Origin of the sequence: Pseudomonas sp. RV120224-01b (assembly GCF_003208145.1) — a bacterium.
Classification (GTDB): Bacteria; Pseudomonadota; Gammaproteobacteria; order Pseudomonadales; family Pseudomonadaceae; genus Aquipseudomonas; species Aquipseudomonas monteilii.
Map to the genome: position 1 here is coordinate 1 of NZ_QKMQ01000021.1, position 56,066 is coordinate 56,066.

A 56,066-nucleotide genomic window follows, 5' to 3' on the forward strand; every position below is an offset into this window, starting at 1 on the left:
CAGCTCAAGCACTCAAGCAGGCTGCATCCAATGCTCGTAATGACAAGGGTTTCATTGGTGCATCGCACCGAGCCAGGCTGACTCGAATGGATACCAGCTGCGCCATCAAAGCCACTGCCCACCAGTTGGCACGACTGGTGTACAACCTGCTAACCAAGAAACAGGCTTATGTCGAAAAAGGTCTTGAGGAATTCGAAGCCAGGAGCCAAGACCGACAGGTCCGGGCTTTGCTTCGCAAAGCCCGGAAACTGGGGTACCAACTGGTGGCTGCCTGAGTGCTTAAAAAACAGTGGGTTGCATTTTGTTTGATGAGAGCTGGCTTGCCGGCGATTGGGCCGCAAAGCGGCCCCCGTGCGCAGATCTATCAGGCAGTCCCGATCTCCCCGCCATCATTACGCTGAATCACCACCGTCGAAGCCCGCGGCCGTACTGTGGCCCCGGCCGGGGTAGCATCGGTCGCCTTGTCGGTATACGGCCAGTTCCCCGGGTGCTGAATGTTCACGAACATTGTCTTGTTGTCCGGGGTAAAGGTAATCCCGGTCACCTCACACTCATTCGGCCCAACGAAGAAGCGGCGCAGGTTCACCTGATTCTGCGCGTTCACCGGCACCTGCTTGCCACTGGCATCCACCAGGTCAGAAGGAATCACTGCCAGCAGCTGGTCGTTGGTGTAATCAGTGAGGGTGCTTTCACCGTTGTCAGTCTCGAACCACAGCACGCCACGGCTATCGAAGCTCATGCCGTCGGGGCTGGCGAACTGGTTCAGTTCGGTCAGGCCGGAACGGTTGATATCGGCAGTACCGGCGGCGTTGGCGCCGAACACGAAGATGTCCCAGGTGAAGCTCAGCTGGTCGTCGCTGTCGTGCCAGCGAATGATGTGGCCATGGCGGTTCGGGCCGCGCGGGTTGGCCGCATCGACCTTTTCCGGGGTGCGCGCGCTGTTGTTGGTCAGGGTCAGGTATACATCGCCGTTCAGCGGGTTGACCGTGGTCCATTCCGGGCGGTCCATCGGCGTTGCGCCCACGGCATCGCCGGCGCCACGGGTGTTGAGGATGATGCCTGGCAAGTCACCATACAGCGCACCCAGGGTGCTGCCGTTAGTGGTAGCGGTGTTCACATCCAGCAGCAGCCATACGCCGGTGCCGTCGGCATTGAAGCGGGCCACGTAGAGCTTGCCCTGGTCAAGGTACTTGGCACCGGTGGCCAGGCGGTCGGCCGGGGTGGCGTCGGCGGCGTCCCACACGGCGGTGGACACCCACTTGTACAGGTACTCGTTGTTCGAGTCGTCACCCATGTACCACACCAGCGGCTTGCCGGCGACCGGCAGGCCTGGGGCGCAGCCCTCGTGGCGGAAGCGGCCCAGGGCGGTGCGCTTGGTGGCCAGGGTGCTGCTGTTGTACGGGTCGATTTCGACGATGTAGCCGTAGGTGCTGGCTTCGTTGCGGTAGTCGTCGGTAGCGCTGGTGCCTTTGACGGTAACGTCGAAACGGGCAAATTCGTCGGCCACCTCAGTGCTGTCGCCAGCTGCGGTTTCCCATTTGTATTGGCCGCTGGAGGTGCCCACGCCAATGCGGCGCTGGTCTTCGGGGCGGGTACCCTTGTTGACGAAAATGCCTGGCCAGTTCTCTTCGCAGGTCAGGTAGGTGCCCCACGGGGTGTAGCCGTTGCCGCAGTTGTTGTTGGTGCCACGGCAATGGGTGCCGGCGGTGGAGTACTTGGTTTTGACGTGGTCGGTACCGCGCAGCGGGCCAGTGATTTCCATGCGCGAGGCGGTGGTGAAGCGGCGGTTCAGCGGGTCGTTGTCGACCACCTGCCAGCGTCCGCTGACTTTCTGCAGGCGCACCACGCCAGCCCCGTGGGCGTTGATTTCCTTGCGTACTTCCTCGACCGGACGCTTGCCATTCACGTCGGTGGTGGGGCCGGCCGGGTGCAGGGCAGCGGTGTCGATGTATTCGAAGTTGATCGCCAGCAAGCCGTCTTCCGAGCTGCCGTTGATGGGGAAGAAGTGCATGCCGTCATGGTGCATGCCCATGGCATTGGCCTGGTCGGTCGAGGTGTTGCTGCCGTCAGACTTCCACGGGTTGCCGTTGCTGTTGATTGGCGTACCCCACGGCGCCAGCACATAGGCGCTGTAGCCGGCGGCCACCACGCAGGCGTCGGTGCGCGAGCCCGGGATGGACTGGAAGCCCAGCGCCAGTTTCGGTACCTCTGGTTCGGTAACAGGCGGCTCGGTCACCGGTGGCTCGGTGACCGGATCATCGTGATCGGAACCACCACCGTCGAAGCAGCCTGTCAGGCCGGTACCGGCGATCATGGCGATGGCGGCGCCCAGGCTGCCACGCATCACGCTGCGGCGGCTGAGGTAGGCGTCCATGACGTTGGCCATCGGCAGGTTGCCGCTTTGGTTCCGGTTCAGGTTGTCGCCGGTATCTCGACTCATCAGGGTGTCCTTATATTGGCTGAGTTAGAGGAAACCGCGACTTTAGTGCGCAAATATGATGATTCATTGGCAGAAATGTTAACGGGGTTTTAAAACGGCCCGCTCTTAGAACATTCGCTGACAGATCGATTTGGAATGACTGTCGGAATTCTGCCATCAAACTGTAATGCCAACGCCGCAACATCCGGAGCCCTGAATGAACATGGATAAGGATGGCGGGTTCGATGGCAAGCAGCATGCACAGGCGCGAAGTGATCAGCTGGATGGGTGTCGGGGCCATGGCCCCGCTGCTCGGCGCCTGTTCTGCTTTCCCTGCACAGCAGGGCGGTAACGCCCACCTCGACCTGCTGTACGTGGCCGATACCCTCGATGCCCGCCAACCTGGCCAGGCGGTGGTGCCGGCGACTCGGCTGGGGCCGGTCAGCCACCTGGGCCGCGCACCTTGGATGACCGGCAGCAGCGCCAGCCTGGCCTACCCGCAACTGGCGCCGTTGCTCGATGCCAGCCAGGCAACTGCAGCCCAGCTGGGCGGTTTTGCCGTGCTGGCGGCGTTGCTGGAGCAACTGCGGGCGGAGGCCGGTGCAGGTAACAGCCTGACCCTGGAAAACGGCCAAGGCTGGAATGGCAGTGGCCTGGCCTACCTGACTCAAGGTGAGAGCGGCGTTCAAGGCAGCCAGCTGCTGGGCAGTGAGGTGCGTGTCAGCAGCGATGAACGCGTGCTGTGGCCGCAGCGTAGCCATGGGCTGTATCGCCAGGCTAGCGCTATTACCTTGGGCGCCGGGCTGGCGGACGCGCAACGTCAGGCACTGGGGCTGGAGGCCTTGCACGTCTTCGAGCGCGGCGGTGCCCGCATTGCCGTGGTCGGCGTGACTGACCCTTACGCCCAGGACCAGAAAGCCTCCCTGAAACTGTGGTACCAATCATTACAACCCGTGTTCGAGCAAGCCCGGCGCGAAGCCGACCTGGTGGTGGCCATGGCCGACATAGGCACAGGCCCTGGCTTGTGGCTGGCCGAGCGGGTGCCGCAAATCGACGTGTTGTTGTGTGCCCGTGGCCAGGACCTGTGGCCGGCGCCGGTCGAGGTCACCCAGGCCAGTGGCCGGCGCGTGCCGGTGCTGTTCGCCGGTTGCCGGGGCAGCGGCGCCTTCCGCCTGCGTTGTCAGCGAGTGGCTGGCGCATGGCAATTCGATGGGCGTTTCTTCCCGGCCTTCGAACAGCAACTGTCACCCGCCGCGCAACTGCGGGTGGGGCAACTGCAGGCTACCTTGCGCCAGCAACGCGCCGGCCATGCGGCCTGGCTCGACCAACCGCTGGCCCGTGCGCCACAGGCTTTGTGGCGCCGCGACACCCGTGGCGGCAGCTGGGACCGCTTGCTGCATCAAGCGTTGGCCGATGAAAGCAGCATGCCCGTGCTGCTGCCGGGCCTGCGCTATGACTACCCGCTGCCCGCAGGTGCCCCCATCACCCGCGAACACCTGATCAGCCTGACTGGTGGCTACCCGGCCCCGGTGGTCGAAGCGCCGGCCCGGCAGGTGGAGCAAGTACTGGAGAACGCCGCAGAGCAACTGTTCGGCGACCCGCTACTGCTGGACAACAGCCAAGACCTGCCACGCTGGCAGAGCCAGGCCTGGGGGGTCAGCTACAGCCCGCAAGGCAAGCGCATCACAGGGCTGGAGCCGGTGCAGGGCTTGTGCCGCACCTTTGGCCTGCAGTTTGAAAGCCAGGCGGGCGAGCCCCTGTGGCAGCGGGTTGAAGCCTGGCTCGCCCGTCAGGCACCCGGCTGGCAACTGATGCCGTTGCAATGGCCAGACGTGCGCTATGTGCAGGGGCACCCGGGCTGGCACCCACGGCAGTTGGCTTCGTGACGTTCGCTTCGCGCCTGCTCTCGGGCGCAGGCCTGACCTTGGCAGGCTGGCTGGCTGCCCAGTGCGTGCTGCAACTGAGCCGCCAGCCACAACCGGCGACAGCACCTGCGGTGGCTGTCGGTCCGTTGCCTGGGCTGATGGTCGGTAACTGGCAGGCGCCCATCGACGACGGTGCAATCGCCATTACCCGCCTGCCACTGCAATACCTCGGGGGCCTGAAGGCTGAGCCACTGGCCTCCAGCGTGGTGGTGCTGCGCTACGGCGAGCAAGTACGCACGCTGGCGCGTGGCCAACGCCTGGCGCCGGGGATCGTGCTGCAGGACATCGACAGTGATGGCCTGATTTTCAACAACCAGGGGCGGCGCGAACGCCTGCCCTGGCCGCCACGCCCTGCCGTGACCGGCTTCAAGCGGCAAGGATGAACGATGCCTGTTAGATACTGCGTGGCGGCTGCGCTGAGCCTGGTGCTGTCCCTGGCCTGCGCCGAAGAGCCGGTGTTCGATGACAACGGTACGCCAATGTACGAGGTGAACTTCGTCGACACCGAACTGGGCGAGTTCATCGACAGCGTGTCGCGCATTACCGGTACCACGTTCATCGTCGACCCCCGGGTAAAGGGCAAGGTCACTGTGCGCACCGTCGACCTGCACGATGCCGATGCCATCTACGACATTTTCCTCGCGCAGTTGCGCGCCCAGGGCTATGCCACCGTCGACCTGCCCAACGGCAGTGTGAAGATCGTCCCCGACCAGGCCGCGCGCCTGGAACCGGTGCCGGTGGAGGCGGGCGGGCAGCAAGGCGAAGGCAGCGACAGCGTGGCTACCCGCGTATTCAATGTGCGCAACGCCGCCAACGAACAGGTGCTGGGCATCCTCAAACCCCTGATCGACCCACGCGTTGGAGTGATCACCCCGTACCCGGCAGCGCACCAGTTGGTGGTTACCGACTGGCGCAGCAACCTCGACCGCATCGGTAGCCTGCTGCGCCAGCTCGACCGCCCGCAAGAGGCGCCAAGCAATGGCAGCACCCAGGTGATCTACCTGCGCCATGCCAATGCCGGTGAAGTGGTCAAAGTGTTACGCGGGCTCAGCCAGGAGGGTGCGGTGCCGGCTGAAGGAGCGGGTGAAGGTGAGGGTAAGGACAGGCCCGTGGTGGCTACCAGTGGTGGCCCGGGCATTCGCCTTGAATACGAAGAAGGCACCAACGCTGTGGTGATGGTCGGCCCCGACAGCGAACTGGCCGCCTACCGCGCCATCGTCGAGCAGTTGGATATTCGCCGTGCCCAGGTGGTGGTGGAAGCGATCATTGCCGAGGTGTCCGATAGCAGCGCCCAGGAGCTGGGCGTGCAATGGCTGTTTGCCGACGAAAAGTTCGGCGCCGGCATCGTCAACTTCGGCAGCAACGGGGTGAATATCGCCAACATCGCCGGGGCGGCTGCCAGTGGCGACAACGAGGCGCTTGGTGACTTGTTGTCCGCCACTACCGGCGCCACGGCGGGCATTGGCCATTTCGGCGGCGGGTTCAACTTCGCCATGCTGGTCAATGCGCTAAAGGGCAAGAGTGGTTTCAACCTGCTGTCTACGCCTACTTTGCTGACCCTGGACAACGCCGAGGCCTCCATCCTGGTCGGCCAGGAGGTGCCCTTTGTCACCGGTTCGGTCACACAGAACAACGCCAACCCGTACCAGACCATCGAACGTAAAGAGGTCGGGGTGAAGCTGCGTATCAAGCCGCAGATCAACGTCGACAACAGCGTGCGCCTGGACATTGTCCAGGAGGTGTCATCGATCGCCGAGTCCAGCGCGGCCAGCGATGTGATCACCAACAAGCGCGAGATCAAGACCAAGGTCATGGTCGAGGACAACGGCCTGGTGATCCTCGGCGGCCTGATCAGCGACGAACTGAGCACCAGCAACCAGCGCGTGCCGCTGCTCGGCGACATCCCTTATCTGGGCCGGCTGTTCCGCTCCGACGCCACCAAGAATACCAAGCAGAACCTGATGGTGTTCATCCGCCCGCGCATCTTGCGGGACGGGCCGAGCCTGGCCGGGCTTAGCGAAGACAAGTACCGCACCTTGCAGCAGACCACGCCGCTGCAACTGCCGGACCTGGCCGAGGGCACCCCTTTGTTGCAGGTATTCCCCGCCAGCCGCGCGCGCCTGGAAGGCGGTGACTGGTGATGCTGCCATATCGCCAGGCACGGCAAAGCGGGGTGGCCATGGCCCCGGCGGCGGAGGGCTGGCAGCTGTGGCTACGGCGTGATGCCGACAGCGCCCAGTTGCAGGAGCTGCTGCGTGTACATGGCCAGCCCAGTGCGCTGGAATATCTGGAACCCGCCGTGTTCGACGAGCGCCTGGGCCAGTTGTATGAGGTGGGTGATGCCGCCACTGAAGCGCTGATCGAAGGCATCGGTGACCAGGTCGACCTGGACAGCCTGATGAGCGAGATGCCGCGCATCGAAGACCTGCTGGAAAGCGATGACGAAGCCCCGGTCATCCGCCTTATCAATGGCCTGTTCGGCCAGGCCCTGCGCCTGCGCGCCTCGGACATCCATATCGAAACCTTCGAGCAGAGCCTGGTGGTGCGCCTGCGGGTCGATGGGCACCTGCGCGAAGTGTTGCGCCCACCGCGAGCGCTGTCGGCCATGCTGGTGTCGCGGATCAAGGTCATGGCGCGCCTGGACATCGCCGAAAAGCGCCAGCCCCAGGACGGCCGTATCACCTTGCGTGCAGCAGGCCGTGAAGTGGATGTGCGGGTTTCGACCTTGCCCGGCATTCATGGCGAGCGGGTGGTCATGCGCGTGCTCGACAAGCAGGCCAGCCTGCTGGCGCTGGATAACCTGGGCATGCCGCCCGCCGTGTTACAGGGCCTGCGCAGTTGCCTGACGCGCCCCAACGGCATCGTGCTGTCCACTGGCCCGACCGGCTCGGGCAAGACCACCACCCTGTACGCCAGCCTCAATAGCCTCAACGATGGCAGCCGCAATATCCTCACGGTCGAGGACCCCGTTGAATACGCCATCGCCGGCATTGGCCAGACAGCCATCAACCCGCGTGCCGGGCTGACGTTTGCCAGTGGCCTGCGCGCCATCCTGCGCCAGGACCCGGACGTGATCATGCTCGGTGAAATCCGCGACCAGGAAACCGCGCAGATCGCGGTACAGGCCAGCCTCACCGGCCATCTGGTGCTGTCCACCCTGCACACCAACAGCGCCGTGGGGGCGGTAACCCGTCTGCGCGACATGGGCATCGAGCCGTTCCTGATCGCCTCGTGCCTGCGTGGTGTGCTGGCCCAGCGCCTGGTACGGCGCTTGTGCCGTTGCGCCGTGTCGTACCCGCTGCAACCTGCCGAGCGTGAGCTGTGGCCAGAGCTGGCGGCACTGGGCAGCAGCTACCACGCGGTGGGCTGCGAACAGTGCCAGGGCAGCGGTTATGTCGGGCGCCTGGGCCTGTACGAATTCATCGAGCTGGATGCCGGTTTGATCGGTCTGCTCTACGACGGCGCCAGTGAACTGGCCATGCAGGATTACCTGGCCGAGCGCCGCCAGAGCCTGGTGGCGATGGCCAGTGATTGCCTGGCGCGTGGCGAGACCAGCCTGGCCGAAGTGCTGCGTGTGGTACAGGGCTAAGGCATGCCGACGTATCGCTACCAGGCCGTCGACCTCGCCGGCAAAGCGCACAAGGCCAGCCTGCAAGCCGACAGCGAGCGCCATGCACGCCAGTTGTTGCGTGAGCAGGGCCTGTTCGCCCGCCAGTTGCAGCGCCAGGAAGCGGGAGCCCGGCAAGCCAGGCGCCAGCGTTTAAGCCGCGCCCAGCTCTGTGAACTGACCCGCCAGCTGGCGACCCTTATCGGGGCTGGCATCCCCTTGGTCGATGCGCTGGCTACCCTTGAACGCCAACTGCGCCAGCCGGCCCTGCACAGTGTGCTGGTGGCCCTGCGTGGATCGCTCGCCGAAGGCCTGGGCCTGGCCCGCAGCCTGGCGCGCCAGGGGGCGCCGTTCACGGGTTTGTATTGCGCACTGGTCGAGGCCGGCGAGCGTTCCGGGCGCCTGGCACAGGTGCTTACACGGTTGGCCGACCACCTGGAGCAGGTACAACGCCAGCAACACAAAGCCCGTACTGCGCTGATCTACCCCACCGTCTTGATGGGCGTGTCACTTGCCGTGGTCGTCGGCCTGATGACCTTCGTCGTGCCCAAACTCACCGAACAATTCGCCCACGCAGGGCAAAGCCTGCCACTGATCACCTCGCTGCTGATCGGCCTGAGTCAGGGGCTGGTACACGCCGGGCCGTGGTTGTTGGGGGTGGCGTTGGTGCTTGGCGTGCTCGGCGGCTGGTTGCTGCGCAAGCCGCATTGGTGCTTGCGCCGCGACCAGTTGCTGCTGCGCCTGCCGCGCATCGGCAGTCTGCTGCAGGTGCTGGAAAGCGCCCGCCTGGCGCGCAGCCTGGCGATTCTCAGTGGCAGTGGCGTGGCCCTGCTAGAAGCCTTGCAAGTGGCCACCGAAACCGTCGGCAACCGGCGCATCCGGCTGGCCATGGAGCAGGTGCGCCAGCAAGTGCAGGGCGGTACCAGCCTGCACCGAGCGCTGGATGCCAGCCAGCAATTCCCGCCGCTACTGGTGAACATGGTCGGCAGCGGCGAGGCCAGCGGCACCCTGGCCGACATGCTCGAACGCGTGGCCGACGACCAGGAGCGCGGCTTTGCCCGCCAGGTGGATACCGCCATGGCGCTGTTCGAACCCCTGATGATCCTGGTGATGGGCGCCGTGGTGCTGTTCATCGTGCTGGCGGTGCTGTTGCCGATCATGCAACTCAACCAGGGCCTGCAACTGTGACGACAAGGAGCTTTGCCATGCTGCATCGACGCAACCGCCAGCGCGGTTTCACCCTCATGGAAATCATGGTGGTGATCTTCATCATCGGCCTGCTCATCGCCGTGGTCGCGCCCAGCGTGCTGGGCAACCAGGACAAGGCCATGAAACAGAAGGTGATGGCCGACCTGGCCACCCTGGAGCAGGCGCTGGACATGTACCGGCTGGACAACCTGCGTTTCCCCAGCAGCGAGCAGGGCCTGGGCGCCCTGGTGAAAAAACCGAGCCAGGAGCCGCTGCCACGGGCCTGGCGCAGCGATGGTTATGTGCGCCGCCTGCCGGAAGACCCGTGGGGCACTCCGTACCAGTACCGCATGCCCGGTGAGCATGGTCGGGTGGATGTTTACTCGCTGGGTGCGGATGGCCTGCCGGGCGGTGAAGGCCAGGATGCCGACCTGGGTAACTGGGAACTGTAAAGGTGCGCCGTCAGCGGGGCTTCAGCCTGATCGAATTGCTGGTGGTGCTGGCCATCGCCGGCCTGATGACGGGCCTGGCGGTGGCCGGGCTTGGCAGCGGTCAAGCCAATGTCGACCAGGCGTTGCAGCGCCTGGCGGCCGAAACCCGAGCGCAGGCCGCGTTGGCCCGACATGCCGGGCAACTGCGCGGGCTGCGCTGGAATGGCCAGCGTCCGGAGTTTGTGCGGCGCGAGGGGAATGCCTGGGTCGTCGAAGCCGTTGCGGTGGGTGACTGGCCCAAGGGCTTGCAGCCGGACTGGCCCGCCAGCCCGCAGCCGCGCCTGATGTTCACGCCGCATGGCTGGGCACAGCCGGGCAGCGTGATCTGGCGCTGGGCCGATGGCAGCCAGCAATGGGCCTGGGGCCGCGATGGTCGCTTGCAGGTGGCGCCATGAAGCAACGTCAGCGTGGCTTCACCTTGCTGGAGGTGACCGTAGCCTTGGCGATCGCTGCTGTGCTGGCGGTGATCACCAGCCAGGTCCTGCGTCAGCGCCTGGCTGTGCAGGACAACCTGCAGCAGCATCGCCTTGGCCTGCTGTGCGCGCGTGAGCTGCAAACCCGCTTCGCCGTCGAGCAGTTCTGGCCTGCCGCCAGTCAGGCTAACGGCGAGCTGAGCCAGGGCGGCCAGCCGTGCCATTGGCAACTGCACCTGCGCCGCACCGGCGTGCGCGACCTGCGCCGGGGCGAGCTGCAACTGTTCGCCGACCGTGACCAGCGCCTGCCGCTGGGCCAGTACACCGTGTTTCTGGAGCGCCCATGACTTACAGAGATCGTGGGGCTTGCACGATCCCTGTGGGAGCGGGCATGCCCGCGAATCAGGCGACTCGGTGGATGGCACCGGCTATGCCGGTGTTCGCGGGCGCGCCCGCTCCCACAGGATGCCAGTGTCTCCAACAGCAGAGAGTCCAGCCCATGAAGCGCCGCCAGGCCGGCCTGACCCTGATCGAGCTGATGGTGGCCCTGGCCCTGACAGCCTTGCTCGGCATCATGCTCGCCGCCTTGGTCAACGGCTGGCTCAAGGTCCGCGAACGCCTTCAGGTGACCACCCAACAAACCTCGGTGCTGGACTTCTGCCTGGCCTTGGAGCGCCGCTTCGACAGCCCGGTGCTGCGCCGGCTCTATGACCAGCGCCTGCCCTTGGCCAGCCGCTGGCTGGACTGGCAACCGGCAAGCCATCAGTTGCAATGGGTCGCTGCCACCGGCCTGCCAGAGGCCGAGGGCGGCTCGCGCCTGCAGCGCCAACGCTTGCGCTTCGAGGCCCGCGACCAACGCCTGCTGCTGGAAAGCTCGGCCGAGCTGTACGCGGCCGCCGCCCCGCGCTGGATACAACGCGAACAGCTCGACCGTGTCAGCGGGATGAACGTTCTTTATTACCAGGGCGGCCGCTGGCTGACCTGGCCTTCCGACCAGCCCGCGCATCCCGGCCGTGGTGTGCGCCTGGAATTGCAGCGTGATGGAGCACCCTATGTCTGCACGTTCGCCCTCCCGTGGGGGCGCTCATGAAATTTGAATGGCGGCGACGAACGCCGGCTCAGCCGTGGTTGTTGCTGCGCCCCGGCGTTGTCTGGCACTGGGCACTGACCGAGAGCGGCGTCGTGCAGCGCCAAGGGCAGGGTGAGCCACCGGCGAACCTGCAAGCCCGGGTTGCACTGATTCTGCCTGCCGAGGCGTGCAGCTGCTTCCGCGTACCGGCTCCACCGGGGCTCAAGCGTGAAGAGTGGTCGTTGCTGCTTGAGGACTGCTTGCTGCAACCGCCGGACGAAGTGGCCTGTGCCTGCCTGGCCCGAGAACCCGGCCACCTTCGTCTGCTGGTGGTGGCACGCCAGAAACTGGAGGGCTGGCGCGGGCAGTGTGCCGCATGGGGCTTGCAAGTGGAGCGTTGCTGGGCAGAGCCGCAGTTGCTACCTGCGGTAGAAGCAGGCACTGCCTGGCACTGGCAGCGCCCACCCGGCATGTCCTTGTACACAGGGTTGGGCGAGGACGAACAGGAGCACTGGCTGGCGTGGCCGGATGCACTGGGAGAAATGCCGCAGCAACCTTGGGCACACCTGCAAAAGGTGCCACTGAGTGGCGACTGGCCAAGCGCGCTGGCGCCCCTCGATTCGCTGCCTGGCTTGTTCGAGCGTGGCCGCAAGGCACCTTCATTGCCTGTTGTTTCGCGTCCGCAGCAACGGCTGTTGGCGGCTTGCCTGGTACTGGCGGCAGTATGGGGCAGCCTGTGGTTGAGCCAGCAATGGCGCCAGGCGCAACTCTGGCGCGCCCAGGTCATTGCCGTGACCGGCGAACAGGCCAGCCCACGGCATGCCGCTCAGGCCCTCAAGCGCCTGCGTGAAAGTGGGTTGCAACAGCAAGTGCGCACACGCCAGCTCGAAGACCTGCAGGCAACGTTGCAGGCGTGGCTGCGGGATCACCCCGGCTGGCGCCTGCAAGCCGTGCGCTTCGATGGCCAGCGCTGGCAGCTGCGCCTGGAAGGCGACGGCGCAGCGCCACCCTGGCAGGAAATCGCCAAGGCCGCCGATGCTGCCGTTGAGGTTCAAGGTGGCGAAGTGGTCTTCGATTTGGGAGCCGCAGCATGAACCGGGACTGGATACAGCGTCATCGGCTGAAGTTGGCCTGGTTGCTGATTGCCGTGTTGCTGGCCTTCCTGGCGCTGCGCTGGGGCTTGGCGCAATGGCGTGAAGTCAGCCAGTGGCGAGGGTTGGCTGAGCAAGCCGCCAGTTTGCAGGGGGGGCCTGGCTTGAGCATGGAACGTCTGAAGCAGTCGGCCGAGGCGCGGCGGGTGGCGCTGGCCGAGGTCGATGAGCAAGGCAAAACCTGGCACCTGCGCGGGCAGGTGGCCGATGAGCGGTCGCTGCAGGACTGGTTGCAGGCCCTGCGCACCGAAGGCGTACAGCCGCTGCAATGGGGGCTGGAGCAGGATGGCAAGGTGTTGCACTTCGATCTGGTGGTGCAGCCATGAGCCGTAAAGCTGCGGCGTGGGTGCTGCTCGTGTTCGCCGTGACACTGCTGGTGGAGCTACCTGCTAGCTGGTTGGCACGCGGGCTTGGCCTGCCAATGCAGGATGCCCGTGGCAGCCTGTGGCAAGGTCACGCACAACAGTTGGGGCCAGTCGGGCCATTGCGTTGGTCGGTGGAGCCTTGGCGCATGCAGGCCACTGCGCAGCTGGGGTTCCAAGGGCAAGCCTGGCAGCTGCGTGCCGAAGGCTGGCCTTGGCGTTGGCGGCTGGAAGCAGCAGCCATGGGGCCCCAGGCTACGGTGGCGGCTGATTACCGCTTGGCTGGGCAGTGGCAGGGCGCAGTGCACCTGAACGGGGTAGGGCGCCAGTGCCTGACCAGCGAGGGCCGCGTAACAGTGAGTGATCTGGCACTGAGCGAACCCTGGTCGCTGGGCCTGGGGCAGGGCTGGCTGGAAATGGACTGCCGCAGTGGCTGGCGCCTGCGTGGTCAACTGGCGCAGCAGGGGCAACATCAGTTGGCCGTGGATGCTGACCTTCCAGGGCGTCGGGCGCAGCTGGTATTCGAGTTGCAACCGGAGGCTGCGTTGACGCCTTTGTTGCGGGGGGCGCAGTGGCTGGGGCCGCAGGCGTTGGCAGGGCAACGCGACTTGCAGTGGTAGCAGCCCGTGCCAGGCGTGCAGCGCTCGACGCCAGAGGCGCTACAAGGCGCCAATCTGAGCTGTAAGTAACTTCCTACGCTTCACGCGTAATGAGTGAACGCATGGTTCATTTAAAAAAATCCCCTCCCTGCTTAGTCTTCGAGCAGCCTTCACTTTTCGCCCCGCAGGCGGGTTCAAAGGCGGGCGAACCGTGGATTGCAGCGCTAAGCCGTTGTAGTCCGCCATTGCTGCCATTCATACATGTGGGAAGAAAAGGCAATGTACAGGCAGTCGGACTTGAGCTTCAGTTTTCAGCCCCTTGCCAGCAAGGTCGGGTTCGAGGTGGTCTCCTTCACCCTGGACGAAGCTGTCAGCACTCCCTTCCAGTTGAGCCTGGAACTGGTCAGCTATGAAGACACCGTTGATTTCGGCCACGTCCTGGACAAGCCTGCGCTTTTTACCATCTGGGGTCGCGAGGGCCCGCTGCGCCATGTGCATGGGCTGGTGAGTACCTTCACCCAAGGTGAAACGGGGTTTTGCCGCACGCGTTATCGTGCCGTGGTCGAGCCGCTGCTGGCCCGCGCCAACCTGCGCTCGAACTGGCGTATTTTTCAGCAGAAATCCGTCCCGCAAATACTTGAGCTGATGCTCAAGCGCCAGGGCATCACCCAGTACGAACTGCGTGCCAGCAAGGATCATCAGGTCCGCGAGTTCTGTGTGCAGGCGGGTGAAACAGACCTTGCGTTCATCGCACGGTTGGCGGCAGAGGAAGGCTTCGTCTATCGCTTCGCACACAGTGAAAAGCTGCACAAGCTGATCATTACCGACCGGCTGCAATCATTGGGGCTTATCAGCCATGGGGCCATCAAGGCTGAGGATGAAGACGAGGGCTTCGACCAAGGCGACACCCCTTTAACCCCTGACACCGTGCTGTACCAGTCCGACAGTGGGGGCGACCAGCCAATCCCCTGCCTGCGCCGCTTGCACTACAGCGAGCAGGTACGCACCGCGCGCCAGGTACAGCGTGACTACACCTTCACCAACCCGGCCTACCGCCAGGAGCACAGAGCGTCTGGCCCCTTCCTGGAACACCAGTCTGGCGAGTACGAACGCTTCGATTACCCAGGCCGCTACAAACGTGACGTGGCAGGTAAGCCATTCACCGAAAATCGCATTACCGCCCTGCGCCATGATGTGCGAATCGCCGAGGTACAAGGTGACGATGTGCGCTTGCAGCCGGGGCTCAGTTTCACCCTGGCAGGTCACCCGCGCGACGACCTCAACGCGCATTGGCGGGTCAACACCGTCACCCATGAAGGCAGCCAGTTCACCAGCCTGCAAGAAGAAGCCGCCGGTGCCGACCAAGGCACGCGGTACGTGCAAACCGCACAACTCGTGCCCGGCAGAACCGAGTGGCGCCCCGCCCCGCTGAAGCAGCCTCGGGTCGATGGGCCGCACATGGCCACCGTGGTCGGCCCGCCCGGTGAAGAGATCTATTGCGATGAGTGGGGTCGGGTCAAAGTAAGTTTCCCTTGGGACCGTGAGAGCCAGGATAACGAGTACAGTTCTTGCTGGGTGCGAGTGTCCCAAGGTTGGGCCGGCGGTAGCTGGGGCTCGATGGCCATCCCGCGCATCGGCCAGGACGTGATCATCCAGTACGTCAACGGCGACCCGGACCAGCCGATGATTACCGGGCGTACCTATTGCGGCAACCAGTTGCCGCCCTATGACCTACCCGACCACAAGACCCGCATGACCATCAAGAGCCAGACCCACAAGGGCGATGGCTTCAATGAACTGCGTTTCGAGGATGAGCTGGGTAAACAAGAGGTTTTCATTCATGCCGAAAAGGACCAGAACAATGTGGTCAAGCATGATGAAACAACCCGCGTTGGGCATGACCGTTGCGAATGGGTGGGGAATGACGAGCGTGTTGAAGTCGGGCATGACCGCTCGAAACAGGTGAAGAATGACGAGCTCACGGTCGTTGGGCGCGACCAGCGAATAGAAATTACCCAGGACCGTATCCAGGTGACCGGGCGTAATCAGGAAACGATCACCAGGCAGCACTCAACCAGCCATGTGGGCGGCGATCGTCATGAAAAGACGGTTGGGCATCATGTGTGTTCGACCGAGGGTAATTCAACCCATGAGGTAGCAGGGCGCTTTAAGTTGACCGTTGAAGAGTCCATCGAGTCGCGCTCAACCGAAATAACCGTGCGTGCAGGCCAACGGCTGTCGTTGGTAGGGCCAACGGGGCGGATTCTGATTGATGAAAATGGCGTAACGATAGAGGCAACGGCAATCAACCTGAAAGGCAGGGTCAATGTTCAAGCACAGCCTGTCGGTAACGCTCACTGGGTAGGAGAAGGTGTATCACCGTCTGGGCCTCTTCAGGAATTTTTCCGATTTATTAGTCCCGATACCGGGCTACCTATGGCCGGTCACCCCTATGAAGTCAAACGGGCTAACGGGAAAATATTTCGAGCGATGACGGATGAGTCAGGAAGAACGCTAACTTTCAACTCGAGCTTCAATGAAGTGTTTGAGGTTTCTCCATTATCTAATACGTCTAATTCGCTAACGTTGCAAGCCAGTTATTGGGATGACGATGTAGAGGGGCTGGAAATCGATTTCAAGCGCTGAATCAAGGTGAGTGTAGAGATGGAAGAACGGAATGAAAGGAAGATGGCAGGCCGCCCTAGAAACGGCCGGGCGTTGACCACTGCAAAACCCACTGCTGTTGGTGTAATCGTCCCCGTCACCGACCCGCCAGACCTGTGGTACCTGTGCGAGAAAGCCCGCTATGCACGGCGCTTTCCTTATATTCGGAGTGATGGCGAACGTGCCATGTATCAGCGTCGCGTTTCAACCTGGGTTCGCCTTGATAATGAGAATTTTGCCTACCGTTTTCCCTATTGCGGGGAAGTCGGATTCAATATGAGCCACAGGCCGCCAAGCCCGGTCATGAGCAAGGATGAACCTTTTCGGCCAAGTACATTTCCGCTATCAAAATACAGTTTGATGAAGAACCGGCTTCTGGACGGTGTGTCGGCATTGTTGGTGGAAGTTGATTTGCTTGACAAGGTGGAGTTGGAAAGTGCCCTGTCGTGGACCTTGGAGGAGGACGGCAAGAAAGTTGAGGTTGACCCACGAATTGTGAGGATCCTTAAGGGTGGCAAGGTCAAGGGGCTTTTGCGAATTCCCGATGTGCTGCGTTTGAAGGTTTATGACAACCCTGGTGAAGCTCAGTACAGCCAGGCGAATTTAAAGTCTGTCATTGAAATGAAATTCCCGGGTGACGTGTTGTCTCCTGCTCAGCAGGAAGCTTACGAAATCATTGCAGGGCCTGCTGGCCTGCGCGTGCTGTATACCGAGACTTGTGACTGTGCAGACAGGGAGCAGTGGCGTGAGTGGGTAAAAGGCAGCGAGAAAGACCCGGTGTACAAGCCTGTTCAGCAAGTGACCAGCCTGGCTTCTCGAATGAGCATCGAAAAAAACAAACTGCTGGTTGGGCGCATTGATGAAGAACATGAAAAAGCGCGTCGGCTTCTGGGCGGCCAGTTACCGCACGTTGAAGGCCCGCAATGGGAGGCCGCACCCGACCCCAGGCTGGTTGAGGCCCAGAATCGCCGAGCGATTGCTGGCCTTGAAATGGTTTTAGCCGCTCCTTTTGTTGCTGCAGCGGCAGGCGCTGCTGCCAACGTTGTGGTACCAGCCAGAGTCGTGGCTACAGGAACAGTTGTAGCGAAAAGTGCAGGTCAAAGCGTTCCCTATCGCGCTGTTATAGAAGCAGTTGCGAGAAAGGTTCTACCCGCTTCAGCAGCTGTGTCTGCACCTGCTTTCGCCGATCCACCCGATGAGGTTACGCAGCCGCAGAAGTACCCTGCGATTGACTGGAACGTGTATCAGATGCCCGCTTCTGCACAGAATTATGTCATTTGGGAAAATGCTTCGGTGAATATCAATGAGTGAAGATGAGTTCAACAAAGCGTTCGCTTCCCATCGTAATGACTTCATCTATTACGATGAGCTGGATGGGGAGTCTGTAGTCATCAATGTGGGTCTGGTTGCATCCTTTCAGATAACTAAATCCTACACACCCGAAGGGCGGCAGCGCATCGTTGATGCCGTGGAAATATTCTGTCGTCACCACGGTGACAAACTGAAGTGGGGATACAGGGGCGCGGAGGACATGCTGGCGCATGACTACTCCCCAGCCAGCGTGAAAGCAACGCTGGCTTACTTGGCAGGTGACGGATTCGCCGAGCCGCTGGCTTTTCGCTGGGCGTCTGTAGAGGGCTATGGCAACGTGCCGGATTACATGATCGACGGCTATTCGCCTGCCGGTTGGATGGAGGAAGTTCATGGCACCTTTACTACCCTCCGTTTCTATTTGCCTGTGGAGGAGATTCTGCAAGGCAGAAAGGAACGATTTGAAGCGTTGCTGCATGAAATGTGCTGCGCGCTTGAACCCCTGCATGCCGCTGCGGGCCTGGGGGTGCAACATACTTATCAGTGGGAGGATTTCCAACACGTTGAATATGAAGTGGCTATGACCTACCAAGGCCTGGATCTCGCACGGCCTCGGGGCAACCCAAGTTGGCGGTCAGGCTATAGCAACCTGAATTGGTACACCTACATCAACAGCGCCTGGATGAGCAAGCTGGGTACTCAGGACGCGTTATTGGCGAAGTTGGATGACATCAGGATAGGCGTTCAGTATTTGCCTAAAGGCACTTTGCTGCGTGCCGGGGACTGGCCTGCACTCTGGAAGGTTGGCTTTAATGAAAAACCTGAACACTATGTCAGGGTCAATGAGCTGATCAAAAGCCTGCGAGTGGAAGATATAGGCGCGCTGCATTACGGTTCCATCGCGGGAGAAACGCGCATGACCCAGCTCATCAGCAATGCCTGGCTCAGAAGGTTTGATCTGCCTCCGGGGAAAGCGCTGCCCACAACGCCTCTGCGCTATCGGTATGTTTCCGCAGCCGAAAGAGAGCAAGTGGCCAATCGCAAGCGCACTCTTGATGACTTTCTGGCAACTTCAAACACTAAGCTGCCAGGCAGTTAGCAAGCGCCTTTGTCTGAAAAAGCTGTTTTTGGCCTCAAGGCCGAATCTCGATCAACGTCCCATCCCGCACCAGGTCCCACACTTCCTGCATGTCACGGTTACGCATGGCAATGCAGCCATCGGTCCAGTCCAGGGTGTGGAAGTACCATTCCGGGTATTCGTCGTTGATCGGCGTGCCGTGGATCATGATCATGCTGCCGGCACTCACCCCTTCGCGTGTGGCACGGGCGGCGTCGCTGATGTTCGGGTAATTGATGTGCATGGCCAGGTTGAAGCGGTCGCTTTGCTTGCGCCAGTCCAGCCAGTACAGGCCTTCGGGGGTTTTCTTGTCGCCTTCGCGCTCTTTGGCGCCCTTGGGCTGCTTGCCCAGGGAAATGCGGTAGGTTTTCAGCGGCTCGCCACGGCTGATCAGCTGCAGGCGGCGCTCGGACTTGATCACCAGCACCTTGTCGATCAGCGGTTGCATGGCCTGCTGCGAAGGCGAAGGCGTTTGCGCTGCCGGTACGGGCTTGCGGATGATGGTCTCGGTGAAGGCCGCCTGGGACACCGAGGTAACGCAAAGGCAGAAAAGGGCAAGCAACCAACGCATGTAACGGTATCCCTGAAGGCTTTTTCTATGTAGAGGTCGTGGTCGAGACGTTCATCGGCGGCAGGTACTCATGGCCAATGGGGTAGTGCTGCCCGATGCGGTCGCGATAGTAGCATTCTAGTGTGCGCGTGACGGTGCGGAAAGCCAGCTCGCCCCACGGTATCTCATGTTCTTCGAACAAGCGCACCTCAAGGCTTTCGACACCCACATCAAAGGCAAGGTCCGCCAGCTCGGCGCGGAAGAACACATGCACCTGGTTGATGTGCGGCAAATCGAACAGTTGGTACAGGCTCATCGACCCGACCCGGGCGCAGGCTTCCTCGACCGTTTCGCGACGGGCGGCCTGGTCGAGGGTTTCGCCGTTCTCCATGAAGCCGGCGGGCAAGGTCCAGTAACCCCGGCGTGGCTCGATGGCGCGCCGGCACAGCAGCACCTGGCTGCCCCAGGTGGGCAACACGCCAGCAACGATGTTGGGGTTCTGGTAGTGGATGGTCTGGCAAGACTCGCAGACATACCGCAGGCGGCTGTCGCCTTCGGGGATCCGCTGTATGACTGGCTGGCCGCACGCGCTGCAGAATTTCATGTGTAGGTCCTTTTGCCTGGGGCTATCTTGGCGTGTCGGCAAGGCCGCCGCAAGCGCAGGGGCTTGGGTGCTTCGCGGCTTTGGTGCATCATGCAAGGCAGGCCTTGGATACGAGTGTGCGCAATGCTGGACGAGCTACTTCGCCGAATGAGCAACCACCAACCCGCATCATTGGAAACCGACCGGCGGTTCCCTGAAGCGGCGGTTCTTTTGCCCATTACCCGCAGCGAAGCGCCCGAACTGGTCCTTACCTTGCGCGCCAAGGGCCTGTCCACACATGGTGGAGAAGTGGCCTTTCCCGGTGGCCGCCGCGACCCGGAAGACCCGGACCTGGTGTTCACCGCGCTCCGTGAAGCCGAAGAAGAAATCGGCCTGCCGCCGGGGCTGGTGGAAGTGATCGGCCCGCTCAGCCCGCTGATTTCGCTGCATGGCCTTAAAGTGACGCCATTCGTCGGGGTTATTCCCGACTTCGTCGAATACCGCGCCAACGACGCCGAAATCGCGGCAGTATTCACCGTGCCGCTGGAATTCTTCCGCCAGGACCCACGCGACCATACCCACCGTATCGATTACCAGGGGCGCAGCTGGTATGTGCCCAGCTACCGCTATGGCGAATACAAGATCTGGGGGTTGTCGGCGATCATGATCGTGGAACTGGTCAACGTGTTGTTCGATGCCGGCATCAGCCTGCACCAGCCCCCTGAGCGTTACATCGAAAACTGAGCGGGGCCAACCCCGCCGTCTGCGTTCCAGCCTGAGGAGCAAGCATGAAATACCGCCTGGGCGACCTGCGGGTCGAGAGCCACCCCACCAGTTGGGCTGCACCCAACGCCACACTGATTGGCAACGTGCGCCTGCAGGCCGATGCCAGCGTATGGTTTGGCGCGGTACTGCGCGGGGATAACGAGCTGATCGACATTGGCGAGGGCAGCAACGTGCAGGATGGCACGGTGATGCACACCGACATGGGCTCGCCGCTGACCTTGGGCAAGGGCGTGACCGTTGGCCACAATGCCATGCTGCATGGCTGCACGGTGGACGACTACAGCCTGGTCGGTATCAATGCGGTGATCCTCAACGGCGCGCGTATCGGCAAGCACTGCATCATCGGCGCCAATGCACTGATCGCCGAGGGCAAGGAAATCCCCGATGGGTCGCTGGTGATGGGCTCGCCGGGCAAGGTGGTACGTGAGTTGACCGAGCAGCAGAAGCGCATGCTCGAAGCCAGCGCCGCGCACTATGTGCATAATGCCCGGCGTTATGCGCAGGAACTGGTGGTTGATGATGAGTGATGTTGGAGAGCGGCCGGTAGCCTCGCCGTGCGTGAGCATTTGTGCGCTCGACGAGCAGGATATCTGCACCGGGTGCCAGCGTACCGTGGCGGAGATTGGCCGCTGGGGGCGGATGGACAATGACGAGCGCCGGGCGGTGCTCAAGCTTTGCCATGAAAGGGCAGTAGAGGCCGGGCTGATTCTCTGATGCAACGCGTTGTGTGGCACCGGCCTTGCCGGTGTTCGCGGGTTTACCCGCGAAGAAGCCAGCGGTAATCTGTAGGGCTTGCCCACAGACGACTCGCCATGTTCTATCTGATTGCCTACATCAGCAGCGTAGTGCTGATCAACTACGCCTTCTCCAGCGCCCCGCACCTGGACATCATCTGGTCCGCCTGGGGCGGCCTGGTGTTCATCCTGCGCGACATGGTGCAGACCCGCTTCGGCCACGGCGCCCTGGTGGCCATGCTGGTGGCCCTGGTGCTGTCCTACGTCACCTCGGAGCCGGCCATCGCCTTGGCCAGTGCCACCGCGTTCTTCATTTCCGAGCTGATCGACTGGCTGGTGTTCAGCATCACCCGTCGGCCGCTGCGTGACCGCCTGTGGTTGAGTTCGGCGCTGAGCATTCCGGTGGATACCTTCATCTTCTTCGGCATGATCGGCGCCCTGACGCCTGCGATAGTCGGCACCGCCATGGCCTCGAAGTTTGCCGGTGTCACCGCCGTGTGGCTGGCCATGGCATTTCGCGCCCGGCGGGCCGCCGTTGCCGGTTGATGGTGTAGAATAGCGGTCCTTTTTCAGCGGGCGGTGCCAAGCCTGGTGCGGCCCCGGATGCCTTCGAGGACCTGAAATGACCCGTATCGGAACCCCCTTGTCGCCCACCGCGACCCGTGTACTGCTGTGCGGCTGTGGCGAGCTGGGCAAGGAAGTGGTGATCGAGCTGCAGCGCCTGGGCGTCGAAGTGATCGCCGTCGACCGCTACGCCAATGCCCCGGCCATGCAGGTGGCGCACCGCAGCCACGTGGTCAACATGCTCGATGGCGTGGCCCTGCGGGCCGTGATCGAAGCCGAAAAACCGCACTACATCGTTCCGGAAATCGAAGCCATCGCCACCGCCACCCTGGTCGAGCTGGAGAACGAAGGCTTCAACGTGGTGCCGACTGCCCGTGCCACCCAGCTCACCATGAACCGCGAAGGCATTCGTCGCCTCGCCGCCGAAGAGCTGGAGCTGCCAACCTCGCCCTACCACTTCGCCGACACCTATGAAGACTTCGCCAAGGGCGTGGCCGATGTCGGCTACCCGTGCGTGGTCAAGCCAGTAATGAGTTCGTCGGGCAAGGGCCAGAGCCTGCTGCGCAGCGATGCCGACTTGCAGAAAGCGTGGGACTACGCCCAGGAAGGCGGCCGCGCTGGCAAGGGCCGGGTGATCGTCGAGGGCTTTATCGACTTCGAATACGAAATTACCCTGCTGACCGTGCGCCATGTGGGGGGTACCACGTTCCTGGAGCCGGTTGGTCATCGCCAGGAGAAGGGCGATTATCAGGAATCGTGGCAGCCGCAGGCCATGAGCCCGAAAGCGCTGGCCGAATCGCAACGCGTGGCCAAGGCGGTCACCGATGCGTTGGGTGGTCGCGGCCTGTTTGGCGTTGAGCTGTTCGTGAAGGGAGACCAGGTGTGGTTCAGCGAAGTGTCGCCGCGCCCGCATGACACGGGTCTGGTCACCCTGATTTCCCAGGACCTGTCGCAGTTTGCCCTGCATGCCCGTGCCATTCTCGGCCTGCCGATTCCGGTGGTGCGCCAGTTAGGCCCGTCGGCCTCGGCGGTGATCCTGCCGGAAGGGCAGTCGCAGCAGACCAGCTTCGCCAACCTGGGCGCAGCGTTGAGCGAGCCGGATACCGCCATTCGCCTGTTCGGCAAGCCGGAAATCAACGGCACCCGCCGCATGGGCGTGTGCCTGGCGCGTGATGAGTCGGTCGAGCTGGCGCGGGCCAAGGCGACCCGTGCATCGCAGGCGGTCAAGGTCGAGTTCTGATCTGAGACCGTATGGGGCTGCAAAGCAGCCCCGACTTTCTCAAAGTTCGGTATTGCGGGTTTCTTTCAGGCACAACACGGCAATCAGGCTGATCACCGCCGCCGCCGATACATAACCCCCCACCCAGCTCAACCCACCCATGCTCACCAGCTTCTGGGCAAAGAACGGTGCCGCCGAAGCCCCGACAATCCCGCCCAGGTTATACGCCGCCGAAGCGCCGGTATAACGCACGTGGGTCGGGAACAGTTCAGGCAGCAGTGCCCCCATCGGCGCAAAGGTCACGCCCATCAGGAACAGCTCGATGGCCAGGAACAGCGCCACACCGGTGGTCGAGCCCGAGGTCAGCAGCGGTTCCATGGTAAAGCCCGAAGCCACCGCCAGCAGGCCACCGACGATCAGCACCGGCTTGCGCCCGTAACGGTCGCTGAGCCAGGCCGACAGCGGTGTGGCCAAGGCCATGAACACCACCGCGAAGCACAGCAGACCAAGGAACGTCTCGCGGCTGTAGCCCAGTGTGGTCACGCCATAGCTCAGCGAGAACACTGTAGAGATGTAGAACAGCGCGTAGCACACCACCATGGCCGCAGCGCCCAGCAGGGTTGGCACCCAGTACTTGGAAAACAGGTCGACTACCGGCATTTTCACCCGCTCGTGACGGGCAACGGCCTTGGCGAATACCGGGCTTTCTTCAAGCTTCAGGCGCACATAGAGCCCCACCAGCACCAGCGCGGCGCTGAGCAGGAACGGAATGCGCCAGCCCCACTCACGGAACTGCTCGTCGCTGAGCACCAGGGCCAGGGTCAGGAACAGGCCGTTGGCAGCCAAAAAGCCGATCGACGGCCCAAGTTGCGGGAACATGCCGAACCAGGCGCGTTTGCCTGCCGGGGCGTTCTCGGTGGCCAGCAGCGCCGCGCCACCCCATTCACCGCCCAGGCCCAGGCCTTGGCCAAAGCGCAGCAGGCAGAGGATGATCGGCGCCCACACGCCAATGCTGTCATAGCCCGGCAGCACGCCAATGGCCGTGGTGGACACACCCATCAGCAGCAGCGAGGCGACCAAGGTTGATTTACGGCCGATGCGGTCGCCAAAGTGGCCGAACAGCGCCGAGCCCAATGGGCGGGCAAGGAAGGCAATACCAAAGGTGAGGAACGCCGCCAGCATCTGCGCAGTGCCCGACCCCGACGGGAAGAACACCGGGCCGATCACCAGGGCAGCGGCGGTGGCGTAAACGTAAAAGTCGTAGAACTCGATGGCGGTGCCGATAAAGCTGGCAGTGGCCACCCGTGCCGGCGAGTTGACCGGCGCGGCAGGCGCTTCGGCATAGGTGCTGCTGGTTGTCATTAAGTAGGTCCCTAACAGTCTGGTCCGGCTCCATGGGCTTTGCCCGCGACGATGTGCAATGCAAAAGGGCAGGCACAGATGCGCGGACGCCGGAGCGTTTTGTTGTTGTGTGCGCCCGACTGACGATAGCCCAAGGGGGATAGGGGCGGGGCGGGCTCTGTTCGGGGTGTTGAAGCAGGACCGCAGGGCGTGTCAGTAGAGCGGACTGGCCGTGTAGCGCCGGGTGCGGGTAGCAGGCGGGACGGCGGGGCTGGGTAAGCGTGACCCGAGTATAGCTATCGGGTCACGGTCCACACCAGTACCTTGCTGGCACAATTGTCCTCTGTTTCGAGGATTTCCAGGCGATAGCGGCCGATCTTCAGGCAAACGGCGCTTTCCGGGATGCTCTCCAGCGCTTCGGTCACCAGCCCGTTGAGGGTTTTCGGCCCGCCGTCGCAGGGCAGGTGCCAGCCCAGGGTACGGTTGATTTCGCGTAGAGAAGCGGTGCCATCGATGACGAACGTGCCATCGGGCTGCGGGTGTACATGGGGGTTGTCCAGGCTTTGCTCGTCCTCGAACTCGCCGACGATCTCTTCGAGGATGTCTTCCAGGGTGACAATGCCCAGCACCTCGCCGTACTCATCCACCACCACGCCCAGCCGGCGCTGTTGCTTGTGAAAGTTCAGCAGCTGCATTTGCAGCGGCGTGCTTTCCGGCACGAAATAGGGTTCGTAGCAGGCGCTGTGCAGCGCCTCCAGGGTCAGTTCGGCCTTGGGTAGCAGGTGGCTGATCAGCTTGGTGTTGAGGATCGCCTCAACCTGGTTGATGTCGTTGTGGTAGACCGGCAGGCGGGTGTGGCGGCTGACGATCAGCTGCTCGATGATGCGCTCGATCGGCTCGTCGAGGTTGATGCCGTCCACTTCATTGCGCGGCACCAGGATGTCATTGACGGTGATCTTGTCCAGCGATTGCAGGCCGTCGAGCAGCCCGTGGCGAGGTGTTTCGTGTTCTTCGTCTTCGTCGAAATCATCGGCTTCCTGCGGGTGCAGGGCCACTGCGGTTGGTTGCACGCGGAACGGGCGCAGCAGCAGTTTGGCGAAGCCGTCCAGCAGGCAGGCCAGCGGCTGCAGCAGGGCGAGGGGCACTTTCAGCAGGCTGGCACCAAGGCTGACGAACGCCTGCGGGTTGCGCCGGGCCAGGCGCCGTGGCAGGTACTCGGCAAATACCAGCAAGGTGAAGGTGGCGGCCAACCCCGCCAGCCAGAAGCCGTGCTCGCCGCTATGACGCTGGCCCAGCAGGCAGGCCAGGCCAAGCACCAGCAGCTTGCCAAGGCTGGCGCACAGCACCAGAGCCTGGGCCGGCAGGGCGAGCGTGCCGTCTTCGTGGGTGCGCAGCGAGCCATTGAGCTGCAGGCGGGCGGCATCCACGGCAGTGAACAGCGCTGACCACAACAGGGCCAGTGCGAGGGTGCCGAATAGCGGTGCGTACGGCAGGGTGTCCATGGGCGGCCGTCAGATATGCAGGATGAATTCGCGAACCAGCTTGCTGCCGAAGTAGGCCAGCATCAGCAGGCAGAAACCGGCCAGCGTCCAGCGGATAGCCTTGTGGCCGCGCCAGCCGAGGCGGGTGCGGCCCCACAGCAGTACGCTGAACACCACCCAGGCGACACAGGCCAGCAAGGTCTTGTGCACCAGGTGCTGGGCGAACAGGTTGTCGAGGAACAGCCAGCCAGAGATCAGCGACAGCGACAACAGGCACCAGCCGGCCCAGAGGAAGCCGAACAGCAGGCTTTCCATGGTTTGCAGGGGCGGGAAGTTGCGGATCAGCCCGGACGGGTGCTTGTTCTTCAGCTGGCGGTCCTGCAGCAGCAACAGCAGTGACTGGAATACTGCAATGGTGAACAGCCCGTAGGCCAGGATCGACAGCAGGATGTGCGCGAGGATGCCGGGTTCTTCGTTGATCAGCGGCACCGTGCCGGGTGGTGCGAACTGGGCCAGCAGCGCGGTTACCGCACCCAGCGGGAACAGCAGCACCAGCAGGTTTTCCACCGGGATGCGCAGGCAGGCCAGCAGGGTCAGGGCAATGACGGCTACGGCGATCAGGCTGGCGGCACTGAAGAAGTCCAGGCTCAGGCCCAGCGGGGTGATCAGCTGGAAGAACAGTGCACCGGCCTGGGCCAGCACCGCGAAGGCACCCAGCAGGCCAAGCAGACGCTTGTCGGCCTTGCGGCCCTGGGCGAGGTGCGTGCCCTGGTAGATGGCCGCTGCTATATAGAGGCCGGCGGCGATCAGGTTGGGGATGAGGCTGGGTGAGGAGACCATAAGTCCTGGTTGGCGAGCCTTAAAGAGACGGAGTGTGGCATAGATTCCGCTGATCAAGGAAGACTGAAGGCTTGTGTCAGGGCATTCGCGGGCACGCCCGCTCCGACAGGTCCTGCACGGGCTCCGAAAGTGGTGAAGATCCTGTGGGAGCGGGCGAGCCCGCGAAGAGGTCAGTATTGCCACCGACCATCTCCCAAGGTGTGCGCCGCCGCCGCACTTCGCTATAATCGCCGCCTTGCTGTGCCCGGCGGGTGTGTATTTCCCCCAGGGCGCCTGACAAACCTCGGCTTTTACTGGGCCTGAAAGGATCACCATGTTCGAAAACCTGACCGACCGCCTGTCACAGACGCTGCGCCATGTCACCGGCAAGGCCAAGCTGACCGAAGACAACATCAAGGACACGCTGCGCGAAGTGCGCATGGCCCTGCTTGAGGCCGACGTTGCCCTGCCGGTGGTCAAGGATTTCGTCAACAGCGTCAAGGAGCGTGCGGTCGGCACCGAAGTGTCGCGCAGCCTCACCCCGGGCCAGGCATTCGTGAAGATCGTCCAGGCCGAGCTGGAAAGCCTGATGGGCGCGGCCAACGAAGACCTCGCGCTGAACGCCGCCCCGCCAGCCGTCGTGCTGATGGCCGGCCTGCAGGGCGCCGGTAAGACCACCACCGCCGGCAAGCTGGCGCGCTTCCTTAAAGAGCGCAAGAAAAAGAGCGTGATGGTGGTGTCCGCCGACGTTTACCGCCCGGCAGCGATCAAGCAGCTGGAAACCCTGGCCAACGACATCGGCGTCACCTTCTTCCCGTCCGACATCAGCCAGAAGCCGGTGGCCATTGCCGAAGCGGCCATCCGCGAAGCCAAGCTGAAGTTCATCGACGTGGTCATCGTCGACACCGCCGGCCGTCTGCACATCGACGCCGACATGATGGACGAGATCAAGGCACTGCACGCTGCGGTCAAGCCCATCGAGACCCTGTTCGTGGTCGACGCCATGACCGGCCAGGATGCCGCCAACACCGCCAAGGCGTTTGGCGAGGCGCTGCCGCTGACCGGCGTGGTGCTGACCAAGGTCGACGGTGATGCCCGTGGCGGTGCTGCGCTGTCGGTGCGTGCCATTACCGGCAAGCCGATCAAGTTCATTGGTATGGGTGAGAAGACCGAGGCCCTCGAGCCGTTCCACCCCGACCGCGTCGCCTCGCGCATCCTCGGCATGGGCGACGTGCTCAGCCTGATCGAGCAGGCCGAGCAGACCATCGACAAGGCCAAGGCCGACAAGCTGGCCAAGAAGCTGAAGAAAGGCAAAGGCTTCGACCTCGAAGACTTCCGTGACCAGCTGCAACAAATGAAGAACATGGGCGGCCTGGGCGGCCTGATGGACAAGCTGCCGAGCATCGGTGGGGTCAACCTGTCGCAGATGGGTAACGCACAAGGCGCCGCCGAGAAGCAGTTCAAGCAGATGGAAGCGATCATCAACTCCATGACCCCGGCCGAGCGCCGCGACCCTGACCTGATCAGCGGTTCGCGCAAGCGCCGTATCGCCCTGGGTTCCGGTACCCAGGTGCAGGACATCGGCCGGCTGATCAAACAGCACAAGCAGATGCAGAAGATGATGAAGAAATTCTCTGCCAAAGGCGGCATGGCCAAGATGATGCGCGGCCTGGGCGGTATGCTGCCTGGCGGCGGGATGCCGAAGCTGTAACATCTATTCCGGGGGCCTGCCGTTTATCGGGCAGGCGCCCAGAACCCCCGCCTTGGCGGGGCAACGGCCGCGGATTTCGCGGCGCAACCGGCAAATCTGGACGGTGGGGCAGGGCCTTGCCGAAAAAGTCATTTGCAAATGTCCGTGTATTCCCCGAGAATATGCGGCCTTTTGGGCACCCGTGTGCCTATTTGGCATTCAGATTTGCAGTACAAACTGCAACACCGACTATAGGAACGATGTTCACATGGTAACCATTCGTCTGGCCCGTGGCGGCTCGAAAAAGCGCCCATTCTACCACCTGACCGTGACCAACTCGCGTAACGCCCGTGACGGCCGTTTCGTTGAGCGCGTTGGCTTCTTCAACCCGATCGCATCGGGCGCCGAAGTCAAGCTGTCGGTCAACCAAGAGCGCGTCACCTACTGGCTGAGCCAGGGCGCACAGCCGTCTGAGCGCGTTGCTCAGCTGCTGAAGGACGCTGCCAAGGCCGCTGCCTGAACAGTATGAACGCGACGCCAGAAAAGGCTGATGACCTCATCGTCGTCGGCAAGATTTTTTCGGTTCACGGCGTTCGCGGCGAGGTGAAGGTGTATTCCTTTACCGATCCGATTGAAAACCTGTTGGATTATCCGCGCTGGACGCTTCGGCACGAAGGCAAGGTAAAGCAGGTCGAGCTGGTCAACGGTCGTGGCTCCCAAAAGGGCCTGGTCGTGAAGCTGAAAGGCCTCGACGATCGCGATGAAGCCCGTCTTCTGAGCGGTTATGAAATCTGCATTTCGCGGAGCCTTTTGCCCAACCTGGCTGCCGACGAGTACTACTGGTACCAGTTGGAAGGCCTGAAGGTCATCAACCAGGACGAACAGCTGTTCGGCAAGGTCGATCACCTGTTGGAGACCGGTGCGAACGATGTAATGGTGGTCAAGCCCTGCGCAGGCAGCCTGGATGATCGCGAGCGTCTGTTGCCCTATACGGCGCAATGCGTGCTCAACATCGACCTGGAAGCAGGCGTGATGCGGGTTGAATGGGACGCGGACTTCTAAACGATGGGTAACCTTCGCGTAGACGTCATCACGTTGTTCCCCGAGATGTTCTCGGCCATCACGGAGTACGGCATTACCAGCCGCGCGGTGAAACAGGGGTTGCTTCAGGTGACTTGCTGGAACCCGCGGGACTACACCACAGATCGTCACCACACGGTAGATGATCGGCCGTTTGGCGGTGGTCCGGGCATGGTGATGAAAATCAAGCCTCTGGAAGACGCCCTGGTTAGCGCCAGGCAAGCGACCGGAGCAACGGCAAAGGTGATCTACCTTTCGCCACAAGGCCGCAAGCTGACTCAGCAGGCGGTCAAAGGCCTGGCCGAACAGGAATCGTTGATCCTGATCGCCGGTCGTTATGAAGGCATCGACGAGCGCTTTATCGAGGCTCATGTCGATGAGGAGTGGTCGATTGGCGACTATGTGCTTTCCGGTGGCGAGCTGCCGGCCATGGTACTGATCGATGCGGTTACACGGCTGCTGCCCGGAGCTTTAGGGCATGTGGACTCGGCGGAAGAAGATTCCTTCACCGACGGTCTGCTGGATTGCCCGCACTACACCCGACCTGAGGTGTATGCGGATCAGCGTGTTCCCGACGTGTTGCTAAGTGGCAACCATGCACATATCCGGCGTTGGAGGATGAAGCAGTCCCTTGGTAGGACCTTCGAACGACGCGCCGATCTTCTGGAAAGTCGCTCGCTTTCTGGAGAAGAGAAGAAGCTGCTCGAGGAATACCTCCGCGAGCGGGACGATAGTTAAACGTATCGATGGTGGATCGCGTATCCATCTTAGGAGCACAGCATGACCAACAAGATCATCCAGCAGCTCGAAGCCGAGCAGATGAGCAAGGAAATCCCGACCTTCGCACCAGGCGACACCGTTGTCGTTCAGGTTAAAGTGAAGGAAGGTGAGCGTTCCCGTCTGCAGGCGTTCGAAGGCGTTGTTATCGCCAAGCGTAACCGCGGTCTGAACAGCGCCTTCACCGTGCGTAAGATCTCCAGCGGCGTTGGCGTAGAGCGTACCTTCCAGACCTACAGCCCGCAAATCGACAGCCTGGCCGTGAAACGTCGTGGTGACGTGCGTAAAGCCAAGCTGTACTACCTGCGCGACCTGTCCGGCAAAGCCGCTCGCATCAAGGAAAAACTGTCCTGAGTGCAGTTTGCCCGGTGGCCGAGGCCGCCTAGCGAGAAAAAAGCAGCCTTCGGGCTGCTTTTTTGCGTTTTGAACCTTTCAAAGATGTGAATGCCATGACTACCCGAGACCAGGAAATCCAGCGCCGTACCGAGCTGTCGGTGACTCGCGTGACCAAGGCGGTGTTCCCCAACACCACCAACCACCACAACACCCTGTTCGGCGGCACCGCCCTGGCCTGGATGGACGAAGTGTCGTTCATCGCCGCCACGCGCTTTTGCCGCCTGCCGCTGGTGACCGTGTCCACCGATCGCATCGACTTCAAGCACCCGATTCCGGCGGGCTCGATCGTCGAACTGGTGGGCTCGGTGATCAAGGTGGGTAATACCAGCTTGCAGGTGCAGGTGGACGTGTTTGTCGAGAACATGTACCTGGACGGCCGCGAACGGGCCATTCACGGCGTGTTCAGCTTTGTCGCCATTGACGAGGACAAGCGCCCGGTGCCGGTGCTCCCGGGCGCCTGAGTGTCAGGGCTCCGGGGCTGGCTCGATCAGCGCCACCAGGGTCCATCCCGGTTGCGGCTGTAGCGGGTTGTCGGGGCTGGCTACATGTACCCAGCCATGCCCGTCGCGCGCGAACAGCACGTGCGCACGCTCGCCATGCAGTGCCTGGTAGGCATCCCAGCCAAAGCCTTCGGTCAGGTTGGTGCTGTACAGTTCGGCGCCCTGATGCAGCCGGTTGGCCAGTTGCAGATAGGTCATTGGGCTGGCCCCCAGTAGATGCCCCCGATGCTCTTCGGCAGCTCGGTGCTTGTCACTGCGTTGCTTCTCCAGGCCGCTGGCCAGCACGAACAGCCGGCCGTTACCGAAGTCATGGCGGAACCTTGCGCAGGCCAGGGCGTTGATTTCGCCAGCGGGAGACAGCCCCAGCAAGTGCCCGAGGCCGACCAGGTCCAGGTGCGCGTCGGCATGCTGCGAGGCGGGGTTGCCAAAGTAGGTCGGTAGCCCGTCCATGCGCGCGGCGCGAATGTTTTCCCAGCTGGAGTCTGTCAGCAAAACCCGACAGCCCAATTGCTGCAGGGCTTTGGCGATGGCCCGGGCCGGCTCGTTGGCACCGACTACCAGAAAACCACTGGGCGCCGGTTCGGCGACCTTGAGCAGGCGTGCCAGCGGCCTGGCCGTGGCGCTTTGCAGTACCACCGTGCCGATGATCACGGCGAAGGTCAGCGGCACCAGCAGCAAGGCGTCCGGGTGTCCGGCCTGATGCAGGCGGATGGCGAAAATCGCTGAAACGGCGGCGGCAACGATGCCGCGTGGCGCAATCCAGGCCAGCAGTGCCCGTTCCCGCCAACTGAGCGGCGAGCCCAGAGTGGCCAGCCACACGTTCAGCGGGCGTGCCAACAGCTGGATCACCAGCAACAACGCCAGTACCGCCGGGCCGAGGCCCAGCAGGGCATGCAGGTCAAGGCGCGCAGCCAGCAGGATGAACAGGCCGGAAATCAGCAGTACGCTGAGGTTCTCCTTGAAGTGCAGGATCTGCCGCACATCCACCCCGCGCATGTTGGCCAGCCACATGCCCATCACGGTCACTGCCAGTAACCCGGACTCGTGCACGATCTGGTTGGCGGCGATGAAAATACCCAGCACCGCCGCCAGTGATGCGAGGTTGTGCAGGTATTCCGGCAGCCATTGCTCGCGCATGATCTGCCCCAGCAGCCAACCCCCGGCCGCACCCAGGGCGCTACCGCAGAAAATAACCCCCGCGAAGGTGGTGAGGCTCTGGAACAGGCCATTGCCGTCTGCACTGGCGATGATGAAGCTGTACACCACCACGGCCAGCAGCGCACCGATGGGGTCGATCATGATCCCTTCCCAGCGCAGGATGTTGGCGATGGTCGACTTTGGCCGTACCACGCGCAGCATCGGCACGATCACAGTGGGGCCAGTCACAAGGGTCAAGGTGCCGAACAGAATCGCCAGCGGCCAGTCGAACCCCAGCAGCCAGTGGGTCGCCAGGGCGATGACCAGCCAGGTGACCAGCGCGCCCACGGTGACCAGGCGATGCACCACGCTGCCGATTTCGCGCCACTGCGACAGGTGCAGGGTGAGGCTGCCCTCGAACAGGATCAGCGCCACTGCCAGCGACACCAGCGGCATCAGCAGCGGGCCGAACAACGCCTCGGGGTCGAGCCAGCCCAATGCCGGGCCGGCAATGATCCCGGTCAGCAGCAGAAACAGAATCGCCGGTAGCTTCAGGCGCCAGGCCAGCCACTGGCAGGCCAGTGCAGCGGCGCCGATGCCGCCGACGCTAAGTAGTATCTGCTCTTCGCTCATGTGGGCTCCCTATGCCTGCGCTGTTATGAAAGACTAAGCATCAATCCGCCGTTTGCCACCGAGTTTTCATGTCCGCCCTCGACCATCCCCTGATCGACCAGTTTCTTGACGCCCTGTGGCTCGAAAAAGGCCTGTCCGACAACACCCGCGTGTCCTACCGCAGCGACCTGGCCCTGTTCAACGGCTGGCTGCAGGCGCACTCGGTTTCCTTGCCTGATGCCGGCCGTGACCTGATCCTCGACCACCTGGCCTGGCGCCTCGACCAGGGCTACAAGCCACGCTCCACGGCACGCTTCCTTTCCGGCCTGCGCGGCTTCTTCCGCTACCTGCTGCGGGAAAAGCTGGTGGCCATCGACCCGACCCTGCAGGTCGAGATGCCGCAGCTGGGCAAGCCGCTGCCCAAGTCGCTCTCCGAAGCTGACGTCGAGGCCTTGCTGCAAGCCCCGGACCTGGGCGAAGCCATTGGCCAGCGCGACCGCGCCATGCTTGAAGTGCTGTATGCCTGCGGCCTGCGCGTCACCGAACTGGTCAGCCTGACCCTCGATCAGGTCAATCTGCGCCAGGGTGTACTGCGTGTGATGGGCAAGGGCGGCAAGGAACGCCTGGTGCCGATGGGGGAAGAAGCGGTCGTGTGGCTGGAGCGCTATCAACGTGACGGTCGCGCCGAACTGCTCAATGGCCGCCCCAGCGACGTGCTGTTCCCTAGCCTGCGTGGTGAGCAGATGACCCGGCAGACCTTCTGGCACCGCATCAAGCATCACGCCCGGGTTGCCGGCATCGACAAGCCGCTGTCGCCGCATACCCTGCGCCACGCCTTCGCCACCCACCTGCTCAACCATGGCGCCGACCTGCGCGTGGTGCAGATGCTGCTTGGCCACAGCGACCTGTCCACCACGCAGATCTACACCCACGTCGCCAAGGCCCGCCTGCAGCAGTTGCACGCTCAGCACCACCCGCGTGGATGAATGTTTTTCATGTTCCGCCGACTGGTCCTTGCAAGGCCCTTCACCGGCGGTGTGATGTGGTAGGCTTGGGCGGTTTGCACCAAGGGCCGCACGGCCACCGCGTATTTTCCGCAGGTGGCGCCCTCCGGCCCCTGTCCGCCTTCAGGAGTTCCCATGCGCGTGACCCAGTTTTTCGCCGCCGCCGCGTTGGCGCTGGCCAGTACGTTTGCCGTAGCTGCGGCAACCGATAGCAATGCCGGTGCCGAGCAGGCCATCCGTAAATCGTTGCAGAACCTTGAGCTGGAAGTGCCCGTGGAAAGCGTGGCCAGCAGCCCGCTCAACGGCCTTTATGAAGTGAAGCTGCAGGGCGGCCGCGTGCTGTACGCCAGCGCCGACGGCCAGTTTGTGATGCAGGGCTACCTGTTCCAGATCCAGGACGGCAAGCCGGTCAACCTCACCGAAAAAACCGAGCGCCAAGGCATCGCCAAGCTCATCAACGGCATTCCAGCCGCCGAGATGGTGGTTTATCCTGCCAAGGGTGAGACCAAGTCGCACATTACCGTATTCACCGACACCACCTGCCCGTACTGCCACAAGCTGCACGCCGAAGTGCCCGAGCTGAACCGTCGCGGTATCGAAGTGCGTTACGTCGCCTTCCCGCGTCAGGGCCTCGGCTCGCCGGGTGACCAGCAGTTGCAGGCGGTGTGGTGCTCCAGCGACCGCCGTGGGGCGATGGACAAGATGGTCGAAGGCGAAGAAATCAAGGCTGCCAAGTGCACCAACCCGGTCAGCAAGCAGTTCCAGCTGGGCCAGTCGATCGGCGTCAACGGCACGCCGGCCATCGTGCTTGAAAGCGGCCAGGTCATTCCGGGCTACCAGCCGGCACCGCAGGTCGCCAAGCTGGCACTGGCCAAGTAATCCAATTCAGTACGCCGTCGTCATGGGGTGACGGCATGTTTCACGGTCGGCAAACGTGCCGGCCGTTCAATGGGGAGTTCACAGTGAAACCGGTCAAAGTAGGCATCTGTGGGTTGGGGACCGTCGGTGGCGGAACCTTCAATGTACTTCAGCGCAACGCCGAGGAGATTGCCCGCCGTGCCGGGCGCGGTATTGAAGTGGCACAGATCGCCATGCGCTCGCAGAACCCGAACTGCCAGATTACCGGTACCCCCATTACCGCTGACGTGTTCGAAGTTGCGAGCAACCCGGAGATCGACATTGTCATCGAGCTGATCGGTGGCTACACCATCGCCCGCGACCTGGTACTCAAGGCCATTGAAAACGGCAAGCACGTGGTCACCGCCAACAAGGCGCTGATTGCCGTGCACGGCAACGAAATCTTCGCCAAGGCCCGCGAGAAGGGCGTCATCGTCGCCTTCGAAGCGGCCGTGGCTGGCGGCATCCCGGTGATCAAGGCCATCCGCGAGGGCCTGTCGGCCAACCGCATCAACTGGCTGGCCGGTATCATCAACGGCACCGGCAACTTCATCCTCACCGAAATGCGCGAGAAGGGCCGTGCCTTCCCGGACGTGCTGGCCGAAGCCCAGGCGCTGGGTTACGCCGAAGCCGACCCGACCTTCGACGTCGAGGGCATCGACGCCGCGCACAAGCTGACCATTCTGGCGTCCATCGCCTTCGGCATCCCGCTGCAGTTCGACAAGGCCTACACCGAAGGCATCACCCAGCTGACCACTGCTGACGTGAACTATGCCGAGGCCCTGGGCTACCGCATCAAACACCTGGGTGTGGCGCGTCGCACTGCCGAAGGCATCGAGCTGCGCGTACACCCCACGCTGATCCCGGCTGACCGCCTGATCGCCAACGTCAACGGCGTGATGAACGCCGTGATGGTCAACGGTGACGCCGCCGGTTCCACCCTGTACTACGGCGCGGGCGCCGGCATGGAGCCTACCGCTTCGTCGGTGGTCGGTGACCTGGTGGATGTGGTGCGTGCCATGACCTCCGACCCGGAAAACCGCGTGCCGCACCTGGCCTTCCAGCCAGACGCGCTGTCGGCCCACCCGATCCTGCCGATCGAAGCCTGCGAGAGCGCCTACTACCTGCGCATCCAGGCCAAGGATCACCCGGGCGTACTGGCCCAGGTGGCCAGCATCCTGTCGGAGCGTGGCATCAACATCGAGTCGATCATGCAGAAGGAAGCCGAAGAGCAGGACGGCCTGGTGCCGATGATCCTGCTGACCCACGGCGTGGTCGAGCAGCGTATCAACGATGCCATCGTCGCCCTGGAAGCCCTGCAGGACGTGGTCGGCAAGGTCGTGCGCATCCGCGTCGAACAGCTCAATTAATTTTGTTCTCGGGCCGCCCGCGCGGCCCGGGCCTTAGCATCGAAGGTTTGCACCCATGCGCTATATCAGTACCCGCGGCCAGGCACCGGCCCTGAATTTCGAAGACGTGCTGCTGGCTGGCCTGGCCAGTGACGGCGGCCTGTATGTACCCGAGAACCTGCCACGCTTCACCCAGGAAGAAATCGCCTCGTGGGCCGGCCTGCCGTACCACGAACTGGCCTTCCGTGTGATGCGTCCGTTCGTCGAAGGCAGCATCGCCGACGCCGATTTCAAGAAAATCCTTGAAGAAACCTACGGCGAGTTCGCCCACGCCGCAGTCGCCCCGCTGCGTCAGCTGAACAGCAACGAGTGGGTGCTGGAGCTGTTCCACGGCCCGACCCTGGCGTTCAAGGACTTCGCCCTGCAGCTGCTCGGCCGCCTGCTCGACCACGTGCTGGCCAAGCGCAACGAGCGCGTGGTGATCATCGGCGCCACCAGCGGTGACACCGGTTCCGCCGCCATCGAAGGCTGCCGCCGTTGCGACAACGTCGACATCTTCATCCTGCACCCGCACCAGCGCGTGTCGGAAGTGCAGCGCCGCCAGATGACCACCATCTTCGGCGACAACATCCACAACATCGCCATCGAAGGCAACTTCGACGACTGCCAGGAAATGGTCAAGGCCAGCTTCGCTGACCAGTCGTTCCTCAAGGGGACCCGCCTGGTAGCGGTCAACTCGATCAACTGGGCGCGGATCATGGCCCAGATCGTCTACTACTTCCATGCAGCCCTGCAGTTGGGTGGCCCGGCGCGTTCGGTCGCGTTCTCGGTACCTACCGGCAACTTTGGCGACATCTTCGCCGGTTACCTGGCGCGCAACATGGGCCTGCCGGTCAGCCAGCTGATCGTCGCCACCAACCGCAACGACATCCTGCACCGCTTCATGAGCGGCAACCAGTATGTGAAGGAAACCCTGCACGCGACCCTGTCGCCGTCGATGGACATCATGGTTTCGTCCAACTTCGAACGCCTGCTGTTCGACCTGCACGGCCGCAACGGTGGCGCCATCGCCGAACTGATGGCCAACTTCAAGCAGGGCGGTGGTTTCAGCGTCGAGCAAGACCGCTGGACCGAAGCGCGCAAGCTGTTCGACTCGCTGGCCGTCAGCGACGAGCAAACCTGCGAGACCATTGCCGAGGTGTTCGCCGCCACGGGTGAAGTGCTCGACCCGCATACCGCAATCGGTGTCAAAGCCGCGCGCGAGTGCCGTCGCAGCCTGGACACGCCGATGGTGGTGCTGGGTACCGCCCACCCGGTCAAGTTCCCGGAAGCGGTGGAGAAGGCAGGTGTTGGCAAGGCGCTGGAGCTGCCAGCACACCTCAGCGACCTGTTCAGCCGTGAAGAGCGTTGCACGGTACTGGCCAATGACCTGAAAGCTGTTCAGGGCTTTGTCAGCCAGCACGGCAACCGCGGCAAACCGCTGTAATCGTGTTTCTTTCTGGGGCTGCAGCGCGGCCCCAGAAGCTCGGATTTTTCCTCGAACGCTTCAGAAATCCCTTATTCAGGCACGCCAAGGCATAGCCTAGATTGGCCGGTCCTCTCACCAGGAGCGGCTCATGCACCACACCTACGTGTTGATTCACCAGGCTCGCCCGTCCCACCAGATCCTTTTGCATCAGGCCCTCAATGCCCAGGGCGTGTTCGACGTGCGCATCAGCGCAAACACCACTCACCTCAACGCCTGCCTCGGCGCTGAGCGTCGCCCTGATTTATTGATCCTTGACCACGCCATGCCAACCCAGGCTGGCCTCGCCTTGCTCGCCCAGCAGCACCGGGCGCGTGCGCTGTTGTTCGTCGGTCAGCCCACCCCAAAGCGCCATAACCTTGCCCAGGCAGCCAGAAGCCGAGGGCTGTGGGTGCTCGCCGAGCTGCCCTGGCCGCTGTCGATGCCGCGCCTGCAGCATGCCCTGCAAACACTGCAGGCCCGCCCGAGGCAGCGTATTCAAACTGTCATCTCAGCCCCGCATGCTCACTGAAGCGGGCGCGGTTTGACGAACTTTCTGCGGCGCCTGCTGGTCAGTTCCTTTAGATCCCACCACGCAGCGAGTGATCCGGATGGAAAGAATCTGCAGCCTGCTCAACGACGCCCTGACCCCCTATCAGACCCACCTCGGCATCACCGATGCCAATGGCAATCGCCAACTGACCGTTCAAGACCGCCTCGCCGGCATCACCCTGCGGCGCACGGTCAGCGAGCGCCAGTTACAGGAGCAACGCCTGTTGATCGATCTGGTGGATGGCCTGCACCGTGACCTGCAGATCGCCGAAGGGCGCTTGCAGCCCTGCGTGATCGCGGCATTGCAGCAGCGTCAACAACCGCAGGGAACCTTTGCCTGAGTGGTTTATCAGACATTGTAGGGGCAGCCAGCCAGTGCTTTGCTCCGGCGCTGGCAAGGCTGTCACGGGAAGTCCCCAAGGACTTTCGCTTGGCCCCGGGCGTCTTCCCCAGCGTCCGGGGTTTCTTTTTTCAGGTGATCAAGGGGCTTCGAAGAAGCGTTTGCTGTCTTCCAGGTAGTCTTCCTGCAACGACGGGTCCAGCCAGTGCGCATACAAGCCAGGCAGCACGTCCCGGCGCAAAGCAGGCAATAGCTGGTTGATATGCGCTACCGCTTTGCGGCCCGACGGATTGTCAGAGCAGGCGACATGGAGAAACTGATAGCGCTCCACCCCCTGGACAGGATGAAACTGATAGTCGGCCAGTGAGCCGCCTTGCTGCTGAAGCAAGTAACGAACTTCATGCCAGTAGCCGAGCACCAAGCGTAGGCGCCCCAGTTTTTGCATTTGCAGCAGGTTAGCTGTGGCGTCGTTGCCATAGTGCCGGCTAAGCGCAGTATCAGGTAGCTGCTGCAGAATGGCGTCGATCTGCGTGCCATAGCTACGTTCGGCAACAATGCCCAGTTTCACCGGAGCGTTGCTCAGCAGGCCATGCAGGTCCACTTCCTGGCTGTCGAGGTAGGGCGCCACCAGTGCCTGGTTTTCCTTGCGCAGCACCAGGCCACCGCTGAGCACACCCAGCGTTGGCATGGAAAAAAGCGCATATCTGGCCCGGTCCGGGGTCCATAGCAGGGTCGGGTCGCAGGTGAATGTGTTGCGGTCTTGCAGCATCTGGATGCCGCGTGCACGGTTGACCCGCACGATGGTGTGGTCGTACTCGGGCATCTGCCTGGTCAGCAGCGGCAATAGCTGGTCGATCACCCCTTGGCCTTTTTCCGGGCCTTCGAAAATGGTGAAGGGTGGCAGGTCGCGCACCAGCCAGAAGATGCGCTCCTTGGCGCTGGCAGGTTGCATGAGCAATGCGGGCAGCAGCCCGCACAGCAGGATCAGGTGGCGTAGCCAGCAGGCAGCGCGCATCGGCAAGGGCAGCGGCAGGCGTCAGACCGCGCCGGCCTGGCGCAGGCCGGCAATGGCCGCTGCGTCATAGCCCAGGCGGGTGAGCAGTGCCTCGGTGTGTTCGCCCAGCGCCGGGCCGACCCACTCGGTGGAGCCAGGTGTATCCGACAGCTTGGGCACGATGCCCGGCATGCGGAACGGCTTGCCATCCGGCAACCTGGCCTGCAGGAACATCTCTCGCGCCAGGTATTGCGGGTCGTTGAACATGTCCTCGGCCGAGTAGATGCGGCTGGCAGGTACCTCTGCCGTGGTCAGCACCTGCATCAGTTGGTCCAGCGGCAGGCTGTTGGCCCAGCGGTCAATCACCCCGTAGAGTTCGTCACGGCGCAGGTCGCGGCCATCATTGGTGGCCAGGGTAGGGTCATCCGCCAGGTCGGTGCGGCCAATCGCCAGCATGAAACGTTTGAAGATGGCATCGCCGTTGGCGCCAATTTGCACATGCTTGCCGTCGGCGCTGGTATGGATGGAGGAGGGTGTGATGCCCGGCATGATGTTGCCGGTGCGCTCGCGGATAAACCCGAACACATCGAATTCCGGCACCATGCTTTCCATCATGGCGAAGATCGCTTCATACAGCGCCACGTCCACAACCTGGCCCTGGCCGCCATTGACCTCACGGTGGCGCAGCGCCATTAACGCGCCAATCACCCCCCACAGGGCAGCAATCGAGTCACCGATGGAAATGCCCGTGCGCACCGGCGGGCGGTCGTCGAAGCCGGTAATGTAGCGCAGGCCACCCATCGACTCGCCCACCGCGCCGAAGCCGGGCTGGTCTTTCATCGGCCCGGTCTGGCCAAAGCCCGACAGGCGTACCATGACCAGGCGCGGGTTAAGGGCATGCAGCACATCCCAGCCCAGGCCGAGCTTTTCGAGCACGCCCGGGCGGAAGTTTTCGATCAGAATGTCGGCGTCGGCCAGCAGCTTTTTCAGCACCTCGCGGCCTTCGGGGTGCTTGAGGTTAAGCGTGAGCGACTGCTTGTTGCGCGCCTGCACGAACCACCACAGCGAAGTGCCCTCATACAGCTTGCGCCACTTGCGCAGCGGGTCGCCCCCATCCGGAGACTCGACCTTGATCACTTCGGCACCGAATTCGGCACAGATGCGCGAGGCGAACGGCCCGGCAATCAGCGTGCCGAGTTCCACAACTTTAAGGCCGGCGAGGGGTTTGCTGGGCGTCGACATGGGGCATCCGTGGCAGCTGGGCAGAGCCGTGGTTTTATCACACGTCGGTTTCGCCGGGTACTGCTGCGGCGCATGGACGGTGCGGATGGGTTAGACTGTGCCACTTTTCTTTTGCACGAAGCCCCTCGACCATGGCCCAGCCGTCCACCACCTACAAGTTCGAATTGAATCTCACCGACCTTGATCGCAACGTCTACGAAAGCGTCAAGCAGACCATCGCTCGTCACCCGTCGGAAACCGAGGAGCGCATGGCAGTTCGTTTGTTGGCGTATGCGCTTTGGTACAACGAGAACTTGTCGTTTGGCCGTGGCCTGTCGGATGTCGATGAGCCGGCGCTGTGGGAAAAGAGCCTGGACGACCGCGTGCTGCACTGGATCGAAGTCGGCCAACCCGATGCCGACCGCCTGACCTGGTGTTCGCGCCGTACCGAGCGCACCAGCCTGCTGGCCTACGGCAGCCTGCGTGTGTGGGAAGGCAAAGTGGTGAGCGCGGTCAAGAACCTGAAGAACCTGAGCATTGCTGCCGTGCCACAGGAAGTGCTGGAAACCCTGGCCACCGACATGCCGCGCAGCATCAAGTGGGACGTGATGATCAGCGAAGGCACGGTGTTCGTGACTGACGACCGTGGCCAGCATGAAGTGCAACTGCAGTGGCTGCTCGGTGAGCGTGGCTGAAGCAACCCATGCGTATCGAACCTCGCCCCCTGCCGCCGACCCTGCCATTCCTGGGTAACCTGCCTCCCCTGCTGACCCGCCTGTACGCCGCGCGTGGCGTGCAAAGCGAGGCCGAGCTGGACAAAAGCCTGGCGCGTCTGCTGCCGTATCAGCAGCTCAAGGGCATCGAGGCCGGTGTTGACCTGCTGGTCGAGGCCCTCGACCAGCGCCAGCGCATCCTGATTGTGGGTGACTTCGATGCCGATGGTGCCACCGCCAGCACTGTCGGGGTGCTGGGCCTGCGCCTGCTGGGCGCGTCCCATGTCGATTACCTGGTGCCCAACCGGTTCGAATACGGCTACGGCCTGACCCCGGAAATCGTCGAGGTGGCGCTGCAGCGCCAGCCGCAATTGCTGATTACTGTGGACAACGGCATTTCCAGTGTCGAGGGTGTGGCCGCTGCCAAGGCTGCCGGGCTCAAGGTACTGGTCACCGACCATCACCTGCCAGGTCAGCAACTGCCTGACGCCGACGCCATCATCAACCCCAACCAGCCGGGCTGTACGTTCCCGAGCAAGGCGCTGGCCGGGGTCGGGGTGATCTTCTATGTGCTGATGGCCCTGCGCGCCCGCTTGCGCAGCCTGGGGCGCTACGAAACGCAACCGCAGCCGAACATCGGCGAACTGCTCGACCTGGTCGCGCTGGGCAGCGTCGCCGATGTGGTGCCGCTGGATGCCAACAACCGCATCCTGGTGCACCAGGGCCTTGAGCGTATTCGCGCCGGCCGTGCTCGGCCAGGGCTGAAAGCCATTCTGGAAGTGGCCCGCCGTGACCACCGGCGCATCACCTCGACCGACCTGGGTTTCATCCTTGGCCCTCGTTTGAACGCTGCCGGGCGCCTGGACGACATGAGCCTGGGCATCGAGTGCCTGCTGTGCGAAGACGCGGCCCTGGCCCAGGACATGGCTCAGCAGCTGGACGACCTGAACCAGGACCGCAAATCCATCGAGCAGGGCATGCAGCGCGAAGCCCTGGCCCAGCTCAAGGACCTGCCGGTCGAGTCCATGCCTTACGGCCTGTGCCTGTTCGATGCAGATTGGCACCAAGGCGTGATCGGTATTCTGGCTTCGCGCCTGAAAGAACGTTATCACCGGCCGACCATCGCTTTTGCCGATGCCGGCGAGGGCATGCTCAAAGGTTCGGCGCGCTCGGTGCCGGGGTTCCACATCCGCGACGCGCTGGATGCCGTAGCGGCCCGCCACCCCGAGCTGATCAGCAAGTTCGGCGGCCACGCCATGGCTGCGGGGCTGTCGTTGCCCGAGGGCAATTTCCCCGCATTTGCCGAAGCATTCGACGAAGAGGTGCGGCGCCAGTTGCGTGAGGAAGACCTCACCGGCCGGTTGCTGTCCGATGGCAGCCTGGCCGTGGAAGAGTTCCACCTCGACCTGGCCAAGGCCCTGCGCCACGCCGGCCCTTGGGGCCAGCACTTCCCCGAGCCGCTGTTCCATGGCGTGTTCCAGCTGGTGGAGCAGCGTGTGGTGGGCGAACGGCACCTGAAGGTGGTGCTCAAGAGCGAGTGCGGTTCGGTGCGGCTGGACGGTATTGCCTTCGGCATCGACCGCGAAGTGTGGCCGAACCCGACCGTGCGCTGGGTCGAGCTGGCCTACAAGCTGGATGTGAACGAGTTTCGTGGCAACGAAAGTGTGCAGTTGATGATTGCCCACATGGAGCCACGCTGACTCCAATTCCGGGGCTGCGTTGCAGCCCATCGCCGGTGAGCCAAGCGCGATCCCTGTGGGAGCGGGCATGCCCGCGAACACCGGCAAAGCCGGTGCCATCCATCAAGTTGCCTGCTTCGCGGGTAAGCCCGCTCCCCCAGATACAATTGCTATTGGCTGATCTCAGATTGCCTTTTGCGCTTCCGGTTTTGCCAGTGCATTACGCCTGCTGCGATGAATGAAACCAGGCTCAGCAATGAAAAGAACACAAGGCCCTCCAAAAGACCGCGGTTGTATTTTTCGATCACATACTCCTTGAGCGCTGGCTCGTACAGGACTCCGCTTCCGGTCGATAGCCGCCTGATAATAGGACCAGTCAAAGCATCTTCGATATCGGCAAAGAGCGGTGTCTTCTTGTTGATGTTGGCAGCGTCATAACGCGCTTTATGTGTGTATACCCGACGTTGGGTGACTTGTCCGCTTGGCTCTTTGTATGCAATACGAAAAGTGTAAAGCGACCTGTCGTAATCCCAGGTTTCAGGTGCAGATGCAAGCGCTGCTCTAACGCTTACCCAAGGAGCGGTTACAGGCTCTGGTGCTTCTTTCCACACTGTAAGGTGTGCGAGTGCAAGACAGGCAAAAAAAGTGCCTACGAATAACAGGGATGTTACCCGTTTAGCCGGATCCAAAGCACGCATCATTTGGAGCCACGACGACCAAGTCAGCATCGGAAAGAATCTCTCGGCTCGATTTGTTTAACGGTATTTATCTTGCTGCGGAGCGGAGCAACAGGCATATTTGTCTTGACCTCCACCTATTATAGTGGTGATCGAGGGGGTTGGCCCTGTCGGTACTTGCCCATTAATGCTTTCGATTCCTATTGTTATCGAAGCTCCCCCTCCATTTGCAGGAGGGTTAGGAGGTGCAATAGGTGGGTTGACGCCTCCCGGCTGTATTATTGGCTGATCAATAGTGAATGATTCTAAAGTTCTGGTGTCCAGTTTGATCTCCAAGGTGTCCGGGTTCCACGTGATAACTTGTATTAGTCCCCCAAAATGCTCATGTATAGATTGTGGGTCTGTTATTGTCAGGTTCGGCGCCAGTATCGGATTTGCGGTCTCCTTCGTTATGTCGTGTTTAATGAGTGCGTCGATTATAGGAGTGATTGTTCTTTGGATTTTTTCTGCCAGTTCCGAATTGTAAGTTCCAATTAGGCTAGCTCCCAGTGATATGGCGGTGAAAGTGAGTGCGGCCCAAGGTGCAGCTATTAGTATTGCGAAACCCGCAACGACGCCTGCTACATTACCTACAAGGCTGACGTAGTCCCCTATATTCGGTTCGTCGTTAGGTTGGTATTCGGCAACAATTTTCAGAAAGGTTACCGTGCCCGCCAAAGTGTTGGTAACGATATTTATAAACGGAACTGCGCCTGCAGTCATTTGCGTAACTGACAGTACAGAAGCAATTGCGCTGGTTGTCTGGGCACCCTGTACTACAAGTGTGAAACCCTGCTTGTCAGTGTTGAACTGATCGTGAACTGCGGCGGCTGCGCCTGCTTGGAACCCAGGCCTCCCCACCCTATCCACCATGGCGACGAATATCTCGACCCGTTTGGTCATATTTTAAAATCCTTGTTTATTGTCTTGAAAGCAATGGTGGTGCGCAGACGGTCGCAGTCTATGGTTGGTGATTTAGCTCGGTGCGGCATTTGACCGTCGAAGATTGCGATACGTCTTGGCTTGGGTAACGCCGCGGCGATAACGTCCGTCTTGGCGTCATTGCAGAATAAAAGCTCACCTCCCCACGTTGTTGCCCAGTAGTCGTTACAGAAAAGGACTGCGGTATGCCCCGGCTCGCTTGGCAGGTTGTCTCGGTGAATTGGGCTATCCTGCCCAGCGGTCTGGCCGTTTGCATAAACGCCGATGAGTCTGGAGTTTTTCATGTGCTCAGCACATAGACGTTTCCAGATGTTGATGAGGAATCCCCAGCGCTCGTTTGCAGCCAGTTCGTGCTCACAACATTCCAGTGATTCACGCTTGCTTCCTGCAATGAAGAAATGCCAGCAGGGGCGAGCGAAGGGCGTAGAATTTACTGGCCAGTCATATCGCCAAAGGGTGCGTGAGAACGCGTTGATAAGTTTGGCTTGTTCATCAAGTGTAATGGCATTGTCTAGAATGCTTATGTCACTTGAAGCGAATTGTCTTTGCATTGGCTATGTCTCAAATCTTGTACAATGCCTTGAAGGCTGTTAGCCAGGTAATGGTGGCTGGTGCAAGGAGACATTAACCGCTTGGTATCCTAGGTTCGATAAGATATGAGAGTTTCTGATTGAAAAGAATTTCCGAAGCAGATGTGGCTCTTGAGGCAATTGACTGTGGGAAATATTCCGTTGCCCCGGCGTGCCGGGGCAAGAAGGTATACATGGAGGATGTGACCCATTCATGTATGGAGTAATTACTGGCCCTTAGCCGAGTAACAGTGATGTCGACCTCAACGCGACATACCTAACTCGGCATCATCCATCAACGCCTTGGCCATCGCACTCAGGTAGTGCGCAGCCCAGATCATCATGGGTTTCTCATCCATCAGGCCGACGATGGTCAGTTCGCGTACGTAGCCCATCAACTCGGATGCCTGATCACGGGCGTCTCGGCAGGGAATGCCTGCTTCGATGCGGAACAGGGGCTGGGTCTGTTTTTCACCTTGGAAGAATGTGGTTTTACCGACGGTGAATTGGGTGTCTTCTGTAGTCATTGTTCTGCCTTTCTGTAATCTCTAGGGCCTGGGCAGGCCTCTTCGCGGACACGCCCGCTCCCACATGTACAGCGTTAGCTTCAAGTTCTGCGCAATAACCGTGGGCGCGGGCGTGCCCGCGAAGAGGCCAGCAAAGCCAACCTCTAAACAGGTTGGGCCACGGGGAGATCGAAAGACTGGGGTGGATCAGGGGCTGTCATTTTCATATCAATCACTCGTAGGGTTACTGATTGACTGCTTCTTCGATTCCACACGAAGGGTGGCAGTTGTACGCGGTGTGGAATCCAGGCTACGAGTAAACCCGGTAGGCTTGTGACCTTCCGCGCACAACTGCCATGACGACAGCTACTCGGTAATTGATCGGGATTCCACGCCCGGACGCTGAATGCCAGCGACCTGCAAAGGCTAAAGATTCAGGATTCCAGTAACAATCAGACGCGAGTCGACAGGACTTGTAGGGTATTTCCTCAGGTTGGGTGCCACCAGATCTGGGGCGTAGGGAACATCTGAAAATCTGATCAGACATGGAGTCGGCAAAAGCAGTGCCGTCCAACCTATACCAAATCCCATGGAACCTACCCCCCACCCATTCTGGTCTAGTCTGAAGTTATGACCGGACCTGGGCCAGGGACGTGCAATTGAGTGTCCGGGCCGGATCACCATTGGAGTCCTTGGGAGGTGCCCTCATGAGCCTGCTGCTCGAGCCTTACACCCTGCGTCAGCTGACCCTGCCCAACCGCATCGCTGTGTCACCGATGTGCCAGTATTCCGCCGTCGATGGCCTGGCCAACGACTGGCACCTTGTTCATTTGGGCAGCCGCGCCGTGGGTGGTGCGGGCCTGGTTATCACTGAAGCCGTGGCGGTAACCGCCGATGGCCGCATCACCGCCGAAGACCTTGGTCTGTGGGACGACGCACAGATCGCCCCGCTGCAACGTATTACCCGCTTCATTACCGCCCAAGGTGCCGTGCCTGGCATCCAGCTGGCCCACGCCGGGCGCAAGGCCAGTACCTATCGCCCATGGCTGGGCAAGCAGGGCAGCGTGAAGCTCGAAGACGGTGGCTGGCAGCCCGTAGGGCCATCGAAGATCGCGTTTGACCCACAACACACGCCGCCACGTGAATTGAACCACGATGAAATCCAGGGTGTGATCGCTGCCTTCGTCGCCTCGACCGAGCGCGCCTTGAAGGCCGGTTTCAAGGTGGTCGAAATCCACGCCGCCCATGGCTACCTGTTGCATCAGTTCCTGTCCCCGTTGAGTAACCAGCGCCGCGACGAGTACGGCAGCTGCTTCGAGAACCGCATCCGCCTGACCCTGCAGGTGGTCGAGGCCGTGCGCAAGATCTGGCCGGCCGAATTGCCGCTGTTGGTGCGGGTATCGGCAACCGATTGGGTCGAAGACGGCTGGAACCCCGATGAAACCGTCGAACTGGCCCGCCGACTGCGCGGCTTGGGTGTCGACCTGATCGACGTATCTTCCGGCGGCACTTCGGTAAACGCCGAGATCCCCACCGGCCCCGGCTACCAGACGCGCTTCGCCGAACGCGTGCGCAAGGAATCGGAAATCGCCACCGGCACCGTGGGCATGATCACCGAACCGGCCCAGGCCGAGCACATTTTGCGGACCGGCCAGGCCGACATCATCTTCCTCGCCCGCGAACTGCTGCGCGACCCGTACTGGCCGCTGCATGCCGATGATGACCTAGGCGGTAACAAAGCTACCTGGCCCGCGCAGTACCAACGTGCGACCAGCCGGGCCAACCCGATTCACGAGTCGGATCTGCGCGACTGATCCAAGCCTGTTGATACAGCGCGTACCCTGTGGGAGCGGGTTCACCCGCGAAGAAGGCGACTCGGTGTATGGCACCGGCTTTGCTGGTGTTCGCGGGTGAACCCGCTCCCACAGTGGCCGCGAAAAATCAGGAGTTGATACTTACTCCTGTTCTATTGGCTGCTTCCAGATAGTCATCCACCGCCTCTTTGAATGCGGCAGGCAACATCCTGCGCGACCGAGCGTGAAACCCGACGATATCGCGAGTTGTGCAAAGGTTACCGACCCACAAGCGGTCTTCCTTGCTGTATTTCACCTTTGCTCTTTGTCCTCGATACTCCATGATAATTGGCCTTTTGCTCATCTGATTTTTGATGACGGCAAGATAGAGGACAAGGCGTTAGGAATGGGCCGAGCTGATTGTAGGAATGCTCCTGGATTGAGGTGCAGGCCCCAATCCAGGCACTACATTCAGTGCTTGATCATCACATGCCGCACACAGGTGTAATCCTCCAGCCCATACATCGACATATCCTTCCCGTACCCCGAATGCTTCTGCCCGCCATGGGGCATTTCGCTCACCAGCATGAAGTGGGTGTTCACCCAGGTGCAGCCATACTGCAGGCGCGCCGCCAGGCGATGGGCGCGGCCGGTGTCGCGGGTCCATACCGATGAGGCCAGGCCGTAGTTGGAGTCGTTGGCCCATGCCAGCGCCTGCGCTTCGTCGGCGAAGCGGGTGACCGACACCACCGGGCCGAACACTTCGTTGCGCACGATCTCGTCATCCTGCTGGGCATCGGCCAGCACCGTCGGCTCGAAGAAGAAACCCTCGCCATCGATCACCTTGCCCCCCGTTACCAGGCGAATGTGCGGCTGGGCGATGGCGCGCTGCACCAGGCCGGCCACCTTGTCGCGGTGCTGGGCACTGATCAGTGGCCCCAGCTCGGTGTCCTCGGCATCTTGCAGGCCAGGTTTGAGGCTCGCGACGGCTTCACCCAGGCGCTCGACAAAGCGCTCGTAGATCCCGTCCTGCACATACAGGCGGCAGGCGGCGGTGCAGTCCTGGCCGGCGTTGTAGAAGCCGAAGGTGCGGATGCCATCGACGGCAGCGTCGATGTCGGCATCGTCGAACACCAGCACCGGGGCCTTGCCGCCCAGTTCCATGTGCATGCGTTTCACGCTGTCGGCGGTGGCGCTGATGATGTGCGCGCCGGTAGGGATCGAGCCGGTCAGCGACACCATGCGCACCTTGGGGTGATTGACCAGTGGGTTGCCGACCGTCTGGCCGCGGCCGAACAGGATGTTCAGTACGCCCGGTGGCAGCAGGTCCTGAGACAGTTCACCCAGGCGCAGGGCGGTCAGCGGGGTCAATTCGGATGGCTTGATTACCACGGTGTTGCCAGCGGCCAGAGCGGGGGCGATCTTCCAGGCCAGCATCATCAACGGGTAGTTCCACGGGGCAATCGAAGCCACCACGCCCAGCGGGTCGCGGCGGATCATCGAGGTGTGGCCCGGCAGGTACTCGCCGGCCGCCGAACCGCCCAGGCAGCGCGCGGCACCGGCAAAATAGCGGAACACGTCGGCAATGGCCGGGATTTCGTCATTCAACGCGGCACTCAGCGGCTTGCCGCAGTTCTGCGATTCAAGCCGGGCCAGTTCATCGCCATGGGCTTCGATGGCATCCGCCAGCGCCAGCAAGGCTTGCGAGCGGTCCTTGGGGCTGGTTTGCGACCAGCTGTCGAAGGCCTGGTCGGCGGCGCGCACGGCGCTGTCCACCTGGGCTTCGGTGGCTTCGTTGATCTGCGCCAGGGCAGTGCCCAGCGCCGGGTTCAGTACGGTCCAGGCTGGGCCTTCGCCAGCGACCAGCCGGCCATTGATCAGCATCTGCGTTTGCATCGGGGACTCCTCCAGGGTCATTTGCCACTGCCCGCAACGCTTTCGCCGCCACGGGTCAGGTAATAGGCGCCAAGGATCGGCAGCATGGTCACCAGCATCACCAGCATGGCGACCACGTTGGTCACCGGCACGTCGCGCGGGCGGCTGAGCTGGTTGAGCAGCCAGATCGGCAGTGTGCGCTCGTGGCCGGCGGTGAAGGTGGTGACGATGATTTCATCGAACGACAGGGCAAAGGCCAGCATGCCACCGGCCAGCAGCGCCGAGCCGAGGTTGGGCAGGATGATGTAGCGGAAGGTTTGCCAGCCATCGGCGCCCAGGTCCATCGAGGCTTCGATCAGGCTTTGCGAGGTGCGCCGCAGGCGGGCGATCACGTTGTTGTAGACGATGACCACGCAGAACGTGGCGTGGCCGACCACGATGGTGAATACACCGGGCTCTATGCCCAGCGTCTTGAACGCCGAGAGCAGGGCGATGCCGGTGATGATGCCGGGCAGGGCGATGGGCAGGATGAGCATCAGCGAAATGCTTTCCTTGCCGAAAAAGCTGCGCCGGTACAGCGCCGCCGAGGCCAAGGTGCCGAGCACCAGGGCGATCAGTGTGGCCAGGCAGGCCACCTGCAGCGACAGCTTGATCGCCTCCAGCACATCGGGCCGGGCGAAGGCCACGGCGAACCACTTCAGGGTAAAGCCCTTGGGCGGGAAGCTGAATGCCGCGTCTTCGGTGTTGAACGCGTACAGGAAGATGATCAGGATCGGAAAATGCAAAAACAGCAACCCGCCCCAGGCCGCCAGGCGCAGCCCCGTTGATGCTTTTTCAGAGTGCATCGAAGGCCCCCAGGCGCTTGACGATGGACAGGTACACCGCAATCAGCACGATCGGCACCAGGGTGAACGCGGCGGCCATCGGCATGTTGCCGATCGCCCCTTGCTGGGCATAGACCATGCTGCCGATGAAATAGCCGGGCGGGCCGACCAGTTGCGGCACGATGAAGTCGCCCAGGGTGAGCGAGAACGTGAAGATCGAGCCGGCTGCAATGCCCGGAATCGAAAGTGGCAAGATCACCTGGACGAAGGTTTGCCCAGGCCGTGCGCCGAGGTCTGCCGAGGCTTGCAGCAGTGACGGCGGCAGGCGCTCCAGCGAGGCCTGGATCGGCAGGATCATGAACGGCAGCCAGATGTACACAAACACCATGAAGCGACCCAGGTGCGACGTCGACAGCGTGCTGCCACCCACACCCGGCACGGTCAGCACCGCTTGCAGCAGCCCGTCCAGGTGCAGCTGCTGGACAAACCACTGCGCCACACCGCCCTTGGCCAGCAGCAGGGTCCAGGCATAGGTCTTGACGATGTAGCTGGCCCACATCGGCATCATCACCGCGATGTAGAAAAACGCCTTGGTCTTGCCGCTGGTGTAGCGCGCCATGTAGTAGGCGATGGGGAAGGCCAGCACCGCGCTGGCCAACGACACGGCCACGGCCATGCCCAGGGTGCGCAGGATGATGTCGAAGTTCGACGGGTTGAACAGCGCGGCAAAGTTGCCCAGGGTGAGGTCCGGGGTTACCGCCATGGTGAAGTCGTCGAAGGTATAGAAGCCCTGCCACAGCAGGTTCAGCAACGAGCCCAGGTAGATCGCGCCAAACCAGGTCAGCGGCGGTACCAGCAGCAGTGCCAGGTACAGGTTGGGGCGCCGGTACAGCAGGTTGGACAGGCTACGCAGTGCACTCATGTCAGCGGGCCTCGGTTTCCAGCAGCACCGTCATGGCCTCGCGGGGCCAGTGCGCCAGTACCTGTTGCCCGGGCTGCCAGGCCTGGGCCTGTGCTTGCCAGCGGTCGTTGGCCTGGCTGACTGCCAGCAGCTGGCCGTTGTCCAGTTGCAACTCATAGCGCGTGGCGCTGCCTTGGTACTGAACATCGCGCAGCACGCCGTTGACCTGCACCTCGTGGCTGGTCACCACCGGGTCGCCCAGGCGGATGTGCTCGGGGCGGATGGAGAAGGGCGCCGAGCTGCCGTTAAGCGCCATGGCCAGCTCGCCACGCACCACGTTGGAGGTGCCGACGAACTCGGCAACAAACGTGGTGGCAGGCTTCATGTACAGGTTGCGCGGTGTGTCGACCTGTTCGATGCGGCCGCGGTTGAACACCGCAACCCGGTCGGACATCGACAGCGCTTCGGTCTGGTCGTGGGTGACGAAGATGAAGGTGATGCCCAATTGGCGCTGCAGCTTTTTCAGCTCGCCCTGCATCTGTTCGCGTAGCTTCAGGTCCAGCGCGCCCAGCGGCTCGTCCAGTAGCAGCACCCGCGGCCGGTTGACCAGTGCCCGGGCCAAAGCCACGCGCTGGCGCTGGCCGCCGGACAGCTGCGCCGGCTTGCGTGCGCCATAGCCGGCCAGGGCCACCATGGCCAGGGCTTCTTCGGCGCGGCTGTGGCGCTCGGCCTTGGCCACGCCCTTTACCTTCAGGCCGTAGGCGATGTTGTCCAGCACGTTCATGTGCGGGAACAGGGCGTAGTCCTGGAACACGGTGTTGACGTCACGCTGGTAGGGCGGCACGCCAGCAGCCTCGACACCGTGGATACGGATCGAGCCGCTGGTGGGTTGTTCAAAGCCGGCGATCAGGCGCAGGCAGGTGGTCTTGCCCGAGCCGGAAGGGCCGAGCATGGAGAAGAACTCGCCATCGATGATGTCGATGCTGACCTGGTCGACAGCCTTGACCTCGCCGAAGGTGCGGGAAACCTGGGTGAACTGGACGGCTAGGGGCATGCGTGGGCTCCGGACATCAATGTTCTCCTGTGCCGGCCCCTTCGCGGGCACGCCCGCTCCCACAAGTACTGCACAGCTTTCAAAACCGGTGCCGTACCTGTGGGAGCGGGCGTGCCCGCGAAAGGGCCGTTACAGGCATTCAGGCAACCTCAGCGACCACCCATGATCGCAATGTAATCCTGCGTCCAGCGGCTATAAGGCACGAACTTGCCTCCCTGGGCCTGCGGGGTTTTCCAGAAAGCGATCTTGTCGAAGTTGTCGAACCCGTTGGTCTTGCACCCCTCGGCGCCCAGCAGTTCGCTACCGGTACACGCTGCCGGTACCGCCGGCAACGAGCCGAACCAGGCCGCCACGTCACCCTGCACCTTCGGCTGCAGCGACCAGTCCATCCATTTGTAGGCGCAGTTGGGGTGCTTGGCCTCGCTGTGCAGCATGGTGGTGTCGGCCCAGCCGGTCGCGCCTTCCTTGGGAATGGTCGAGGCCACTGGCTGGTTCTCGGCCTTCAGGCCATTGACCATGTAGCCCCAGGAGCTGGAGGCAACCACGCCTTCGTTCTTCACATCGCTCATCTGTACCGTGGCGTCATGCCAGTAACGGTGGATCAGCGGTTGCTGCTGGCGCAGCAGCTCCAGCACGGCCTTGTACTGTGCCTCGTTCAGCTCGTACGGGTCCTTGATGCCTAGCTCAGGCTTGGCCGATTTCAGGTACAGCGCCGCGTCGGCGATGTAGATCGGCCCGTCGTAGGCCTGCACGCGGCCTTTGTTCGGCTTGCCGTCGGGCAGGTTCTGCGGCTCGAACACCACGCCCCAGCTGGTGGGGGGCTGCTTGAAGGTATTGGTGTTGTACAGCAGCACGTTCGGCCCCCACTGGTACGGGGTGCCATAAACCTGCTTGTCGACCACGTACCAGCCGCCGTTCTGCAAGCGCGGGTCGAGGTTTTTCCAGTTGGGGATCAGTGCGGTGTTGATCGGTTGCACGCGCTTGCCCACGATCAGCCGCAGCGAAGCATCGCCCGAGGCAGTGACCAGGTCGTAGCCGCCCTTGGTCATCAGGCTGACCATTTCGTCCGAGGTGGCGGCCGTTTTCACGCTGACCTTGCAGCCGGTTTCCTTCTCGAAACCGGTCACCCAGTCGTAGGCTTTGTCGCTTTCACCGCGCTCGATGTAGCCGGGCCAGGCGACGATATCCAGGCGCCCCTCACCAGGCCCCAGGGCCTTGGGCGGTTCGGCAGCCTGCAGGCTGGCGCTGGCCAGCACGGCGCCCGTCATGGCGCCGAGCAATGCGGTCTTGTGCACTGACATGGTGTTCCCTCTTCTTGGAGATCTTGGTCGGGGCAGTCATCAAGCAAGCCGTGAAGCAATTGTTATAAGCGTAGTGCGGTTGCGCGAGGTATTGGCGATATCGAGTCTAGTTGGCTTTTTGCCAGCCAATGCAACATCCCGAAGCAAATCCACGATGGCGTGTACTGCGCCAAGCCTTACTCTGGCGATTGAATTTTCTTACGTGGAGACACGCGAATGAACACCCGGGGCTTGCTCGATCAACTCCTCAAATCCGGCCAGCAGATGCTCGAAAAACAGGGCGGCGCGAACAAGTCCGGCAGCGCTGCCGGTGGGCTTGGCGGGCTGTTGTCCGGAGCCGGTGGCGGCCTGTTGGGTGGCGGGGCACTGGGCCTGTTGCTGGGTAGCAAGAAGGCCCGCAAGTACGGCGGCAAGGCCCTGACCTACGGTGGCCTGGCCGCGCTGGGGGTGCTGGCCTATAAAGCCTACGGCAACTGGCAGGCCAACCAGCGGGTGGCCGCAGCCGAACCGCAAACCGTCGACCGCCTGCCGCCTGCCCAGGCCGAGCAGCACAGCCAGGCCGTGCTGCGGGCGCTGGTGGCGGCGGCCAAGTCCGATGGCCACATCGACGAGCGCGAGCGGGCGCTGATCGAAGGTGAATTCACCCGCCTGGACAGCGACCGCGAACTGCAGCACTGGCTGCATGCCGAACTGAACAAACCGCTGGACCCGGCCGAAGTGGCCCGCGCTGCGCAAACGCCAGAGATGGCGGCCGAGATGTACCTGGCTAGCGTGTTGATGGTCGACCAGGAAAACTTCATGGAGCGTGCCTACCTGGACGAACTGGCCCGCCAACTACGGCTGGACCCGGCGTTGCGCCAGGAGCTGGAAAGCCAGGCCCGTCTCGCCGCCGGCCAATAGTCGGCGCCTAACGTGTGTAGGAGCGGCAAGCCCGCTCCTACAAAAACTTGGTCTGCTGTGCGTTAGGCCTCACTTCACCCGCAAATCTGTAAGGCCTCTGGGCTATACTTCGGCGATTTTCCCGCTCGTTGTGAATTCCTGAGGGCTGAATGTGAAGAACTGGACCTTGCGCCAACGGATCCTGGCAAGTTTCGCCGTGATCATCGCCATCATGCTGCTGATGATCGTGGCCGCCTACTCGCGGTTGGTCGCCATCGAAACCGCCGAAGAGGCGGTGGGGACCGACAGCATTCCCGGGGTCTACTACAGCTCGATGATCCGCAGTGCCTGGGTTGATGGCTATGTCACCAGCCAGCAACTGGTGGGCCTGTCCAACCACCGCGAAATCACTTCGGCTGACATGGCGCTGTTCAAAAGCTTCGAGGATCGCCTGAAGCAGCACATGGCGAGCTACCAGAGCACCATCAAGGACAGTGACGACCAAGCGCGGTTCGACAGCTTTGTCGAGCTTGAGCAGCGCTACATCAAGGTCGTTGGAGAGGTGCTGGACGCCTACCGTGAGCACAACTATGCCGAAGCCCAGCGTCTGATTGTCGAGGAACTGACTCCTGTCTGGGTGGATGGTCGCAAGCACTTGAACGAGGTGATCGAGTTCAACCGCGCTGCGGCTGACAACGCAACCCACGAGATTGTCAGTGCGGTAAATACTGCCAAAGGCAGCATGGTGGTTTCGCTGCTGCTGGCAATCGTCGCCGCCGGCATTTGCGGCCTGTTGCTGATGCGTGCCATCACCGCCCCCATGCAGCGCATCGTCCATGCCCTCGACAAGCTGCGCTCCGGCGACCTGAGCATGCGCCTGAGCCTGGACCGCAAAGACGAGTTTGGCGCCATCGAAAGCGGTTTCAACGAAATGGCCGAGGCACTGGCCAATCTGGTGGCCCAGGCCCAGCGCTCGTCGGTGCAGGTAACCACTTCGGTCACTGAAATCGCCGCTACATCCAAACAACAGCAGGCCACCGCTACCGAGACGGCCGCCACCACCACGGAAATTGGCGCTACCTCGCGGGAGATTGCCGCCACCTCGCGTGACCTGGTGCGCACCATGACCGAAGTCACCTCGGCCGCCGACCAGGCTTCCAGCCTTGCAGGCTCCGGCCAGCAGGGCCTGGCGCGCATGGAAGAGACCATGCACCAGGTGATGGGCGCTGCCGACCTGGTCAATGCCAAGCTCGGCATCCTCAATGAAAAGGCCAGCAACATCACCCAGATGGTGGTGACCATCGTCAAGGTCGCCGACCAGACCAACCTGCTGTCGCTCAACGCTGCCATCGAAGCGGAAAAAGCCGGCGAGTACGGCCGTGGTTTTGCCGTGGTGGCCACTGAAGTGCGCCGCCTGGCCGACCAGACCGCCGTGGCCACCTACGACATCGAGCAGATGGTGCGCGAGATCCAGTCGGCGGTATCGGCCGGGGTCATGGGCATGGACAAGTTTTCCGAAGAGGTGCGCCGCGGCATGTTCGAGGTGCAACAGGTGGGCGAGCAGCTCAGCCAGATCATTCACCAGGTGCAGGCCTTGGCGCCGCGTGTGCTGATGGTCAACGAAGGCATGCAGGCCCAGGCCACCGGTGCCGAGCAGATCAACCAGGCGCTGGCCCAGCTCAGCGATGCCAGCACCCAGACTGTCGAGTCGCTGCGCCAGGCCAGTTTTGCCATCGATGAGCTGAGCCAGGTGGCCGCCGGCCTGCGTGGCGGCGTGTCGCGCTTCAAAGTCTGACCGCGATGAACGACTTGCAACCGCACGCCGCACGGGCGGACAACGCCAAAGGGGCGCTGTACCTGCAGTTTCG

At 62.3% G+C, this 56,066-nt stretch carries 56 protein-coding genes and 1 pseudogene (1 of these 57 running past the window's edge); 39 read left to right on the forward strand and 18 right to left on the reverse strand.

The window, feature by feature from the left end; translation table 11 throughout:
• Positions 1-275: pseudogene (locus N436_RS24840) on the forward strand (IS110 family transposase); the annotation flags it as partial.
• A gap of 89 nt (positions 276-364) precedes the next feature.
• Here the strand turns inward: N436_RS24840 and N436_RS24845 are convergent.
• A complete protein-coding gene (locus N436_RS24845; protein ID WP_105946878.1) occupies positions 365-2,440 on the reverse strand; it encodes a PhoX family phosphatase in 2,076 nt (691 codons plus the stop codon).
• Between the two features lie 224 nt (positions 2,441-2,664).
• On the opposite strand from N436_RS24845, the gene N436_RS24850 reads away from it, so the two are divergent.
• From N436_RS24850 to N436_RS24920, 15 genes are all read left to right on the forward strand, one after another.
• Complete coding sequence (locus tag N436_RS24850; protein WP_105946877.1) at positions 2,665-4,305, forward strand: lipoprotein UxpA; 1,641 nt, start codon at positions 2,665-2,667, stop codon at positions 4,303-4,305.
• Positions 4,302-4,727 carry a pilus assembly protein PilZ gene (locus tag N436_RS24855; RefSeq protein WP_110742197.1) on the forward strand — a complete coding sequence of 142 codons (426 nt, stop codon included), beginning with the start codon at positions 4,302-4,304 and terminating at the stop codon, positions 4,725-4,727. Before N436_RS24850 ends, N436_RS24855 begins: the two co-directional genes overlap by 4 nt.
• Before the next feature lie 3 nt (positions 4,728-4,730).
• Complete coding sequence (gene gspD, locus N436_RS24860; protein WP_156867974.1) at positions 4,731-6,485, forward strand: type II secretion system secretin GspD; 1,755 nt, start codon at positions 4,731-4,733, stop codon at positions 6,483-6,485.
• Positions 6,485-7,933, forward strand: a complete 1,449-nt coding sequence (locus tag N436_RS24865; RefSeq protein ID WP_110742198.1) for a GspE/PulE family protein — start codon at positions 6,485-6,487, stop codon at positions 7,931-7,933. The genes gspD and N436_RS24865 overlap by 1 nt, the downstream gene beginning before the upstream one ends.
• A gap of 3 nt (positions 7,934-7,936) precedes the next feature.
• Positions 7,937-9,139, forward strand: a complete 1,203-nt coding sequence (gene gspF / locus N436_RS24870) for a type II secretion system inner membrane protein GspF (RefSeq protein WP_105946874.1) — start codon at positions 7,937-7,939, stop codon at positions 9,137-9,139.
• Between the two features lie 17 nt (positions 9,140-9,156).
• Entirely contained in the window at positions 9,157-9,591 is a 435-nt protein-coding gene (gene gspG, locus N436_RS24875) for a type II secretion system major pseudopilin GspG (protein WP_110742199.1), read from the forward strand.
• A 2-nt stretch (positions 9,592-9,593) separates the two neighbouring features.
• On the forward strand, positions 9,594-10,025 hold the full coding sequence (gspH, locus tag N436_RS24880) for a type II secretion system minor pseudopilin GspH (protein WP_110742200.1): 432 nt from the start codon (positions 9,594-9,596) through the stop codon (positions 10,023-10,025).
• On the forward strand, positions 10,022-10,390 hold the full coding sequence (locus tag N436_RS24885) for a type II secretion system protein GspI (protein ID WP_110742201.1): 369 nt from the start codon (positions 10,022-10,024) through the stop codon (positions 10,388-10,390). Before gspH ends, N436_RS24885 begins: the two co-directional genes overlap by 4 nt.
• 152 nt (positions 10,391-10,542) lie before the next feature.
• Entirely contained in the window at positions 10,543-11,133 is a 591-nt protein-coding gene (locus tag N436_RS24890; RefSeq protein WP_110742249.1) for a prepilin-type N-terminal cleavage/methylation domain-containing protein, read from the forward strand.
• Positions 11,130-12,206 (forward strand): type II secretion system protein GspL, encoded by a 1,077-nt coding sequence (gspL, locus tag N436_RS24895; RefSeq protein ID WP_105947039.1) that lies wholly within the window; start codon positions 11,130-11,132, stop codon positions 12,204-12,206. Before N436_RS24890 ends, gspL begins: the two co-directional genes overlap by 4 nt.
• Positions 12,203-12,589: a type II secretion system protein GspM gene (gene gspM, locus N436_RS24900; RefSeq protein ID WP_110742202.1), complete on the forward strand. Its 387-nt coding sequence runs from the start codon at positions 12,203-12,205 to the stop codon at positions 12,587-12,589. Before gspL ends, gspM begins: the two co-directional genes overlap by 4 nt.
• Entirely contained in the window at positions 12,586-13,245 is a 660-nt protein-coding gene (locus N436_RS24905) for a general secretion pathway protein GspN (RefSeq protein ID WP_105946869.1), read from the forward strand. Before gspM ends, N436_RS24905 begins: the two co-directional genes overlap by 4 nt.
• A gap of 258 nt (positions 13,246-13,503) precedes the next feature.
• Positions 13,504-15,870 carry a type VI secretion system Vgr family protein gene (locus N436_RS24910; protein WP_256589677.1) on the forward strand — a complete coding sequence of 789 codons (2,367 nt, stop codon included), beginning with the start codon at positions 13,504-13,506 and terminating at the stop codon, positions 15,868-15,870.
• Positions 15,871-15,888: 18 nt separating this feature from the next.
• Positions 15,889-17,199 (forward strand): VRR-NUC domain-containing protein, encoded by a 1,311-nt coding sequence (locus N436_RS24915; protein WP_146232454.1) that lies wholly within the window; start codon positions 15,889-15,891, stop codon positions 17,197-17,199.
• Positions 17,192-18,298, forward strand: a complete 1,107-nt coding sequence (locus N436_RS24920; protein ID WP_105946867.1) for a type VI immunity family protein — start codon at positions 17,192-17,194, stop codon at positions 18,296-18,298. The genes N436_RS24915 and N436_RS24920 overlap by 8 nt, the downstream gene beginning before the upstream one ends.
• A gap of 34 nt (positions 18,299-18,332) precedes the next feature.
• Here N436_RS24920 and N436_RS24925 read toward each other — a convergent pair whose 3' ends face one another.
• Entirely contained in the window at positions 18,333-18,887 is a 555-nt protein-coding gene (locus tag N436_RS24925; protein WP_105946866.1) for a murein L,D-transpeptidase family protein, read from the reverse strand.
• A gap of 25 nt (positions 18,888-18,912) precedes the next feature.
• Positions 18,913-19,470 carry an NUDIX hydrolase gene (locus N436_RS24930; RefSeq protein ID WP_105946865.1) on the reverse strand — a complete coding sequence of 186 codons (558 nt, stop codon included), beginning with the start codon at positions 19,468-19,470 and terminating at the stop codon, positions 18,913-18,915.
• A gap of 123 nt (positions 19,471-19,593) precedes the next feature.
• Between N436_RS24930 and N436_RS24935 the strand changes: the two genes are divergently transcribed.
• From N436_RS24935 to purT, 5 genes are all read left to right on the forward strand, one after another.
• A complete protein-coding gene (locus tag N436_RS24935; protein ID WP_105946864.1) occupies positions 19,594-20,193 on the forward strand; it encodes a CoA pyrophosphatase in 600 nt (199 codons plus the stop codon).
• 44 nt (positions 20,194-20,237) lie between these two features.
• Positions 20,238-20,762, forward strand: coding sequence for a gamma carbonic anhydrase family protein (locus N436_RS24940; protein ID WP_105946863.1), 525 nt, complete (start codon positions 20,238-20,240; stop codon positions 20,760-20,762).
• The gene (locus N436_RS24945) at positions 20,752-20,949 is read left to right on the forward strand and encodes a DUF1289 domain-containing protein (RefSeq protein WP_110742204.1); all 198 of its coding nucleotides are present in this window, start codon (positions 20,752-20,754) and stop codon (positions 20,947-20,949) included. The genes N436_RS24940 and N436_RS24945 overlap by 11 nt, the downstream gene beginning before the upstream one ends.
• Before the next feature lie 98 nt (positions 20,950-21,047).
• Positions 21,048-21,515: a VUT family protein gene (locus tag N436_RS24950; RefSeq protein WP_060497399.1), complete on the forward strand. Its 468-nt coding sequence runs from the start codon at positions 21,048-21,050 to the stop codon at positions 21,513-21,515.
• 76 nt (positions 21,516-21,591) lie between these two features.
• Positions 21,592-22,773, forward strand: a complete 1,182-nt coding sequence (purT, locus tag N436_RS24955; RefSeq protein WP_110742205.1) for a formate-dependent phosphoribosylglycinamide formyltransferase — start codon at positions 21,592-21,594, stop codon at positions 22,771-22,773.
• 39 nt (positions 22,774-22,812) lie between these two features.
• On the opposite strand, the gene N436_RS24960 is transcribed toward purT, so the two are convergent.
• The 3 genes from N436_RS24960 to N436_RS24970 form a co-directional block, all read right to left on the reverse strand.
• Positions 22,813-24,114: an MFS transporter gene (locus tag N436_RS24960; RefSeq protein WP_105946860.1), complete on the reverse strand. Its 1,302-nt coding sequence runs from the start codon at positions 24,112-24,114 to the stop codon at positions 22,813-22,815.
• A gap of 275 nt (positions 24,115-24,389) precedes the next feature.
• Positions 24,390-25,595, reverse strand: coding sequence for a transporter associated domain-containing protein (locus N436_RS24965; protein WP_110742206.1), 1,206 nt, complete (start codon positions 25,593-25,595; stop codon positions 24,390-24,392).
• Positions 25,596-25,604: 9 nt separating this feature from the next.
• The gene (locus N436_RS24970) at positions 25,605-26,414 is read right to left on the reverse strand and encodes an inner membrane protein YpjD (RefSeq protein WP_110742207.1); all 810 of its coding nucleotides are present in this window, start codon (positions 26,412-26,414) and stop codon (positions 25,605-25,607) included.
• Positions 26,415-26,727: 313 nt separating this feature from the next.
• Between N436_RS24970 and ffh the strand changes: the two genes are divergently transcribed.
• From ffh to N436_RS25000, 6 genes are all read left to right on the forward strand, one after another.
• Positions 26,728-28,104 (forward strand): signal recognition particle protein, encoded by a 1,377-nt coding sequence (gene ffh / locus N436_RS24975; RefSeq protein ID WP_012270758.1) that lies wholly within the window; start codon positions 26,728-26,730, stop codon positions 28,102-28,104.
• A 247-nt stretch (positions 28,105-28,351) separates the two neighbouring features.
• Entirely contained in the window at positions 28,352-28,603 is a 252-nt protein-coding gene (gene rpsP / locus N436_RS24980) for a 30S ribosomal protein S16 (protein ID WP_008094480.1), read from the forward strand.
• Positions 28,604-28,608: 5 nt separating this feature from the next.
• The gene (gene rimM / locus N436_RS24985; RefSeq protein ID WP_060497393.1) at positions 28,609-29,145 is read left to right on the forward strand and encodes a ribosome maturation factor RimM; all 537 of its coding nucleotides are present in this window, start codon (positions 28,609-28,611) and stop codon (positions 29,143-29,145) included.
• Between the two features lie 3 nt (positions 29,146-29,148).
• On the forward strand, positions 29,149-29,901 hold the full coding sequence (gene trmD / locus N436_RS24990) for a tRNA (guanosine(37)-N1)-methyltransferase TrmD (protein ID WP_087502637.1): 753 nt from the start codon (positions 29,149-29,151) through the stop codon (positions 29,899-29,901).
• Positions 29,902-29,943: 42 nt separating this feature from the next.
• Positions 29,944-30,294, forward strand: coding sequence for a 50S ribosomal protein L19 (gene rplS / locus N436_RS24995; protein WP_003252148.1), 351 nt, complete (start codon positions 29,944-29,946; stop codon positions 30,292-30,294).
• A gap of 95 nt (positions 30,295-30,389) precedes the next feature.
• Positions 30,390-30,797 (forward strand): acyl-CoA thioesterase, encoded by a 408-nt coding sequence (locus tag N436_RS25000; protein WP_016501229.1) that lies wholly within the window; start codon positions 30,390-30,392, stop codon positions 30,795-30,797.
• A gap of 3 nt (positions 30,798-30,800) precedes the next feature.
• Here N436_RS25000 and N436_RS25005 read toward each other — a convergent pair whose 3' ends face one another.
• Positions 30,801-32,606: a sodium:proton antiporter gene (locus N436_RS25005; protein WP_110742208.1), complete on the reverse strand. Its 1,806-nt coding sequence runs from the start codon at positions 32,604-32,606 to the stop codon at positions 30,801-30,803.
• Between the two features lie 68 nt (positions 32,607-32,674).
• On the opposite strand from N436_RS25005, the gene xerD reads away from it, so the two are divergent.
• From xerD to N436_RS25035, 6 genes are all read left to right on the forward strand, one after another.
• On the forward strand, positions 32,675-33,571 hold the full coding sequence (xerD, locus tag N436_RS25010; RefSeq protein ID WP_110742209.1) for a site-specific tyrosine recombinase XerD: 897 nt from the start codon (positions 32,675-32,677) through the stop codon (positions 33,569-33,571).
• A 153-nt stretch (positions 33,572-33,724) separates the two neighbouring features.
• The gene (locus tag N436_RS25015; protein ID WP_012270764.1) at positions 33,725-34,468 is read left to right on the forward strand and encodes a thioredoxin fold domain-containing protein; all 744 of its coding nucleotides are present in this window, start codon (positions 33,725-33,727) and stop codon (positions 34,466-34,468) included.
• 83 nt (positions 34,469-34,551) lie between these two features.
• Positions 34,552-35,856, forward strand: a complete 1,305-nt coding sequence (locus N436_RS25020; RefSeq protein WP_016712995.1) for a homoserine dehydrogenase — start codon at positions 34,552-34,554, stop codon at positions 35,854-35,856.
• Between the two features lie 55 nt (positions 35,857-35,911).
• A complete protein-coding gene (thrC, locus tag N436_RS25025) occupies positions 35,912-37,321 on the forward strand; it encodes a threonine synthase (protein WP_010952565.1) in 1,410 nt (469 codons plus the stop codon).
• A gap of 130 nt (positions 37,322-37,451) precedes the next feature.
• Positions 37,452-37,871, forward strand: coding sequence for a response regulator (locus N436_RS25030; protein WP_110742210.1), 420 nt, complete (start codon positions 37,452-37,454; stop codon positions 37,869-37,871).
• Positions 37,872-37,950: 79 nt separating this feature from the next.
• The gene (locus N436_RS25035; RefSeq protein WP_110742211.1) at positions 37,951-38,232 is read left to right on the forward strand and encodes a DUF3509 domain-containing protein; all 282 of its coding nucleotides are present in this window, start codon (positions 37,951-37,953) and stop codon (positions 38,230-38,232) included.
• 138 nt (positions 38,233-38,370) lie between these two features.
• Here the strand turns inward: N436_RS25035 and N436_RS25040 are convergent, their stop codons facing one another.
• The gene (locus N436_RS25040) at positions 38,371-39,246 is read right to left on the reverse strand and encodes a TIGR02285 family protein (protein WP_105946853.1); all 876 of its coding nucleotides are present in this window, start codon (positions 39,244-39,246) and stop codon (positions 38,371-38,373) included.
• 21 nt (positions 39,247-39,267) lie between these two features.
• Entirely contained in the window at positions 39,268-40,467 is a 1,200-nt protein-coding gene (locus tag N436_RS25045) for a CaiB/BaiF CoA-transferase family protein (RefSeq protein WP_110742212.1), read from the reverse strand.
• 131 nt (positions 40,468-40,598) lie between these two features.
• Between N436_RS25045 and N436_RS25050 the strand changes: the two genes are divergently transcribed.
• Together N436_RS25050 and recJ are read left to right on the forward strand one after the other, a co-directional pair.
• Positions 40,599-41,141, forward strand: coding sequence for a YaeQ family protein (locus N436_RS25050; RefSeq protein ID WP_003252169.1), 543 nt, complete (start codon positions 40,599-40,601; stop codon positions 41,139-41,141).
• An 8-nt stretch (positions 41,142-41,149) separates the two neighbouring features.
• On the forward strand, positions 41,150-42,859 hold the full coding sequence (gene recJ, locus N436_RS25055; protein WP_110742213.1) for a single-stranded-DNA-specific exonuclease RecJ: 1,710 nt from the start codon (positions 41,150-41,152) through the stop codon (positions 42,857-42,859).
• Positions 42,860-43,008: 149 nt separating this feature from the next.
• On the opposite strand, the gene N436_RS25065 is transcribed toward recJ, so the two are convergent.
• The 4 genes from N436_RS25065 to N436_RS25080 form a co-directional block, all read right to left on the reverse strand.
• Entirely contained in the window at positions 43,009-43,539 is a 531-nt protein-coding gene (locus tag N436_RS25065) for a hypothetical protein (RefSeq protein WP_177410897.1), read from the reverse strand.
• Positions 43,540-43,593: 54 nt separating this feature from the next.
• Positions 43,594-44,457: a hypothetical protein gene (locus tag N436_RS25070; protein WP_110742215.1), complete on the reverse strand. Its 864-nt coding sequence runs from the start codon at positions 44,455-44,457 to the stop codon at positions 43,594-43,596.
• On the reverse strand, positions 44,454-45,047 hold the full coding sequence (locus tag N436_RS25075; protein WP_110742216.1) for a 2OG-Fe(II) oxygenase: 594 nt from the start codon (positions 45,045-45,047) through the stop codon (positions 44,454-44,456). The genes N436_RS25070 and N436_RS25075 overlap by 4 nt, the downstream gene beginning before the upstream one ends.
• A gap of 281 nt (positions 45,048-45,328) precedes the next feature.
• On the reverse strand, positions 45,329-45,592 hold the full coding sequence (locus tag N436_RS25080; RefSeq protein WP_110742217.1) for a DUF3077 domain-containing protein: 264 nt from the start codon (positions 45,590-45,592) through the stop codon (positions 45,329-45,331).
• Positions 45,593-46,278: 686 nt separating this feature from the next.
• Between N436_RS25080 and N436_RS25090 the strand changes: the two genes are divergently transcribed.
• Positions 46,279-47,385, forward strand: coding sequence for an NADH:flavin oxidoreductase/NADH oxidase (locus N436_RS25090; protein ID WP_060497383.1), 1,107 nt, complete (start codon positions 46,279-46,281; stop codon positions 47,383-47,385).
• A 450-nt stretch (positions 47,386-47,835) separates the two neighbouring features.
• On the opposite strand, the gene N436_RS25100 is transcribed toward N436_RS25090, so the two are convergent.
• The 5 genes from N436_RS25100 to ydcS form a co-directional block, all read right to left on the reverse strand.
• Positions 47,836-49,260, reverse strand: coding sequence for a gamma-aminobutyraldehyde dehydrogenase (locus N436_RS25100; RefSeq protein WP_110742219.1), 1,425 nt, complete (start codon positions 49,258-49,260; stop codon positions 47,836-47,838).
• A 17-nt stretch (positions 49,261-49,277) separates the two neighbouring features.
• On the reverse strand, positions 49,278-50,084 hold the full coding sequence (locus tag N436_RS25105; protein ID WP_025337926.1) for an ABC transporter permease: 807 nt from the start codon (positions 50,082-50,084) through the stop codon (positions 49,278-49,280).
• A complete protein-coding gene (locus N436_RS25110) occupies positions 50,074-50,985 on the reverse strand; it encodes an ABC transporter permease (RefSeq protein WP_110742220.1) in 912 nt (303 codons plus the stop codon). Before N436_RS25110 ends, N436_RS25105 begins: the two co-directional genes overlap by 11 nt.
• 1 nt (position 50,986) lies before the next feature.
• Complete coding sequence (locus N436_RS25115) at positions 50,987-52,018, reverse strand: ABC transporter ATP-binding protein (protein WP_110742221.1); 1,032 nt, start codon at positions 52,016-52,018, stop codon at positions 50,987-50,989.
• 149 nt (positions 52,019-52,167) lie between these two features.
• Positions 52,168-53,319, reverse strand: a complete 1,152-nt coding sequence (gene ydcS / locus N436_RS25120; protein ID WP_016712983.1) for a putative ABC transporter substrate-binding protein YdcS — start codon at positions 53,317-53,319, stop codon at positions 52,168-52,170.
• A 216-nt stretch (positions 53,320-53,535) separates the two neighbouring features.
• Between ydcS and N436_RS25125 the strand changes: the two genes are divergently transcribed.
• The 3 genes from N436_RS25125 to N436_RS25135 form a co-directional block, all read left to right on the forward strand.
• Complete coding sequence (locus tag N436_RS25125) at positions 53,536-54,219, forward strand: tellurite resistance TerB family protein (RefSeq protein ID WP_110742222.1); 684 nt, start codon at positions 53,536-53,538, stop codon at positions 54,217-54,219.
• A gap of 151 nt (positions 54,220-54,370) precedes the next feature.
• Positions 54,371-55,993 (forward strand): methyl-accepting chemotaxis protein, encoded by a 1,623-nt coding sequence (locus tag N436_RS25130; protein ID WP_110742223.1) that lies wholly within the window; start codon positions 54,371-54,373, stop codon positions 55,991-55,993.
• Between the two features lie 5 nt (positions 55,994-55,998).
• Positions 55,999-56,066, forward strand: the beginning of a protein-coding gene (locus N436_RS25135) for a chemotaxis protein CheW (protein ID WP_105946845.1). Its footprint extends 439 nt past the window's final position; the window shows 68 of its 507 coding nt (coding positions 1-68); it begins with the start codon at positions 55,999-56,001; its stop codon lies beyond the right edge, outside the window.

Bases quoted from the DNA above. Each gene is read 5' to 3' on its own strand.
- N436_RS24845 (WP_105946878.1), bottom strand. From the start codon at position 2,440: ATGAGTCGAGATACCGGCGACAACCTGAACCGGAACCAAAGCGGCAAC.
- N436_RS24850 (WP_105946877.1), top strand. From the start codon at position 2,665: ATGGCAAGCAGCATGCACAGGCGCGAAGTGATCAGCTGGATGGGTGTC.
- gspD (WP_156867974.1), top strand. From the start codon at position 4,731: ATGCCTGTTAGATACTGCGTGGCGGCTGCGCTGAGCCTGGTGCTGTCC.
- N436_RS24865 (WP_110742198.1), top strand. From the start codon at position 6,485: ATGCTGCCATATCGCCAGGCACGGCAAAGCGGGGTGGCCATGGCCCCG.
- gspF (WP_105946874.1), top strand. From the start codon at position 7,937: ATGCCGACGTATCGCTACCAGGCCGTCGACCTCGCCGGCAAAGCGCAC.
- gspG (WP_110742199.1), top strand. From the start codon at position 9,157: ATGCTGCATCGACGCAACCGCCAGCGCGGTTTCACCCTCATGGAAATC.
- N436_RS24885 (WP_110742201.1), top strand. From the start codon at position 10,022: ATGAAGCAACGTCAGCGTGGCTTCACCTTGCTGGAGGTGACCGTAGCC.
- N436_RS24890 (WP_110742249.1), top strand. From the start codon at position 10,543: ATGAAGCGCCGCCAGGCCGGCCTGACCCTGATCGAGCTGATGGTGGCC.
- gspL (WP_105947039.1), top strand. From the start codon at position 11,130: ATGAAATTTGAATGGCGGCGACGAACGCCGGCTCAGCCGTGGTTGTTG.
- gspM (WP_110742202.1), top strand. From the start codon at position 12,203: ATGAACCGGGACTGGATACAGCGTCATCGGCTGAAGTTGGCCTGGTTG.
- N436_RS24905 (WP_105946869.1), top strand. From the start codon at position 12,586: ATGAGCCGTAAAGCTGCGGCGTGGGTGCTGCTCGTGTTCGCCGTGACA.
- N436_RS24910 (WP_256589677.1), top strand. From the start codon at position 13,504: ATGTACAGGCAGTCGGACTTGAGCTTCAGTTTTCAGCCCCTTGCCAGC.
- N436_RS24915 (WP_146232454.1), top strand. From the start codon at position 15,889: ATGGAAGAACGGAATGAAAGGAAGATGGCAGGCCGCCCTAGAAACGGC.
- N436_RS24920 (WP_105946867.1), top strand. From the start codon at position 17,192: ATGAGTGAAGATGAGTTCAACAAAGCGTTCGCTTCCCATCGTAATGAC.
- N436_RS24925 (WP_105946866.1), bottom strand. From the start codon at position 18,887: ATGCGTTGGTTGCTTGCCCTTTTCTGCCTTTGCGTTACCTCGGTGTCC.
- N436_RS24930 (WP_105946865.1), bottom strand. From the start codon at position 19,470: ATGAAATTCTGCAGCGCGTGCGGCCAGCCAGTCATACAGCGGATCCCC.
- N436_RS24935 (WP_105946864.1), top strand. From the start codon at position 19,594: ATGCTGGACGAGCTACTTCGCCGAATGAGCAACCACCAACCCGCATCA.
- N436_RS24940 (WP_105946863.1), top strand. From the start codon at position 20,238: ATGAAATACCGCCTGGGCGACCTGCGGGTCGAGAGCCACCCCACCAGT.
- N436_RS24945 (WP_110742204.1), top strand. From the start codon at position 20,752: ATGATGAGTGATGTTGGAGAGCGGCCGGTAGCCTCGCCGTGCGTGAGC.
- N436_RS24950 (WP_060497399.1), top strand. From the start codon at position 21,048: ATGTTCTATCTGATTGCCTACATCAGCAGCGTAGTGCTGATCAACTAC.
- purT (WP_110742205.1), top strand. From the start codon at position 21,592: ATGACCCGTATCGGAACCCCCTTGTCGCCCACCGCGACCCGTGTACTG.
- N436_RS24960 (WP_105946860.1), bottom strand. From the start codon at position 24,114: ATGACAACCAGCAGCACCTATGCCGAAGCGCCTGCCGCGCCGGTCAAC.
- N436_RS24965 (WP_110742206.1), bottom strand. From the start codon at position 25,595: ATGGACACCCTGCCGTACGCACCGCTATTCGGCACCCTCGCACTGGCC.
- N436_RS24970 (WP_110742207.1), bottom strand. From the start codon at position 26,414: ATGGTCTCCTCACCCAGCCTCATCCCCAACCTGATCGCCGCCGGCCTC.
- ffh (WP_012270758.1), top strand. From the start codon at position 26,728: ATGTTCGAAAACCTGACCGACCGCCTGTCACAGACGCTGCGCCATGTC.
- rpsP (WP_008094480.1), top strand. From the start codon at position 28,352: ATGGTAACCATTCGTCTGGCCCGTGGCGGCTCGAAAAAGCGCCCATTC.
- rimM (WP_060497393.1), top strand. From the start codon at position 28,609: ATGAACGCGACGCCAGAAAAGGCTGATGACCTCATCGTCGTCGGCAAG.
- trmD (WP_087502637.1), top strand. From the start codon at position 29,149: ATGGGTAACCTTCGCGTAGACGTCATCACGTTGTTCCCCGAGATGTTC.
- rplS (WP_003252148.1), top strand. From the start codon at position 29,944: ATGACCAACAAGATCATCCAGCAGCTCGAAGCCGAGCAGATGAGCAAG.
- N436_RS25000 (WP_016501229.1), top strand. From the start codon at position 30,390: ATGACTACCCGAGACCAGGAAATCCAGCGCCGTACCGAGCTGTCGGTG.
- N436_RS25005 (WP_110742208.1), bottom strand. From the start codon at position 32,606: ATGAGCGAAGAGCAGATACTACTTAGCGTCGGCGGCATCGGCGCCGCT.
- xerD (WP_110742209.1), top strand. From the start codon at position 32,675: ATGTCCGCCCTCGACCATCCCCTGATCGACCAGTTTCTTGACGCCCTG.
- N436_RS25015 (WP_012270764.1), top strand. From the start codon at position 33,725: ATGCGCGTGACCCAGTTTTTCGCCGCCGCCGCGTTGGCGCTGGCCAGT.
- thrC (WP_010952565.1), top strand. From the start codon at position 35,912: ATGCGCTATATCAGTACCCGCGGCCAGGCACCGGCCCTGAATTTCGAA.
- N436_RS25030 (WP_110742210.1), top strand. From the start codon at position 37,452: ATGCACCACACCTACGTGTTGATTCACCAGGCTCGCCCGTCCCACCAG.
- N436_RS25035 (WP_110742211.1), top strand. From the start codon at position 37,951: ATGGAAAGAATCTGCAGCCTGCTCAACGACGCCCTGACCCCCTATCAG.
- N436_RS25040 (WP_105946853.1), bottom strand. From the start codon at position 39,246: ATGCGCGCTGCCTGCTGGCTACGCCACCTGATCCTGCTGTGCGGGCTG.
- N436_RS25045 (WP_110742212.1), bottom strand. From the start codon at position 40,467: ATGTCGACGCCCAGCAAACCCCTCGCCGGCCTTAAAGTTGTGGAACTC.
- N436_RS25050 (WP_003252169.1), top strand. From the start codon at position 40,599: ATGGCCCAGCCGTCCACCACCTACAAGTTCGAATTGAATCTCACCGAC.
- recJ (WP_110742213.1), top strand. From the start codon at position 41,150: ATGCGTATCGAACCTCGCCCCCTGCCGCCGACCCTGCCATTCCTGGGT.
- N436_RS25065 (WP_177410897.1), bottom strand. From the start codon at position 43,539: ATGATGCGTGCTTTGGATCCGGCTAAACGGGTAACATCCCTGTTATTC.
- N436_RS25070 (WP_110742215.1), bottom strand. From the start codon at position 44,457: ATGACCAAACGGGTCGAGATATTCGTCGCCATGGTGGATAGGGTGGGG.
- N436_RS25075 (WP_110742216.1), bottom strand. From the start codon at position 45,047: ATGCAAAGACAATTCGCTTCAAGTGACATAAGCATTCTAGACAATGCC.
- N436_RS25080 (WP_110742217.1), bottom strand. From the start codon at position 45,592: ATGACTACAGAAGACACCCAATTCACCGTCGGTAAAACCACATTCTTC.
- N436_RS25090 (WP_060497383.1), top strand. From the start codon at position 46,279: ATGAGCCTGCTGCTCGAGCCTTACACCCTGCGTCAGCTGACCCTGCCC.
- N436_RS25100 (WP_110742219.1), bottom strand. From the start codon at position 49,260: ATGCAAACGCAGATGCTGATCAATGGCCGGCTGGTCGCTGGCGAAGGC.
- N436_RS25105 (WP_025337926.1), bottom strand. From the start codon at position 50,084: ATGCACTCTGAAAAAGCATCAACGGGGCTGCGCCTGGCGGCCTGGGGC.
- N436_RS25110 (WP_110742220.1), bottom strand. From the start codon at position 50,985: ATGAGTGCACTGCGTAGCCTGTCCAACCTGCTGTACCGGCGCCCCAAC.
- N436_RS25115 (WP_110742221.1), bottom strand. From the start codon at position 52,018: ATGCCCCTAGCCGTCCAGTTCACCCAGGTTTCCCGCACCTTCGGCGAG.
- ydcS (WP_016712983.1), bottom strand. From the start codon at position 53,319: ATGTCAGTGCACAAGACCGCATTGCTCGGCGCCATGACGGGCGCCGTG.
- N436_RS25125 (WP_110742222.1), top strand. From the start codon at position 53,536: ATGAACACCCGGGGCTTGCTCGATCAACTCCTCAAATCCGGCCAGCAG.